Source organism: Butyrivibrio sp. TB (assembly GCF_900110805.1).
GTDB classification, from domain to species: domain Bacteria; phylum Bacillota; class Clostridia; order Lachnospirales; family Lachnospiraceae; genus Butyrivibrio; species Butyrivibrio fibrisolvens_C.
This window is the reverse complement of record NZ_FOER01000016.1, coordinates 1-57,671: the sequence shown is the minus strand read 5'-3', so window position 1 is coordinate 57,671 and position 57,671 is coordinate 1. Positions and strand designations below refer to the sequence as shown.

Genomic DNA, 57,671 nt, shown 5'->3' with positions numbered 1-57,671 from the left:
TCTCTCAAAAAAGCTTTTGATAAGGCGAAACCGGAGATTGTCATTCATATGGCAGCGCAGCCTATCGTCAGAACTTCTTATGAAGAGCCTGTCTATACCTATGAGACCAATGTAATGGGAACTGTCAACCTGCTCGAATGCGTGAGGCAGTGCAGCTTTGTAAGATCTGTAGTTAATGTGACAACAGATAAGGTATATAAGAATAATGAATGGGAGTGGGGCTACAGGGAAAGTGACGTGCTTGGAGGATATGATCCCTATTCAAGCTCAAAGTCCTGCAGCGAACTTGTTACAGATTCATACAGGAATTCTTTTTTTGGACAAGATAAAAGAAGCTGTGCCATCTCTACGGTAAGAGCAGGCAATGTTATAGGCGGAGGAGATTTTGCAAGGGATCGTATAATACCTGACTGTATCAGGGCTGTTCTTGATAACAGGCAGATAATAGTAAGAAATCCTCATTCTATACGTCCATATCAGTTTGTAATGGAGCCGGTATATGTCTATCTGTATCTTGCTGCAAGGCAGTATGAGGATATGACACTTGAAGGAAGTTATAATGTAGGTCCTGACGACAATGATATACTTACTACCGGCGATATAACAGACATGTTCTGTCATAAATGGAACATGATATATAGCGGGGCTTCATGGCAGAATGTATCTGATAAGGGACCTCACGAAGCTGGCTTTTTAAAACTTGATACCTCCAAGATAAGACAGAAGCTTGGATATAAGAGAAGGACCAATGTAAGTGATGCTCTGGACAGGATCATTGAATTTACCAAAGTCCTGATAGACAAGGGAGATATACCTTCCTGTATGGATGAGCAGATCAAAGAATTTATAGACTGAAAGTGACGGATTACAATGGGAACAATTTATACACTTATAATGCTGATATTATGGCTTATTCTTATTCCTACTTTGATAGGGATAATACCGGCCTGTATACTTCCTGAAAGAAGGCGGTCATGGGCGGTTACTTTTATTGCAGGGTATCTTATGTCAATGGCTGTGTTTGAACTGGTGGCTATTCCATGTATGCTTCTTATCACATATAGTGCCTTTTCTACGTGCATTAAGATCTATGCAGGATTAGAGATAGGTCTTGCTGTTATAGGATTTATCATAGGTATAATCCTTATTAACAAGAAGAAACAAGAAGACCTTGCATCAGGAGAACTAAACTCTATCACCTATAGAGGCATTAAGCATAGGCTCGAAGCGGTATTTCCGGGAGAACAGCATGTCCTTGCAGAAGACTATATGGATCCAAGAGGAGACGTATATGGAAGACGTGTAAGATATTCTTTTGAAGGCAAGGTTTTATGGGTTTTATTCGGTATACTGCTTCTTGTTCAGCTGTACATGGCATTTTTCTATGCCTCATTTGATGGTGATGATGCATATTATGTTGTAGAATCTGTCCTTGCGGTTCAGACAGATACTATGAATACTATACTTCCCTATACAGGAGGATCCACAACACTTGATATAAGGCATGCTCTTGCTGTTATTACGATGTGGATTGCCTTTATTGCAAAGATATCAGGAGTACATGCGACGATTCTGGCACATACGCTTCTTCCTATGTTCCTGATACCTTTTACCTACATGATCTATATTGAGATAGGGCGCATGCTTTTTAGAAAAGACCCCAATAAGCTTCCTATGTTCATGATCATAATGGCTGTCTTTCAATTATTTGGTCATACATCCATCTCGACGACAGAGACTTTTTTCCTTACAAGGACATGGCAGGGCAAATCAATGCTTGCCAATGTTGCCATACCTCTTATAATATGGCTGTTCTTGTGGATTGGAGAGGATCTGGAACGTGAGGGCAGACAGAAACTGTCTGGTATCAACAAACTTTCCCCATGGATACTCATGATCCTTGTGAATATGGCTTCCGGAATTTATTCTTCTATGGGAGTAATGCTTGGGACTATACTTATAGGCGCATGCTCACTTATTCTTATGATCAGATACAAGAAGCTGTCAATTGCTTTTATGGGTGCTGCAACCTGTATCCCAAATGTTATCTATCTTCTTATGTATCTGAGTATGTAATGAATTAAAAATATTAAGAAATACTGATTATGAAATACTGATTAAGAAATACTGATAATTAGAAAGGTTTTGTATGGTTCAATATTTTTTGGCAAATATAGATACGTTCAAAGCTTATTGCGGGAGTGGCATACTGCCTCTTTTGTTTATTGCATGTGCTATATATATCCTGGTTACTGAGAAGATCGTCTGGAAGAAGATGATACTGGGCGTTGTGCCGCTTTTTATAATAGTCATGTTCTTTATGCCTTTTACAAGAGCAGTTTATGAGAAAGTTGGTATGGAAGAAGGAACGTACTACCGCGTACTATGGCTTGTCCCTATGGGAGTAGACGTTGCATATGCTTTTTGCAGGCTCTTTGAAAGAAGGAGGAAGCTTGGACTTGTAGTAGCGACTTTGATTGTTGTAGTCTTGAGCGGCTTTAACCTTGTCTACAGAAGTCAGTATATCACTAAGGCTGAGAACAGATTCCACATACCGACTGCTGCTATTGATATCTGCAATCTCATCGCTCCTAAAGAAGGTGAAGCCAGAGTAAGAGCTGCATGCCCTCCGGAGCTTGTATATTTTATAAGGCAGTATAATACGGATATCATGCTTCCATATGGACGAGATTATGTTGAAGCACAGTGGGATTACTGGAATGCTGTTTATGAACAGATGAATATAGAACCGGGTGGAAGCTATAATATAGAGGCGCTTTTAGAAACTACAAGGCAGCAGAAATGCACCTATGTGGTCCTTAATATGAGTGTTCCTACTGATATAGATCCTACGACCCAGGGACTTGTCCTTCTGGCTCAGATGGATGGTTATAGCATTTATATGGATCCCCTTGTTGTAGAAGAAAGCTGATGTAGTTGTTTACTAAAAATATTTAGTATAGAGAATTATTATAGGGATTTATTATAGAGATTTACTATAAATATTTACTATAGAGATTTATTATGGGGATTTATTATAGATATTTACTATAGATATTTAATATAGGAATTTACTGACAAAAGAACCAAATATAATATACAAAGAGGTTTTTATGAGTAACAGAAGTGATCTTGATAATAGAAGTAATTTTAATAATAAAAGCGACGGTGGCAGTAGGAATAATGCCGGCAGCAGAAGCGGCGCATGTTATAGAGGAAGTGTAAATAATAACAGCAGTAGAGGCAGCAGGAAAAGAAATGGTAGTTCTAACAGTGGTAAGATAAGTCTTCCTGTTATTTTGCTTATAGTAATTTTGTGTTTTGTAGTACTGTTTCTTGGAGTTATCTGGAAATTCCAGTTCGGAGGTATAACAGTAGAATACGATCCTGATTATGTACCTGATATAAGTCTTAATGCTGAAGATAATATCCTGTATCCTTTAGACGCTGATCTTGAGGGATATGAAGATGATGGAACAGATACGATCCTATGCCTTGGCAATGATGTCTTCTCCTATGACAGAGATGAAGAAACAGGTCTTGCCAATATGATCGCTGATAAGACCGGAGCTACAGTTTATAATGTATCTTTTCCCGGAACGACTGTTGCATATGCTCCTCTTGGAATGGGAACCGAGATAGATACTTTCAGCTTCGTAGGCGTAGCTAAAGCTATAGGAAGCGGAGACTATTCCGAGCTTTCTAATAAGGCAGGAGATATGGGAGTAGACTATGTCTCAAGCGTTGATGTTCTTAAAGGTATTGATTTTAACAAAGTAGATACTCTTTGCATCATGTATGATGGCAATGATTATATTCAGAAGAGGACACTTTATAATCCTACAGATGTAGATAACCTTCTGACACCCGGATATGAGTTTGATGAATATACTTATATGGGCGGATTTGTAGCAGGAGTTAAGGCTATCCACGAAGCTTATCCTCATATAAGGATAGTTGTAAACACCTTCACTTATTGCCTTGCTCCTAACGATACAGGTGCTATGCAGCCCGGAGATGCGCTCAATTATGGCAACGGAACACTGACCGATTATTATGGAAGATTATTCCAGGCTACAGAGAGTCTTAATGTGTCATTTATTGATGACTACATGGGCTTTATCACGGAGTCTAATTCTGAGGAATACCTTAATGACAATATTCATCTTAATGTAAGCGCAAGACAGTATGTCGCTTACCACTTTGCACTTCTTATATATCCTCAGTCGGTGGCTGGCAAAGAGTGAGTTCTATAGATTCTTTTCAACGCAGATAAAGAAAGCACGACAAAAGAAGTAGGAAAAGAAGTAAAACATGAGGTTAAAATGAAAAAGAAAGTAGCACTAAAAGATATATTACTCCTGCAGCTTGCTGTTGGAATATATAGTATAAATACTGTTGTAGGCGGTTTTGTTGGTAATTCCCTTAATGAAAACGGCGCATTATCGGTTAAGACCATGGGACTTTTGTTTCTGGAAGTATTCGTCCTTGGCGTGTATGCGGTACTGTGGCAGCAGCTTATAGGAAGGTTTCAGCTCTCAATAGCTTATGCCAACAAGGCAATGACACTTTTATGGTCACTTATGTGGAGTATCATCCTGTTTCATGAGGACGTGACAGCATTTAAGGTGATCGGAGTTCTTATGGTGATGGCTGGAACAGTGATACTCAACACGGATCCTACAGCTTCTGAAGCTGCTATGGCAGATAATAAGAAGGAGGATGAAAGATGAGCTTCTACCTTCTTCTTGCGATCCTGGGACAGATAATTGCATCTTTTTCCCAGATATTACTTAAAAAAAGTTCCGGTAAAGAGTATCCATCTTTTATAAGACAGTATCTTAATGTGCTGGTTATATCCGGGTACGGAATGCTTGGAATTTCAATGCTTATATCTGTTGTATGCTATTCAGGACTTGAATACATGCAGGTTGTTATTATTGAGCCTATTGGCTATGTTATCGTAATGTTTCTATCAAGATTTTTCTTTGGAGAGAAGATAACTTTAAGGAAGCTTATAGGAATGGCAATTCTTCTTGCAGGAATTATAGTGTTTTATTTGAATTAAATATATGAAAATAGTATAAAGGTATACAGGATTTTTGATCTTCACTGATCAGGATGGGACTGATCAGTGAACATAGCCAAGGATGGGAAGCTATAGTTTTGTAATGTTATGAAAGACATCGAAGGAGTTTACTTATGAAAAAGCACCATAGCATTTTTGGAACAAAGAGTATTCCTGATTATAGAAAAAAAGAGTTTATAAAAGGAAGAAATCGTCGCCATGCAGACAATAGTAGGAATATTAATGAATATTCCCGTGACGATTATGAAGCATGGAATGACGAGAATTCATATGGCGAAGGATCATATAGCGAAGAGTCATATAGCGAAGAATCATATAATGAAGAATCTTATAATTCGGAATCATATGATGAAGCAGCATATAATAAAGAATCTTATGATGGAGATTCATATTATGATGACTCCTATAATGAAGTGACTGATGAAGATGATATGCACAGAAAGTCGTTAGAATCTGATGCTGATGATCTTGTAGAAGCAGGAACAGATAGCAGTGATAGAGCTTCTGAAAAGCATGATACCGAAGATCTTGAGGAGGCTATCTATAATGCTGCAGAAGAAAACTCCGGAGCTTATCAGAATCTTGATGATACAGTTCTTTTAAAATCTGTAGTCAGTATTAAAAATAAACCTTCTGTTAATACAGAGGCTTCGTCATCACATGATGCTGGGGGAAATGCCTCAAATGATGGGGATGAACTTCTGTTCCCGATAGATTTTATGGATGATGGAATATCTGATGACGCTAGGGATTTTGATTCAGAGTATGCTGAAGACGGTATGATAAGCGAATCTGAAGAGGAATCCGAATATGACAGCGATGACGCATATGGCAGTGATGACTTATATGACAGCGATGACGCATACGAATCAGAAAGGCAGTATGATTCAGAAGACCAGTATGATTCAGAGGGTCAGTATGGATCAGAAGATCAGTATGGATCAGAAGATCAGTATGAATCAGAAGATCAGTATGGCCTAGACGATTATGCTCCCGATGAATATGAAGAATATCTCGAAGAAAGAGAAGATGCAGCATATGACGAATATAACAATATTCGTGAGATATCAGCGCCGGAAGAGATGACAGATGCTATTGCTGACGACTATGCTGATGACTTTGCTGATGATCTGAAGGAAGAAGCTGAAAAAGAAGGAAGGAAAAAAGCTCCTTCAAAAGCCTCTTATACATCATCCGGACAAGGTCGTAGAAGTACAGACGGTGCTCGAGGCGCTGTAGGAACTTCTCGTGGTAAAGGTTCTAATAAAGGCGCTGTGAAAGGCAAGGGCAGAAGGCATAAGTCAGGATATATCGCTTCATCAGGAAGACGGAATGTGAATTCATCTTCTAAAAGAAGATCTTCTTCAAAGAGAAATAAGAAGAAAAGTGGTATTATTTTCTTTTTGGGTAATTCAAGTACGCTTGAAAAGATATCACTTGTAATAGGACTTGTTGTGATAATCACAGGTGCTACTCTTGGAGGATTTATACTTCGTGCCAGATCTAAGGCCAATGAGATATCTTCTTTTAGCAATGTGGGCAGTGAAATCTCTGAAATGCAGGTTCCGGGAAGCTCAGGACTTGTTGCAGTAGCAGATGCTCAGGCTGCCAAAAAGGCAGCTGCAGAAGCTGTGTCAGATGCAGCAGAGGCAGAAAGTTCACAGGAAGAAGAGAATGAGGGCATTAAGATCAATCTGTCCATGGCATCCATCAAGCAGGATCTTAAGATCAAGTTCCTAAACAGCCAGTCAGCAAGACTTGTATCAGGTATCCCTTTTGAAGTGGAGATCAAAAAGCCTGATGGAAGTACGACTACCTGGAAGGATGAAGATAAGGATGGAATCATCTACCACTATGATATTCCTGCAGGAACATACACAGTTACAATGAAGGCATTAGAAGGCGATGAGTATGCAGACTATACCTTCAATACTACAAGTCAGTCTATAGAAGTCAAAGAGAATATTGAATATAAACCTGTTGATATAAGTGATGAAGTCAAGGATGAATCCCAGGTCAATGTTGCAGCAGAAGATACTGCTGTTGCAGAGACAGTAGTAGAATCTGAGAACAAGGATACTGTTGAATGGGTCGAGTCTACTAAGACAGAAGCTGGTTCAAGCGGAGAAGTATCATATGAACAGATCAAAAAGGATACTATTGTTAACCCCTACTCTGCAAAAGGCATTAAAGATCCGGATAGTCTTCAGCTTATAGACGAGAAGGATTCTGATAATGGAAATTCCGGAAACGGAAACAGCTCATCATCAGGAGAAACAAGTACATCAGCTCCTAACGGTTCTTCTGAAGCATCTACTGCTTCAAATAATACAGGAAGCGGCAATGCCAGCACTCAGAACACCGGAAACTCAGGAAGTACCTCAGGATCCGGTGAATCAAATACCGGTTCAGGAAGTTCTGGTAGCGGCAATTCCTCTGCGGGCACTACAGGTGGTAACGGATCTAATACAGGAGGCTCAACAGAGCAGCCCAAAACATATACATATGAACTTACACCTACATCTGCAACTATAAAAGTTGGAGATACTACAGTACTTACAGCTAAGACAAGTCACGAAGGCTGCCAGATTACATGGAAGAGTAACAATGAAGCTGTAGCTACTGTATCAGGAGGAACAGTTACAGGTAAAAGCGAAGGCGTAGCTACTATAACAGCAGATTTTAATAATGGTGAGAAGAAATTAACTGCGCAGATCACTGTTCAGAAAAAAGAATACACTTATTCTATTTCCAAAGAGACACTTACACTTAAAGTTGGTGCTACTGAAAAGATAACTACAGATACGAGTCTTGAGGATAAGACTGTAACCTGGTCAAGTGCGGATGAGAAGATAGCCAAGGTTGCTGCAGATGGAACAGTTACAGCAGTAGCTGCAGGAACTGTTGTGATCACGGCGACATTTAAAGACGGAACCAAGAAAAACTGCACTGTAACAGTTTCAAAAGGTGATGGCAAGATAGAACTTAGCTCATCAAAAGCTACTATAATAGCAGGCGGTACAGCTATCACTCTTACCGCTAAGGTTACAGGTCTTAAAGATACAACAGTGATATGGAAATCTTCAGATGAGAGTATCGCAGTTGTTGATAAGGGTAAGGTAACAGGCAAGAAGGCAGGAACTGTTAAGATAACAGCTACAAGCAAAGCTGATGCGAGTGTTACAGCTACCTGCGAAGTTACAGTCAAGGACGGTGCAGGTGATCTCAAGGATAAAAACGGCAATATCGTATATGTAGCTGAAAATGGAACATACAGGAAAGCTACGATTGCAGATTATGATAAGGCAGATAAGTTTTTTATCCAGAAAGAAGGAAAGCTTTACAGGTATACAGGCTGGCAGACAATCGAAGGTTATACATACTACTATGACAAGAATGGTAATTTTGTAACAGGTGATCAGGTAATACAGGGAGCCAAGTATTCATTTGGGGCTGACGGCCGCTTATCAACCGGGTCCGGAGTACTGGGTATTGACGTTTCCAAATGGAATGGTAGTATAGATTGGTCACAGGTGAAGAATTCCGGAGTATCTTATGTTATAATCAGATGCGGTTATAGAGGATCATCTACAGGAGCACTTATAGAAGATCCTAAATTCAGGGCTAATATCAAAGGAGCTACCGGAGCAGGCCTTAAGGTCGGAGTATATTTTTTCACTCAGGCTGTGACTGATGTAGAAGCTGTAGAGGAAGCTTCGATGGTAATATCTCTTATAAAGGGGTACAATATTAGCTGTCCTGTATTCCTTGACGTTGAAGCTTCCCACGGAAGAGCAGACGGAATCAGCGTTTCAACAAGGACTGCCGTATGTAAGGCATTTTGTGCTACAATAAAGAATGCAGGATACACTGCCGGAATATATGCCAACAAAACCTGGCTCAACAGTTATATCGATGCACCGGCTCTTACCGGCTATAAGATATGGCTTGCACAGTATTCGGCGGCGCCCACATATTCAAGGACACGTTATGATATGTGGCAGTATTCTTCAAAAGGCTCTGTTGCCGGAATATCCGGAAGAGTCGATATGAATATCTCGTACATGGGATTTTAAGTACATAAGGGGCTATATTTGTCCTATCGCTCTATAAATGAGTGATCATTGGCACCCATTATAATAAAAAGATGAAAATCGAAAGGAACTTTTAAAATGAGAACTTATCTTGTAACAGGCGGAGCCGGATTCATCGGATCAAACTATATTCACTACATGTTCAAGAAGTATGGCGATACAATCCGTATCATCAATGTTGATGCACTTACCTATGCAGGTAACCTTGAGAATCTTAGTGATCTTGAATCCAACGATAACTATACATTTGTAAAGGCTAACATCTGCGATAGAGAAGCTATTACTAAGATCTTTGAAGAAAATGATATTGATCGTGTTGTACACTTTGCTGCAGAAAGCCACGTTGACCGTTCAATCGTAAATCCTGAGATCTTCGTTGAGACCAACGTACTTGGAACAGCTACTATGCTCAATGCTGCAAAGAAGGCATGGGAGCTTCCTGACGGAACATACAAGGAAGGCAAGAAATTCCTTCATGTATCAACTGATGAAGTATATGGTTCACTTCCTGAGGACGGCGGATATTTCTATGAGACAACACCTTATGCTCCTCATAGCCCATATTCTGCTTCAAAGGCAAGCTCTGATATGCTTGTAAAAGCTTATATGGATACATATCACTTCCCTGCTAATATTACTAACTGCTCCAATAACTATGGACCTTACCAGTTCCCTGAAAAACTTATACCTCTTATCATTCACAATGCACTTGAAGGCAAGAAGCTTCCTGTATACGGAGATGGTAAGAATGTTCGTGACTGGCTCTATGTAGAAGATCACGCCAAGGCTATCGATATGGTTCAGGAACAGGGAAGGCTCTTTGAGACATACAATATCGGCGGACACAATGAGAAGCAGAACATTGAGATCGTTAAGACAATCATCGATATTTTAAGAGAAGAGCTTACAGATGATGATCCTAGAAAGGCTCACCTTTCATATGATCTCATCACATATGTAGAAGATCGTAAGGGTCACGACAGAAGATATGCTATTGCACCTGATAAGATCAAGGCTGAGATCGGCTGGGAGCCTGAGACAATGTTCAAGGAAGGCATCCGCAAGACTATTAAGTGGTACTTCGAGCATCAGGAGTGGATGGAGCACATCACTTCAGGTGATTACGAAAAATATTATGATAGTATGTACAGCAAGAAGCTTGCAGACTGATCGTCATAAATAAAAGGGGATCCAAAATGAAAGGTATTATTCTCGCCGGAGGTTCCGGCACACGTCTTTATCCATTGACCAAGGCTGTATCCAAGCAGATCATGCCTGTTTATGATAAGCCGATGATCTATTATCCGTTATCAACTCTTATGCTTGCAGGTATCAGAGATATTCTCATCATCTCTACACCTAGAGATCTTCCTGCATTCAAAGAGCTTTTCGGTGATGGATCACAGCTTGGACTTAATATGAATTATGCTGTTCAGGAGCAGCCAAGAGGACTTGCAGATGCATTTATAATTGGAGCTGATTTTATCGGCAACGATTCTGCAGCGCTTGTTCTTGGTGACAATATTTTCTATGGACAGAGTTTCTCCAAGGTTCTTAGAAATGTATTTGAAAGACATAATACACCCGGATCTGGAGCTACAATCTTCGGTTACTATGTAAGAGATCCAAGAGAATACGGCGTAGTTGAGTTTGATGAAAACGGTAAGGCTATTTCAATTGAAGAAAAGCCTGAAAATCCTAAGTCTAACTATGCTGTTCCCGGTCTTTACTTCTATGACAATGATGTTGTAGAGATTGCAAAGAATGTTAAGCCTAGCGCAAGAGGTGAGATTGAGATCACAAGTATCAATAACGAGTATCTTAATCGTGGAAATCTCTATGTTGAGACACTTGGAAGAGGTTTTGCATGGCTTGATACAGGCAATCATGATGCACTTCTTGATGCAGCAGACTTTGTTGCAACATTCCAGAAGAGACAGGGCCTTTACATCTCCTGTATAGAAGAGATCGCATATAAGAGAGGCTTTATCGATAAAGAGCAGCTCTTAAATCTTGCACAGCCGCTTTTGAAAACCAATTATGGTAAATATCTCATTGAGGTAGCGAATGGACTCTAAAGTCATGAAGCTCGCAGTAGGGGTCTTTGCAGCACTGATCGCAGTTATACTTATCATCGTATATGCGTCCAATGCTGACAAGATCAATAGTTTTCTGAAAGGTTCCGCTGTAGATTCAAGTAATGAATCTATGGCAGAACTTTCTGCGGTTTCAAACGGGCAGATAGGAAACAACTTGCAAGGATTTATGGCACAAAAGGATTTTTTTGATGATCCTGATTATCTGGCCAGCATCTATGAGGCTGATGTTACAGCCCTTACCATGGAATTAAAACCTGGCGAAGGGCTTATACAAGTCAGCATCAAAAATGGACGCGGTGGTCTTGAGACCGGCGAGAAATTCGCCGTTACAGTCACCAACATGGATGACGAAGAAGACGAACAGGTCTATCTTGATGAAGACAGGAACGGTCAGATTCTTATTGAGGATCTGGAGATAGGTTCTTATATAGTCAGACTTAATGACAAAGAAGGCTACCATGTTCCTGCAAACGGAACAGTAGTACGTGTTACCAAAGAGAGCGTTGATATCATAGAGATAAATGGTACTAGAGCCGGTACATCAGATGAAGGAAGCAGCGGATATAGTAGCACTACAGGCTTAGAAAGCACAACTTCAATGGATGGCATATCATCAGATAATGCTGCGCCTACACCGGTAAGTCCTGATGGTCAGACGCCTAGCTTGACTAATGATTCAGGTCTTGATGATACGGCATCAGCTATGAGATCAGGAACGCTTGATAATAACTGATTTTTGACACTTACATCATTTATATATAAAATAGATAGCTGATTTAATATAAATATATCAAATTTAAATTTTTAGTAGTAAGGGGAACATTTAAATGGGACAGATCAAAGTTGAAAATTGCGGAGATATAGAAGGCCTTAAGATAATCACACCTACAGTTCATGGTGATAACAGAGGCTATTTTATGGAGACTTACAATAAACGTGAGTTTTTTGAAGCAGGAATAGACGTTGAATTCGTACAGGACAATCAGTCTGCAAGTAAGAAGGGCGTTCTTAGAGGACTTCATTTTCAGAAGAATTTCCCACAGGATAAGCTCGTAAGAGTAATAAAAGGTGAGGTATTCGATGTTGCAGTAGACCTTCGTGAAGGTTCCAAGACTTTTGGAAAGTGGTTTGGAGTGGTCCTTTCTGAAGAGAATAAGAAGCAGTTCTTCATTCCTAAGAACTTTGCACATGGATTTTTAGTTCTTTCAGATTATGCTGAGTTCTGCTATAAATGTTCAGATTTCTGGCATCCAAATGATGAGGGCGGTCTTTTATGGAACGATCCTGAGATCGGAATCGAGTGGCCTTTATGGGAAGGTGCCGAGCTTATTTTCTCAGAAAAAGATCCTAAATGGGGCGGAATTGCTGAGTACAAAAAAGAAAGAAATCTGTAATAAAAATACACTTATTTGAGGACCTTGGTTTGAACAATAAAGATAAGACAACGATGAAGAAGCGCTGTCTGCCCGGAATCGGAAACCTGCCTAAATGGGCAGGTATCTCCATATTCCTGGCGGGTGCGATCGTTTTGGCACTGATAATAGTACTACATTATAATCCCGGAGCTGATCAGGAGACTGAGAGGCTGAAGAAAATCTGCGCCTGTACGCTGATAGCGCTCAGTTGCGCGGTTTTTTCGGTTTATTATGACAGGGTTACAGTTGTACCCTTGGAATTATGGGATAACAGACAGCTTATATGGCAGATGGCTGTCAATGACTTCAAAAAAAGATATGCAGGATCTTACCTTGGCGCTGTATGGGCATTTACTCAGCCTGTTGTTACAGTTCTTATGTACTGGTTCGTATTCGAGAAGATATTCGGTTTGAAGTCTGAAATAGCCGGAAGAGGACTTGATGTTCCATATGTTATATTTTTAATGGCAGGTCTTGTTCCATGGTTTTATTTTACCGAAGGCTTATCCAATGGAACCACATCACTTCTTGAATATACATATCTTGTCAAAAAAGTAGTATTCAAGATCAGTATTCTTCCACTTATTAAGATAATAGCTGCAACTTTTACTCACATGTTTTTCTGTCTTCTCCTTGTAGGTGCAGGATGGATAGCAGGTTTTACTCCTAGCGTGTATACTCTGCAGATCTTTTATTATATGTTCTGTGAGTTTATGTTAATGCTTGCGATATCTTTTGCTACAAGTGCTATACAGGTCTTCTTCCGTGATCTGATGCAGATTATCAATATTGGACTTCAGCTTGGGCAGTGGGCTACTCCTATTCTGTGGAACCTTGATGCAGTTGTTCCTGATTGGCGTATGCAGTGGATCATCAAGCTCAATCCTATGACATATATAGTAGGCGGTTACAGAAGCTGTATCTATGAAGAGAGATGGTTCTTTGAACACTTCTATTCATCAACATATTTCTGGATCGTTGTTGTTGGATTATTCTGTATAGGTTCGCTTATATTTAAGCGTTCCAAGATTCACTTTGCGGATGTATTGTGATAATGACTCTTTGAGGGACTGTGACCGGATTACTATGCTTATTTGGTGACAGTAACTAAGTTTAGTATTACTTGAATGGAGATTGGTATGTCAGAACAAAGAGAGGTCGCGATAGAGGTCAAGAATATCACAAAGCTCTATAAGCTTTATGATAAGAACTCCGACCGGCTCAAAGAAGCGCTTGGACTTACTAAGCAGAAAAAGTATCATGAAAAGCTTGCGCTTAATAATATAGATCTTACAGTACACAGAGGTGAGACAGTCGGAATCATTGGAACCAATGGATCCGGTAAGTCTACTCTTTTAAAGATCATTACAGGTGTACTTACACCTACAAACGGAACTGTAAATGTTAATGGCCGTATCTCTGCTCTTCTTGAGCTTGGAGCAGGCTTTAACATGGAATATAACGGAATTGAAAATATCTATTTAAACGGTATGATGATCGGCTTTACCAGAGAAGAGATCAAGAACCGTATGAATGCTATTTTGGATTTTGCAGATATCGGAGAATACGTATACCAGCCTGTTAAGACTTATTCAAGCGGTATGTTTGTACGCCTTGCCTTTGCTCTTAATATCAACATCGATCCTGAGATACTTATAGTAGATGAGGCGCTTTCTGTAGGAGATGTTTTCTTCCAGGCTAAGTGTTATCACAAATTTGAAGAGTTCAAGAAGCAGGGTAAGACTATACTTTTTGTATCCCATGATCTTTCAAGTATCAGTAAATACTGCGATAGAGCTGTTCTTATCAATCAGGGTGTCAAGATTGGAGAAGGCTCTCCTAAGGAAATGATAGATATCTACAAGCAGGTTCTTGTGGGTCAGTATGTGGCTCCCAAGGAAAATGCCGAAGTGGCTCTAAACCTTCTTGAAGATGAAGATATAAGAAAACGTGCCGGAGAAGATGCTGACGAAGCTGATTCCAAAGTTGGCACACCGATGGAAAAAAGAAACAGTAAGGGCAAAAATGCTGCTAAGGCTGAGCCATCACAATCTGAGATGGTAGGCAAGAATCCTAACGTACTTGAGTATGGCGACGGAGCAGCAAGAATTCAGGATTATTATATTACTGACAATACAGGACGCAGGGTATCATCTGTGCAAAAAGGTGATGAGTGTACTATTCATATGTCAGTAGAATTTATGAGAGATTGTCCTGCTCCGATTTTTGCATTTACACTTAAGAATATTCTCGGTATAGAGATTACCGGTACCAATACAATGTTTGAAAAGGCTTTCCTGTCTCCTGTGAAGAAGGGGGATCGAAAGAAAATCACATTCACTCAGAAGATTGATCTTCAGGGTGGTGAGTACCTGATTTCTTTTGGTGTAACAGGATATGAACAGGAAAACTTTACTGTATACCATAGGCTATATGATGCACTCAATCTTACAGTGATCTCTGATAAGAATACAGTCGGTTATTATGACATGAATTCCAAAGTAAGGGTTGAGTAATGTTTGATCGGGAGGAATGGGTATGGCGCAGACGACCAAAATCGGTAATGTAACACTAAATTTTGACCGCTATAAGGGAATGGATCTCTACTGCGACGGGCAGATAGAGGATGAACTTCTTGACATAGTTATGAACAATGATCCGTCCAAGTTCCCTGAGATAATAGAAAAAAAAGGCAGCTGGCCTGTTCTGTACCATCTTTCAGAGCAGCGTAGCAACATAATAGAGTGGATACCTATGTCCGGATCTGAAAAAGTATTGGAGGTAGGATCTGGCTGTGGTGCAATTACCGGTAAGCTATCCCAAAAATCCGGATCTGTTACCTGTGTTGATCTTTCCAAGAAAAGAAGTGAGATCAATGCATACAGAAATAAAAACTGTGACAATGTAACTATTCATGTTGGTAATTTTAAGGATATAGAGCCGGATCTTCCAAATGACTTTGACTATATTTTCCTTATAGGTGTATTTGAATATGGCCAGGGATATATAGGCGGAGAGTATCCTTACGATAACTTCCTTAAAATGCTCAAAAAGCACCTTCATGCAGGGGGAAGGATCGTTATAGCGATCGAGAACCGTATGGGTCTTAAGTATCTGGCAGGATGCAGAGAAGATCATCTTGGAACTTACTTCTCAGGAATAGAAGGCTATAATTCTGAAAGTGTTGCAAGAACATTTACCAGAAACGGTCTTATACAGATCTTCAAAAGATGCGGTATCAATAATTACCATTTCTATTATCCATATCCTGATTATAAGTTCATGACCATGATGCACTCGGATTATTATCTACCGGGACTTGGTGAGCTTAATGATAATGTGCGCAATTTTGATAATTCCCGCATGATACTTTTTAATGAAAAATATGCCTTTGATGGGCTTGTCAAAGATGGAATGTATCAGGATTTTGCAAACTCTTTTGAAGTAATAATCGGTAATGAATTCCCTACCGTATTTTCAAAATATTCTAATGACAGAGCTGCGGAATTTAAGATCCGTACAGATATCTGCGTGGACAGAGCCGGCAGAAGGATCATCACCAAGACTCCTCTATGTGCAGAAGCAGTTGATCATATAAATAGTATCAGAGATGCTTATGAAGCTTTGAAAGAGCGTTACAGAGGCGGAGATCTCGAGATCAATGATTGTCAGATAGATGAAAAGACTGGTGTTGCTTCTTTTTCTTTTGTTAATGGAGAGCCGCTTTCATCACTTATGGATAAGTGTCTTGCAGGAGATGATATTGAAGGTTTTGAAAAGCTCTTCAGAGAATATCTTCGCAGGATCTCTTATAATGAGGAGATGGCGGTTGCTGACTATGATCTTATATTCAACAACATCCTGGTTAACGGTCCTATCTGGACAGTTATAGATTATGAGTGGACTTATGGCAAGCAGATTCCTACTAAAGAGATAGCTTTCAGAGCACTTTACTGCTACCTTGAAGAAGATGAAAAGAGAAGAAAGATAGGAATAGATAGGTTCTATAAGGAGCTGGGGCTGTCTGAAGAAGAAGCCAAAGACCTTCTTGAAGAAGAAGCAGGATTCCAGAAATATGTGACAGGCAATCGAATGTCCATGGTAGAAATCTGGAAGAAGATTGGCAAGAAGGCAACTGTTCCTGCAGAGCTTCTTCCGCCACCGGAGGTTCCGGTATTTAATCCGGAAGCGATCAAGCTGTATTATGACTATGGCGAGGGATTTTCTGAAGAGAATTCCAAAGAGCTTGATACAGAATATGATAAGAATGGCAAAGCCATGATAGAGCTAGAGCTTGATGATAATGTCATGAAGCTGCGACTTGATCCTGTATCACATCCATGTATCGTATCTCTTACAAGCGTTAAGTGGAATGATGAGAGGATAAGTGATGATAATAGTGCACTTGGAATACATCCAAATGGTGCATGGCTTTCTGATGAAAGCATTGTATTTGATTCAGATGATCCTTGGATTGAATTTGATTTTACCAGCGATGAGCTCAAAAAGAGGGCTGTAAATCGTATAAATATAAGGCTTACAGTGTCTTCGATTCAGAAGAAGCAGGCTCAGGACCTGGTTTCATATCAGTATGCCGGATCTGATGAATCTGATGACGAGGGGCTTAGATTTAGTAAGCTGAAAGGTTTGTTTAAAAATGGGCTTAAAAAAGGCAGTACGGGCGTATCTGACCGCAAACGCAAAGCGTAAACATGAGAATGCTGTTCGCAGCATGACTTTTCATTATGATCTCCATATTGAGGAGTTTGAAAATGAGAAGCCTCAGACTTTATGCGATCATAAGATAATAACTATATTTTTTGATGATATAATAACTCAGAATACCTCACATAATAAAGCAATAGACAAAGCAGGCGAAGAGGACATAATCATCTTTTGCCGCAAAAAAGGCAGAACTATCAGATATGCAAAAGAGTACATAGGAAATGCATTTGAAGAAAATAAGAATATAAATCTTCTGTATGCAGATGAGGATGAACTTGATGAAAACGAAAGGCCATCTGCTCCTTATTTTAAGCCGGACTGGTCACCTGATTCATATCTGAATGCTTTTTATATTGGAAGTATATATGCAGCCAGGGCAGGACTTGTTAAGAAGGCTATAAATAATATCGATGAGCCTTTGATCATGCCATGGGGTAAGGTATCTTCTTTGAATTATGAGAATATGCCTGTATGTGATAAGCTTTTTGGTCATATGGCTTTGATCGAAGGTGGATTTAATAAACGGGATGGAATGAATTTCCCTGTTTATCACCTTGATAAGGTGCTTTTTCACAGAGCACATGGAGAAGATCTTTTTCTTGGAAGATCTTTTCATAAAGAAAATCATACAATTGAATCTCCTGTCAAAGTCTCTGTTGTCATTCCGTCTAAAGATCATCCTGAGGTACTAAAGCAGTGTCTTGTATCGCTTACTCATTATGGGAGCGGATCTGAGAATGTAAGCTATGAGATAATAGTTGTTGATAACGGAAGCTGTGAAGACAAGAAGAAACAGTATGAGGAACTTCTTGATAAGATAAGAACTGAGAATAGTGCATCTATATCATATATTTATGAGCCTAGAGATTTCAATTTTTCATACATGTGTAATCTTGGTGCCAAGAATGCTACAGGAGATCTGATCCTGTTTCTAAATGATGATATAGAGATTGTAAGCGGTGAGTGGCTTAGAGAACTCTCCTATTATGCAAGGCTTCCTCATGTGGGTGCTGTAGGATGTAAGCTGTTATATCCTGCTGATCCTGTGCTCAATCCTGATGGAAGCCTTATACAACATGCAGGTCTTACTGCGATTCATATAGGACCTATGCACAAGCTTCAGAGACTTTCTGATAATAAGGTGTGGTATTTTGGAGCCAACGAAGGAACCCATGATATGTGCGGAGTTACAGCAGCATGCCTTATGGTAAGCAGAGACAAGTTTGAAGCACTTGGCGGATATTATGAAGGTCTTGCTGTTGCTTTCAATGATGTAGATCTTAACTGGAGACTTCTTGAAGAGGGATATTACAACGTCTGCTGTAACTATTTTAATCTGGTACATCATGAATCTCTAAGCAGAGGTGATGATAATGCAGATGCCAAAAAGACAGACCGTCTTATGAGAGAAAACAACACTCTTATGAAGCGTCACATGAATATGTATACCAAAGATCCATTCTATCATCAGGCTCTAGTCAACGATGATGTGGCGCAGGATTATATCATGGCCAATCCCAAAATTCCTCATCCTGATGAGATAGAAAGCTCAAATGCGCAGCTTGTGCCCAAGGGATATCCTGATAGCTGGAAGAACGAATGCGTGTGGTTTAGGACAGATTACATCGGTTCATTGAATAAATGGAACAAGATGTATTATAAGGGAAGAGAAGAAAAGCCTGTTAATGATACCGGCTATTTTATCAAAGGATACAGCTTTGTAGTTGGTTCTGATAATGCTATATATAACAGAACACTTCTCCTTAGGAGGGTAAAGAGTTCTGAAGATCTTACTCCTGTAGAACCTTGTGTATATTCGTTTAAAGTACATGATATGCTAAGAGAGGATGTTGAGAAGAACCTTAAGGATCAGCAAAGTGTTGAGATAACAGGCTACAGATCCAGGATAGAAGAGGGTGTTCTTCCTAAGGGAACTTATCAGGCCGGAATGCTCTATAAAGATACGACTTCACGTACCAGGGTCATGAACTGGGGCACTAAGACCATGGATGTTATATAAAAAATAAGCAGTAAAGAGGCGCGATAATTGGAAGATAAACAATTTGATTATAAAAGTGCATATGAAAAAGAGCGCTTAAAGACCGCAGATCTTTCTGAAAGAATTGCAAAACTTGAAGAAGAAAGAGATGAAGCCATAAGAAAGCTCGATAAGATCAAAACAAGTAAGCTCTGGGCCATCTCAGGACCTTTCAGACGTTTCTATCATTATGTGAAGCGTCAGAATAACAGGATCAGAAATCTTGGATCTATAAGAGGAATTATTGCAAAGATCGGATATAAAAAAAGGGAAAAGAAGGCTATGAGCCATTTTGGAACAGCAAGCTTTCCGGATGAAGCTAAAAGGCTTGAAGAGTCACAGGCTGTTTTCCCAAATATGGTCAAGATCAGCATCCTGACTCCTGTATATAATACTCCTGAGAAGTTCCTTAGAGATATGATCGAGTCTGTAACAAGTCAGACTTATCAGAACTGGCAGCTGTGCCTTGCCGATGGATCTGATGATGAACATGCATATGTGGGTCAGATCATCAAAGAGTATCAGGAAAAAGACGGTAAGGGACGTATCTGCTATCAAAAGCTCAAGGTCAATGCAGGAATATCCGGCAATACCAATGAATGTCTTAAGATGGCTGATGGCGAATATATAGGCCTTTTTGATCATGATGATATCCTTCATCCTGAAGCTTTGTATGTATATGTCAAAGCTATAAATGAACAGGGTGCAGATTATATCTACTGTGATGAGACTACTTTCCATGGCAATAGCATTGACCATATGGAAACAATGCATTTTAAGCCTGATTATGCGGTAGATACGTTAAGAGCCAATAACTATATCTGCCATTTTAGCGTGTTTAAGAGAACGCTTCTTGATGGTACAGAACTTTTCCGTAAGGAATTTGACGGAAGCCAGGATCATGATATGATACTTCGCCTTACAGACGAAGCAAAGAATATCGTACATATACCAAGGATCTTGTATTATTGGAGATCTCATGCAGGTTCTGTTGCATCAGGAATTGAAGCTAAGACTTATGCTATAGAAGCAGCAAGAGGTGCTGTTGCAGATCATTTAAAAAGACACGGCTATAAACACTTTAAGATCACAAGCACCAAGGCTTTTGAAACTATCTTCAAGATCTCATATGAGATCGAGGGAAGGCCTAAGATTTCAATTGTGATCCCTAACTGTGATCATGCAGATGATCTTAGAAGGTGTATTACATCTATCAAAGAAAAGTCTACATGGGACAACTATGAGATAATCGTAGTTGAGAACAACTCAAAGACAGATGAAATAAGGCAGTATTACAAGGAACTTACCAAAGAGCCTTGGGCATCGCTTGTTAAGGTCGTGGACTTTGGAAGTCAGGACAAGTTCAATTATTCAGATGTCATGAACTTTGGAATAAAGCACAGCGTGGGCGATTATATTGTCCTTCTTAACAACGATATTCAGATAATAACTGTTAACTGGATGGAAGAGATGCTCATGTATGCCCAGAGATCAGATGTAGGTGCAGTAGGAGCTAAGCTGTATTTCCCTGACAGGAAGATTCAGCATGCAGGTGTTATCTTAGGACTTGGCGCTCACAGGACAGCAGGACATTCCCATTATGGCATGGAAGGAACTAACCTTGGATATATGGGACGCCTTTGCTACGCGCAGGATATGAGCGCAGTTACAGGTGCCTGCCTTATGATTTCAAGAGCTAAATATGATGAAGTGGGAGGTCTTGATCCATCTTTTGCCATATCACTTAATGATGTTGATCTGTGTCTTAAGCTTAGAAAGAAGGGATACCTTAACGTATTTACACCATTCGCAGAAGCTTATCATCACGAGTCTGCATCAAGAGGTCTTGATGATTCGGGAGAAAAGGCAGAACGTTATAACAGAGAATCTGAGCAGTTCAGAAATAAATGGAAGGACATCCTTGAAAAAGGAGATCCTTATTACAACAAGAACTTTACGCTTGATCGAAGCGATTTTTCAGTAAATGTGGATGGTCTTGGGGATACAGTTCTTGGAGATCATTGAGATTTTATTGTAAATATGTCTTTATTTTGAAATAGTCTTGTATGTATAATTAAATGTGCTTGATAATAGATGCATATATAGGATAAGAGGAGGAATAATTATGAGCGAAGCAACAAAGCAGTTCGAGTATTGGTTGAATGATCCTTATTTTGATGATACAACCAAGCAGGAACTTCTTGCTATTCGTAACAACGAAAGTGAAGTGGAAGACCGTTTCTACAAGGAACTTGAGTTCGGTACAGGTGGACTTCGAGGTGTTATCGGAGCCGGAACCAACCGCATGAATATCTATACCGTACGTAAGGCTACACAGGGCCTTGCAAACTATATCCTTAAAACAGCAGGAGAAGAGGGCAAGAAAAAGGGTGTTGCTATTTCTTATGACTGCCGTCGCTTCTCTCCTGAATTTGCAGATGAGACAGCAAGATGCCTTGCCGCTAACGGAATCAAGGCATATGTATTTGATGAACTTCGTCCTACACCTGAGCTTTCATTTGCTTTAAGAAAACTTGGATGTATCGCAGGTGTTATGGTTACAGCCAGTCACAATCCGCCGGAATACAACGGATATAAGGCATATTGGGAAGATGGTGCACAGGTTACACCTCCTCACGATACAGGAATCATGGATGCTGTTAAAGCTATCACAGATTATCATGAAGTTAAGACTATGCCGGCAGATGAAGCTAAGGCAGCAGGTCTTTACGAGACAATCGGCAAAGAGATGGATGATGCTTACATGGTAGAACTTAAGAAGCAGATCCTTCATCCTGAAGCTATCAAGGCTATGGCTGATAAGCTTACTATCGTATATACACCATTCCATGGAACAGGTAATAAGCCGGTTCAGAGAATCCTTAAGGAGCTTGGATTCAACAAGGTATATATCGTACCTGAGCAGGAACTTCCGGATCCTGATTTTACAACTCTTGAGTATCCTAATCCGGAAGATCCTAAGGCATTCAAGCTTGCTCTTGAACTTGCAAAAGAGAAGGATGCAGACATCGTCCTTGCAACAGATCCTGATGCTGACAGACTTGGAATCTATGCTAAGGATACTAAGACAGGCGAATACAAGCAGTTCACAGGTAACATGTCTGGTATGCTCATAGGAGAGTATATCCTTCGCGAGCGTACAAAGCTTGGACTTATGCCTGAGCGTCCTGCATTTGTAACAACTATCGTTACAACCAATATGGCTAAGAGAATCGCTGACAAGTACGGCCTTCACTACATCGAAGTATTAACAGGCTTTAAGTACATCGGTGAGCAGATCAAGTGGTTTGAAGAAAGAAATAACGAGTACAACTATGTATTCGGTCTTGAAGAGTCATATGGATGTCTTGCAGGTACACATGCCCGTGATAAGGATGCTATCGTAGCAGTTATGATGCTCTGCGAACTTGCTGCATTCTACAAGAATGAAGGCAAGACAGCATGGGATGCAATGGTAGATATCTACAATGAATATGGCTATTACAAGGAAGGCCAGTATTCTATCACTATGAAGGGTATCGAGGGAGCAAAAGAGATTGCAGCTCTTATGGACAAGCTCAGAAGCAATCCTCCTAAGAAGTTTGGTGACTGGACTGTAGAAGAGTTCCGTGATTACAAGACTGGTGAGACACTTGATCTTGCTACAGGAGCTAAGGGCAAGACAGGACTTCCTACATCCAACGTTCTGTACTTCGCACTTGATAATGATTCATGGTGCTGTGCACGTCCTTCCGGAACAGAGCCTAAGATCAAGTTCTATATGGGCGTTAAGGGAACTAGCCTTGAAGATGCCGCAGAGCTTGAGGATAAACTTACAGCTGCTGTTAAGGAAGTTATCGGACAGTAATAAGATATTAAATATTTAAGCTATTATTCAGCCCGGGGGCGTATGCTCTCGGGCTGTAACTGTGTTATACTAAGTGAAGATTACAAGTTTTTACATCATTTGTAATCTGAACAAATATCGTGATCACTAAGAGGTTGTATGTTAGGTTCTATAAAAAAGACAATAGCATATGCAAAGAGAAACGGAATAGCTGCAGCATATTATGCTGCCAAAGAAAGACTTGAAGATCAGAAGAAGGAGTATAATTTTATACCTGCATCTGATAAGGAACTTTCCAGACAGAAAGAAGAGACAAAGAGCGTTTGGGAATCTGATATAGCGCCTCTTTTTAGTATACTTGTTCCGTGCTACAATACAGATTCTAAATTCTTTATAGAAATGGTAGAGTCTGTCGTATGTCAGACTTATCCTAAATGGGAGCTTATATTAGCAGATGCTTCTGCAGATGAGAGATTGAAGAATCTGCTTTTGGATAGATTTAAAGATGATAACAGGATAATTTATATCCATCTAAAAAGTAATGGCGGGATTTCAGATAATACAAATGAAGCACTAAAGGCTGCAAAGGGAGATTATGTATGCCTTCTTGATCATGATGATGTTATAACGCCTGATGCTTTATATTATTTTGCCAAAGAAATACTTGATGAAATGGAAAGCTCTAAGCCGGATAAGCTGTCTGATTGTCCTATAGGGCTTATCTATTCTGATGAAGATAAGTGTGATACAGATATGACAAGGTTCTATGAGCCTAATATCAAGCCTTGTTATAACCTTGATTATCTTTTATCCAACAACTATATATGCCACTTTACTTCTATCAGAGCTGATATTATCCAAAAGGAAATGTTTAGAAAAGAATATGATGGTGCTCAGGACTTTGATCTTATCCTTAGAACCTGTCTTTCACTTTCAATGGATGATAATGATAGGGATATAAGGCATATAGATAAGGTACTGTATCATTGGAGATGTCACGAAGCATCAACTGCAGCCAATCCTGCAAGTAAGAAATATGCTTACGATGCAGGTAAAAGAGCTGTATATGATATTCTTAAGGCTAAAGGAATTAATGCAAACGTAAGTGAACTTATGCATGTGGGGTTCTACAGAGTTGAATATCCGGATGGAATATTCAGAGCCAGGAAGGATATCGGCGTAATCGGCGGCAAGCTTGTAGATAAAAAAGGCACATTGGTAGGCGGAATCTATAAAGAAGACGGAAGCATTGTATATTATGGTCTTCCTAAAGGCTACAGCGGCGGATTCACGCATATAGCTGCCTGCCAGCAGGATGCAGATGCAGTGGATCTTAGATGCATGCGCATAAGGAAGAAACTAAGACCGCTATTAAAAGAAGTTACAGGTCTTACTTATCATAGCAATAACGAGATTCTGAAGCAGAAAGATACATTTACTGATCCGGAGGATGAGACTGTTCTCAAATCTAAGGTAGGGCATATCATAATTCCTGGTAACTGGGACGATGACAAGATCAAAAAAGAAAGTATCAGATTCTGCAGGGCAGTAAGACATCTTGGCTACAGGGTGGTATGGGATCCTAAGATGGTACAGAAAAAAACTGATATAAAAGACTGATATGAAAGGCTGATATAAAAGACTGATAAAAAGGCTGATGAAAAAGTCTGATAAAAAAGATTGATATAAACAGACTGATATAAAAACTGTATTGAAATTAAAGGATATATGCTTGTATGTCAAAAACAACAGTTGTCATTCCAAATTACAATGGAATGAAATATTTAAAGGACTGCATAGAATCACTTCTTGTGCAGACCTTGCCTTCGGATATTATAATCATAGATAATGCATCGACAGATGGAAGTATAGATTATATTAAAGAAAATTATGAGGGAGAACTTATTTGCAAGGATGGTTCCAAGATTAGTTGTAAACTGGTAAGTCTTTCTTCCAATACAGGTTTTTCAAACGCAGTAAACAAGGGGATAGAACTTGCTAGTACTGAGTATATATTTCTTCTTAACAATGATACTGTCTGCAGGAATGACTGCATAGAAAAACTTGAAAATGCAATAGATCATAAGAAAAAGGCTTTCTCTGTACAGGCACTTATGGTATCTTTAAATAACCCATACATAGTTGATGACAGCGGAGATTATTACAGCGCGATGGGATGGGCATTTACTGATGGTAAAGATAAGCCTGCATCTTATTTTTCAGATAGGAAGAGTATTACATCCTCCTGCGCCGGCGCGGCTATATACAGGAAAAGTGTTTTTGACAAGATCGGCGGATTTGACGTTTTGCACTTCTGCTATCTTGAGGATGTGGACATAGGAATAAGAGCCAGAGTTTATGGATATATAAACTTTTTAGAGCCGGCAGCTGTAGTACTTCATGCAGGAAGTGCAACCTCGGGTTCAAGATATAATGAGTTCAAGCAAAAGCTTACAGCGGGCAACAATCTGTATCTTATATATAAGAATTTTCCTTTTTTGCAGATTGTATTAAATCTTCCTCTTATTCTTGCAGGAATAGTGATAAAGGGAGTATTCTTTGCAAGAAAAGGCCTTGGCAGAGCTTATATGCAGGGACTTATGCAGGGAATATCCAAGATACATAAAGGATCAGACAAAAAAGTCAGATTCCAACGAAAGAATCTGAAAAGTCTTGCAATCCTTCAGATTGAAATGTGGATAAATACAATAAAAAGATTTATATGATCAAAATATAAGCGGCCGTATATATGCCGGATATAGGCAGGATGCCTTAAGGTAATTTAAGGCAACTTAAGGCAAAAGTGCGGTCAGGGGACGGAGTGTTATGATAAAGAACAATCAGAAACAGCTCAACAGGATACAGGTCCTGGTGGATGCGGTGACAATTGTTGTCGCATACGTGCTGTCATATTATATAAGGTTTTATTCCATATTTGTTGATAGCTATGAGCTTGAAGTTGCGCTTCCAAGAGAAGTCTATTTTAGCGTACTTTATCTACTGGTACCTGCTTATCTTGTCCTTTATAATATCACTAATCTGTATACGCCAAGAAGATCCGGTAAGGTTGGAAGTGAGATCCGTAACATAATAGAAGCCAATGTTATCGGTGTTGCAGTATTTGTAGGCGGTCTGTACCTGGTTCACCAGGATCACTTCTCCAGAAAACTCATTGCAGTATTTTTTGTAGTTAATATAATCGTTATGTCCTTGTCCCGATATGCAGTTCGAAGAGTTCTGCGCTTTATGAGGAAAAAAGGATATAACTTAAAGCACGTACTCCTTGTTGGATATTCAAGATCTGCAGAAGCATATATCAGCAGAGTAGAAGAAAATCCTCAGTGGGGCTATGCGATAAACGGAATACTTGATAACAGGATACCTGTTGGAACTGCTTATCATGGCGTCAGAGTCATAGGAACCATCGATCAGCTTAGCGAGCTTATAAGCGCTAATTCGTACGATGAGATAGCGATAACTCTTTCACTTGATCACTACGATATGCTTGAAGAACTTGTAGCTTGCTGTGAAAAGTCCGGAGTCCACACCAAGTTCATACCTGACTATACATCTTTATTCCCAAGCAGTCCTTATACAGAGGACGTAGAGGGACTTCCTGTTATCAATATAAGGTATGTGCCTCTTACAGATACCGGTAATAGAATAGTAAAAAGGATCATTGATATAATAGGCGCTATTGTAGCTATCATATGCTACAGCCCTGTAATGCTCTTTGCAGTTATAGGTATTAAGCTTACTTCAAAGGGACCCATTATATTTAAACAGGAAAGAGTCGGCCTTAACGGCAAGAACTTCATGATGTACAAATTCCGTACTATGGAAGTACAGACAACCAAAGAAGAAGCTAAGGGCTGGACAACCAAAAATGATCCTAGAGTAACTAAGATAGGCAGATATCTAAGAAGTCATAACCTTGATGAAACTCCGCAGTTTTTTAATGTTCTGTTTGGATCTATGTCACTTGTGGGGCCAAGGCCGGAGCGTCCGCAGTTTGTTGAGAAGTTTAGGGAAGAGATACCAAGATATATGGTCAAACACCAGGTCCGCCCAGGCATAACAGGATGGGCTCAGGTCAATGGCTATAGAGGAGATACATCAATCCGTAAGCGTATAGATTATGATATCTATTATATAGAGAACTGGTCTGTTGGCTTTGATCTCAAGATCCTTTTTGGAACTTTCTTCCATGGCAAAAAGAATGCCTATTAAGTCCTGAGAACATTGAAAAGTATACAAAAAGTATATAATTTTAAAAAGCATTTAAGCTACGTTTAAGTTGCAATACTTGTATAAAAAAGCATTTTGTGGCAAAATAGACAGGTGGTCAAGGGAGAAATGTTTTATTGGTAACCGCAGGATGACCATACATTATCTGACTGGATTGCGGTAAAGGAGAATGGCATGTCTAATTTCGATAATCATGACGGAAGAGGAAATTATAACAGATCATCAAATAATGGCAGACCTTCAGGAAGGACTGTATCAAACGGGCAGGGAAGACCTTCGAATAATGGAAACGGAAGACCGGTTCAGGGTTCAAGAGCACCTCAGGGCAGAGCACCCCAGGGAAGATATACGCAGCAGGGAGCAAGACCTCAGGGCGGATATTCTCAGGGTAGAGCACCTCAGGGACACGGTTATTCACAGGGAAATGGATATCAAAATGGTGGATATTCTCAGGGCAGAGCACCTCAGGGAAGATACCCACAGCAGGGAGCTAGACCTCAAGGCGGATATCCTCAGAATGGAAGACCTTCTTCACAGGGACGCGGAAGAAAGAAGAATAATAACAAAACTATAGCTATCATCATAGCTGAGATTCTTATAATAGCTATTCTTGGTGTAACTGCTTATTTTGTATTTATCAAAGCAGGTATTACCAACGTAACAGAAGTTAAGGTTGACGAGGAAGAGCTTGATCAGAATATCGCTGAATCAGTTAAGAACAACGAGTCGATGAAAGGCTACTGGAACATAGCACTTTTTGGTGTTGACTCAACCAAAGGAATCCTCTCATCAGGAACACGTTCTGACTGTATCATAATAGCTTCTATTAATCAGGATACAGGCGAGATCAAGCTTTGCTAAGTATATCGTGATACATATCTTAACCAGCAGAATGACAAGGGTTATGGTAAGTGCAATGCAGCATATGCTTATGGCGGACCTCAGCAGGCTATAAACATGCTCAATACTAACCTCGACCTTGATATCACAGACTTTATCACTATAGGATTTGGTGGTCTTACAGATATCATCAATGATCTGGGCGGTGTAGAAATAGAAGTTGATGATGCAGAGATACTTCATATCAACAACTATCAGCAGACAATGGCTAAAGAGCTTGGAATCTCCTACAAAGAAGTAACAACAACAGGAATGCAGACTCTTGATGGACTTCAGGCTACAGCTTACTGCCGTATCAGATATACAGCAGGTAACGACTTTGCACGTGCTGCACGTCAGAGAGAAGTTATCCAGGCTATCATGGACAAGGCTAAGACTGCAGATACAGATACTCTTACCAATATTGCCAACAAGGTATTTGATGAGATGGCAACATCACTTGAACTTTCCAAGATAGTCGAGCTTCTTGGTAAGATAAGCAGTTATTCAATTGTTGCAGAGGACGGATTCCCTCAGGAATCAATGCGTGCAACCGGTAAAGTTGGAGAAGCAAGTGTTGTAGCACCTATCTCACTTGAATCCAATGTTGTATGGCTTCATGAATTCCTCTTTGGAGAAGAGGGCTATACCTGTTCTGACACTGTCAAGGAATATAGTGAATATATATCAGGTAAGACAGCAGGAATGTCTAACTAAGACTATTACACAGGTAAGACTGTTGATTAAAATATTGATCTAAAATCTTGATCATAAATATAATAATCATTAAAGCCTTAAAGGCTTTTTGCATAATCGAGCCGGGGATATACTCCGGCTCGTGGCATGTAGATTAACAGGCTACATGTGATGAGCATAAAATGTGGCTATAGTATAGAGCCTGATGGGAGATACCAGCATGTATGATATTGATGTGATAATACCTACATATAAACCTAATAAAGAACTATTTACTCTCTTGGACAGGCTGAACGAGCAGACCATAAAGCCTTCAAAGATCATCCTAATGAATACGCAGGCACAGGAACTTGCAAAGCTTATAAGTGACGAGCAGCTAACGCTTAGATATCCAAATGTGACTGTTTTTCATCTGTCCAAACAGGAATTTGATCATGGACGCACAAGACATGAGGGCGTTTTGTTTTCAGATGCAGAGTACTTTATGTGTATGACACAGGATGCTATCCCTGCAGATAGAAATCTTATAGAGGAGCTTGTGAAGGCATTTGACGGTGATGATCAGTTGGCTGTCTCATATGCAAGGCAGATTCCCAGACCTGATTGTAATCCTGAAGAGCTTTATGCCAGAAAGTTCAACTATTCAGTAACCTCAATAAGGAAAACACTAGCTGATGTAGAAAAACTGGGAATCAAAACATATTTTTGCTCTAATGTATGTGCCATGTATAAGCGCAGCATATATGACAAGCTTGGAGGATTCATAAGAAAAGCTATCTTCAATGAAGATATGGTATATGCGGGAACAGCTATAAAGGCAGGATATGCGACAAGATATGTTCCTCGCGCTGGAGTTGTACATTCTCATAACTATACATGTATGCAGCAGTTCCACAGGAATTTTGACATAGGTGTATCTCAAAAAGATCATCCGGAGATATTTGAAGGATTGTCCAATGAGTCTGAAGGCATGAAAATGGTCAAAGGTACGATCAGATATCTTCAGGATATGCATAAAACCTATAGGATACCGCACTATATACTCCTTGTAGGCAGCAGGTATGTGGGATTTAGACTTGGTAAAATGTATAACAGGCTCCCCAAGAGCCTTGTAAGGGCTTGTAGTCTTAATAAAGAGTACTGGAACAATTAGCCACTTTCTTTGCTCGTGATATAGGGTTATAAAGTTATGTAATATTTGCCAAATATACCCATTTGAATGTAAGATATAAGAGGGATAGAATTCAAAACATCTTTTAATAAGAAGAGATTTCTGATCATGTTAGGGGTGAAATGGTCGGATAATGCGGGCTCCCGGCTACCTTTGGGGGCTATGGATTGCAAAAAATAATTTATAATTGAGGGAAAAATCTTGGAGCTTAAAATAGGGAACGAGCAGGATATTCATACCTGGGAGCAGGTTACACTCGTCTATCATTCAGCACTTAAACAGATCAATACTAAGATAGAGATTATAAATGATGAATTTCAACAGGTTCATCGTTATAATCCTATTGAGCATATCAAGGCAAGGATCAAGACATCAGAAAGTATAGTCAAAAAATTAAAACGCCATGGCTATGAATCTACCATTGAAAATATGGTAAAATATGTCAATGATATTGCCGGAATAAGAGTAATATGCTCTTTTACAAACGATATTTATACAATCGCCGATATCATCAGCAATCAAAGCGATATAAGGATAATAGCAGTCAAGGATTATATTATGAATCCCAAGGCAAGTGGCTACAGATCCTATCATATGGTAGTCACTGTTCCGGTATACCTGTCTGATCGTATCATCGATACTAAAGTCGAAATTCAGATTAGAACAGTAGCAATGGATTTCTGGGCTTCACTTGAACACAAGATTCAGTACAAGTTTGAAGGCAACGCCCCAACTCATATTAATACAGAGCTTTTAGAATGTGCACATATGGTATCGGAGCTTGATGCCCGTATGCTTTCTCTTAACAACGAGATTTTGGAGATTGCTGAAAAGATCAAGAACCAGAAAGAGGAATAAAGTTTCAAGAAAAGCCATTAATGAGGAGTGCCCGAGCACCTTTCGGCACCCGGGCTATTATGAAAAAATATCTATCTGTTTGTCTGAATCATTTATATATTTAATATAGACATGTTTTATGTATAAAATATGAACAAGTAGTAAAGACTCAGTTAACGTGCACAAAAAATAGTCGCATCTTTAGAAAGTACTGTGCAATATTCACAAAAATCTACACTTGTTTTTGGAGGTACAGCATTGAAAAAAGACAGCAGGACATGGGGAGAAAGGATAGTGGATAATATAATGGATAAGCTTGCAGATAAGATAAGCGCAGCAGAAATGATCAAGGCTAATGCAGCAGCTGAAGCTGCTGAAACACAAAGGCTTCGTACACAGACCCTGCAGTATCAGGAGGAGATGGAAGCAATTCATAAAACTGCGGATGAACTTACAGCTTTAATGAACAAAATATCCTCGAAGCTTGATGATAATACAAAAGATACAGATAATGCCGAGAACAAAAAGCTTCTTGAAAATATAAGTCAGAATATAACTGACGGTAATAAGACACTTTTAGAGTCCCTTAGCGGCGGATTTGAAGACAGCAACAGAGCGCTACTTGATGCTCTTGGAAGAGGAATAGAAGATAATAACAAGAGTCTTTATGATGCCTTTAATAATGGTATAGAAGATAAGAATAAGGCATTTATTGAATCTCTTTATAAGAGGCTTGATGAAGAACACAAATATACTCATGATATTGGTGTTCAGGTCTACAGGAATGTTCAGGCATCATCACAGGATGAGAATAAGAAACTCACAGAAGATATTATAAAGCGTATCCTGGATGAGAATGATCATCTTGCAGTGAGCGTTGCAGATGAGACTTCAGGTCAGCTTCAAAGAGCATTTGAAGGCCTTTCTGAGAAGCAGAAAGAACTGTCACACAAGATAGAAGAACTTCAGCTTGCAATAGACAAAAATCATGCATGTACAACTGTCAGCGTCATCACACTGATTGCTGTGCTGATCGGTATAGGCATTAATGTATTAAATATTATGGGGTTTTTACATTTTTAAATGAAACATATTACCAGACATTACAGAAAAATAGGATATTGGTTCATAAGAGCATCACTTTTCTTTGCATTTGTATGGCTGTTTTTTATACCTAGTTTTATCAGAGCTGATTTTTCGGAAGATAATATTTTTTATGTTACTCTCAATGGTGAAAATGTAGGAATTGTTTCATCAGAAGATCAGGCTTATGAATATCTAAGGGAAGCAAGAAGACTTTTACAGCTTGATAATACTGAGCTTGTGCTTGCTAAGGCAGATATTGAGATAACAGGTGATCATGTCGTATGGCAGAAGATGGATAGTTCAGATGATGTCATAAACAGGATGAAAAATGCTTTGGTGCAAAATGAAAAGGATACGCTTAAAAGGTGCTATACGATTAAGATCAACGATTTCTATGTTAATGTAGCATCCAAGGAAGAAGTATTAAAAATCCTTAATGCAGCACTTGATAAGTATGATTATGACGATGAGTTCGAAGCTACACTGATACTTGACCCTGACAGAGAGGTCAATGTCCTTACTACTGAAGTTGTTTCTTCTGTAGATAACTATTTTGATGTATCAGGTTCTATAAGTGAATTTAAATCTTATGGAATAGCAGCTTATCTTGATGAAGTATTCATGGAAGATACAGAGCTTTCATCAGATGATATGGATTTTGATGATTATGATCTTGGTGTTAAGACTCTTGATTTTGGTGACAAAGTAGAGGTTGTAGAAGCATATCTTCCTGAGAGTGAGCTTACTGATCTTGCATCTGTCATAGAAGAAGTAACCAAAGATCAGGAGACTAACCAGATATATGAGGTTCAGAGCGGAGATACACTGGGATCTATCGCAGCCAAATTCAATCTGACTGTAGATGATCTTGTTGCAATGAATCCGACTATTGAAAATGAAAACTCAATCATAAGAGTTGAAGATGAGATCATTGTAACAGTTCCGGAACCGGAGCTTACAGTTGTAAGAACTGAGCTTGAATATCTGGAAGAGGATTATCAGGCTGAGGTTCAGTATGTGGACAATGATTCATGGTATACAACCAAATCTGTTGTCTTGCAGGAACCTTCAGATGGACGTCACAATGCCATAGTTCTTAATTATTACGAGAATGACAAAGAGGTGTCTCAGGAGACTATCAAAGAAGAGGTAATCTACGAGGCTGTTGCCAAAATAGTTGAAAGAGGAACAATAGTACCTCCTACATATATTAAGCCTATTTCTGGCGGAAGACTTAGTTCGGGATTTGGTTATAGATCAAGACCTACTAAAGGCGCCAGCACTTACCATAAAGGTGTAGACTGGGCAACTCCTGTTGGAACAGCAGTTATGGCTTCTTCAGGAGGCGTTGTCTCAAGAGCGGGATGGGGATCAGGATATGGATATGTTATCTATATAGATCATCCCGATGGAAGACAGACAAGATATGGACATTTGTCCAAGATTTTGGTATCTGTCGGAGATCATGTATCCCAGGGGCAGAAGATAGCTCTTAGTGGTAATACGGGTGTAAGTACCGGTGCACATCTTCACTTTGAGATTCTAATTAATGGAGTTCAGGTCAACCCGCTCAATTACTTGTATTGATAAGGGTGATGCCCCTTTAACCAAGATAAAAACAAAGTTTAGTGTATGTGCTGTTTGAGTTGCAAAAAGTGCTATTCGTTGCTATAATACTTTTTTGTGCGAGTAGTTGTTGAAAGCATAGTATCATAGTATCAGGCAGAAGTGGCAAAGACGCCATGTATGCAGATGAGAGAGAATTATGGAAAGATATGTCATTAAAGGTGGTAATCCGCTTGCAGGTGAAGTTGAGATAGGCGGTGCTAAGAATGCAGCGCTGGCTATTTTGGCTGCAGCGATCATGACTGATGATACAGTATATATTGACAATATGCCTGATGAAAGGGATACCAACATTCTCCTTCAGGCTATGGAGAGCATAGGTGTTTTTATTGAGCGCATAGACAGACACAGTGTTAAGATCAATGCTTCCCATGTATGTAATCATACGATTGAGAATGAGTTCATTAAGAAGATGAGGGCATCATATTATCTTATTGGAGCTCTTTTGGGCAAGTATAAACATGCACAGGTTGTTCTCCCAGGTGGATGCGATATAGGACTTCGCCCTATTGACCAGCATATTAAGGGCTTTAATGCACTTGGCGCAACTGTTAATATCGAGCATGCTATTATCAATGCAGAGGCAGAGCAGCTTGTAGGTAGCCATATATATCTGGATATGGTATCTGTGGGAGCTACTATCAATATAATGCTTGCAGCTTCTATGGCCAATGGACAGACTATTATTGAGAATGCTGCCAAGGAGCCTCATGTTGTTGACGTAGCCAACTTCCTTAACAGTATGGGAGCTAATATCAAGGGCGCAGGTACAGATGTTATACGTATAAAAGGTGTTCAGAAGCTTCATGGTAGTGAATATACTATTATTCCTGATCAGATAGAGGCAGGAACATTTATGGTAGCTGCCGCTGCTACAAGAGGCGATGTTATAGTCAAGAATGTTATACCTAAGCACCTTGAGTCTATTTCGGCTAAGCTTATCGAAATGGGATGCGTGATTCATGAATCTGATGATGCAGTAAGAGTAGAGGCAAGAAGACGTCCTATAGCTACACATGTTAAGACTCTTCCTTATCCGGGATTTCCTACAGATATGCAGCCTCAGATAACCGTAGCTTTAGGCCTTGCAAGTGGCATCAGTATTGTTACAGAGAGTATTTTTGAGAATCGTTTCAAGTATGTTGATCAGCTCATGAGAATGGGTGCCAATATTAAGGTTGAGGGAAGCGCAGCAATTGTCAATGGCGTAGAGAGATACTCCGGTGCGGATGTATCAGCTCCGGATCTTCGTGCCGGAGCAGCACTTGTAATCGCCGGACTTACAGCTGATGGTTTTACTACTATAGACAATATTCATTATATCGAAAGAGGATATGAAGACTTTGATATCAAGTTGAGAGAACTTGGTGCCCAGATTGAGAAAGTTAATACTGACGAGGAAGTCAGGAAATTCGAACTTAAAATGGCATAAAATTAGTAAACAGCTTTAAAGCATCACATGATTGATAGCTTTAAAGCTGTTTTTAACTGTCAGCAATGTGAATTGCTAACAGTGTGGCGTATGTTTGGCAAGTGCGAAGTTTGAATTACTTTATTTACCTGGCCGGATTCCCAATGTTACAGGGAGAATTTTTTTCTGAATTTTGCCAGCAAGCAGACATAGGATGATCACAAGGATGGCGGGGACGATAGCTGCAATAAGTGCTGCCGGAGTATCAGGATGATCAAGTATATTAGAGAACTTACCTATTAGTGTCTGAAATACTATAACAGGATACTTGTTCCATAAAAGTATAGGGAGAGTATTCATTCCTGTATATGTTATCGCAGAAAACTTTGATCCAATTAGGCTTCCGGCATACAGATAGCTAGTAGCATAGCATATAGCACTTAGGAAATATAGTATAAAGCTAATGCCGTATTCATCAGTTCTGGCGCTTGTCTCTCCGTTGAGATATGAAAAAACTAATGCAAGAACAAAAAAGAATATAGCCCTTATGGCTTTGCATGTTAATAGTCTATTTATCAGTCTTTGTATAGCATTATGGCAGGTATGATCTGAAAATATTGTGGCAGATAATACTGAAGGCGCTATGACGATACCTATCTCGGTAAATATCACGTTGCATAGCGCAGTTTCTATATGCCAGCAAAGTGCGATGCCATTTAATTTCCTTGTAAGATACAATCCTATAGATAGACAAAAAAGACTAAGAATGATCCTAATAATAAGGCTGTGGAAACGGCTCTTTTTTAATTTGGCTACGATTGTCTCTATCAGATAGACAAGTAGCATGATCACCATAAGGCAAGGAAGGAACCATAGTGAATTATTCCATTTCATATGGCCGGATTTACCACTGCCATAGAGCAAGAAGAGAATATTAGGAAGTACTTTGGTTGTTGCTATATCTTCATGAAGAAGATTAGACGCGTATCTTCCCAAAAAAGCAAATATAATGATACTTATGACTCCGGCAAACAGGTAAGGTACAACGATGGTTTTTATTTTCTTTAAAATGAAGTTCAAAAAAGATGAACCATGATGGTAGGTGATTCCTGAAAGAAGGAAAAAGACCGGTACAGCAGCAGGAACAAAATAAGTAAAATAGCGGCCGTCCCTAAGCACGTGTGCCAGAACGACCACAAAAATAGCAAAAGCTTTAGCGTTATCAAGTGTATAATTTCTAGTTTTCATATTATTTCTTCGATGTATAGATCTGGTGTCTGTGTAAGGTCTATATACTTGTCACCAATACGGATAGTAGGCCTTGAAAGATGGTTTCTGTTAATAAATACGATATCGCCTTCAAGCCTGTTATTAAGACGGACACGGTTCAAAAGGTAAGTATTAACAATGTTACTGAGGAAGGTCATGATAGCGTTGGTATCGTATTTCTGAAGTCCTTCACTTTCAAAAAGCGATATTGCAACAAAAGGACACAAAGGACCGCGGTATACTCTTGCACTTGTCATAGCATCATAGACATCAGCGATAGCAACGATCTTGGCAAAAGGATCTATCTGAGGTCCCTGAAGATGAAGGGGATATCCTGAACCATCGCAGCGCTCATGATGCATAAGAGCGGCGTTCTTGATATGAGGATCAAGATTGGATTCCTTTAATATCTTATAGCCTTCCTGTGGATGAGTCTGTACAATTGTATACTCATAATCTGTAAGTTTAGCCGGTTTGGTAATGATCTGCTCAGGGATGACAAGTTTGCCTATATCATGAAGAAGACCTGCGGTAGTCAGAGTCATTATATCTTCTTCAGACATCTTGAGCCACTGGCCGGTGATATTACTAATAAGCGCAACATTAATACAATGAGTATATGTTGCGTCATCGTATTGACGCAGTGAATGCATCATATCAAAAACATTCGAAGGACCATTGGTGGAATTTATAAGATCCATTACTGGAGCTGTAAGAGCATCAACGTCAATAGGCTTGTCGTTATGAACAACATTATTGATATTCTTTTCAAAATCAGATGCAGCAGCCTCAAAGTCCTGCTTGAACTGTTTGAACTCCGTTGTTTGCTGGAGCCTTTGGGCATAAGAAAGAGTCTGGAGTTCATCAATAGATGGCTGGGATACTTCTTCTATTTCATCTTCAACAAGTACATTGACAGTAGAATAGAACTCCAGCTTGGCAATTGACTTATCATCCAGGACAGCGCCCTTTGGAAGAATAAGCTGGTCATTATTGTACGTGTAAACATTTTCTGCAAGGACCATGCCCGGCAGCAGATTAGAGGTCATAGTACGCTTCATAAAAAAGTGTATCCTCCTAAAGATGGAAATGTACACAAAACCACAATTTAATTATAGATTCACGTATCTCAAAAGTCAAAACTGTAAATAGTGTACAAAAAATCAAAAGATACATTGACCAAAAGGCAGAAAAACAGTAAAAACATTACCAAGCTGTTGATAACTGTAAGATATGTGGGATATACTTATTACGTACGTTTAGGGGATGTAGAAAGGTACATTACATGAAAAATAGTAAAGATAGTCGCAGTGCGGCTGATGTTCTAGATCAACTTAGAAAAGAGCATTTTTCTTTTTCCCAGGTCAATCCGGATATATTTCCTGACTTTCAGGCAAATGACAGATCCACTATGTTTTTAAAGGCCAAATGGGAGAAATCCGACAAAGCGGAGCGTGTTATGATACTACAGTCTCTTTTGGAGAATGAGAAGGCCAAACAGAGAAGGTTGGAGGAGCTTATAGAAGAAGCTCAAAGATGCCTTGATGACAATGAGAAGAAGATTGTAAATGAGAGGAAAAAGCATCTTCGTACTCTAAGGTATGGCAGGACACCTGCTATTTTTATAAAAGATAATGATCAGAAAATGGAAGCTGCAGACTGATAGCATTATGCAATCAGTTGCAGCTTTTTTTGTTGTAATCTGCATAGCTGCCGGATTATAGCGCAATGAGTTGCGCGCAGATTTGGGGATTTTTGAGAATTAAAATAACGAAAAATTGCTGTATCATAGAATCTGAGAGGTCATTTATGAGAGTACGCTCATAAAGCAAAATATAAGGTATATAAGACCGGCAAGGGGGCTCTAATGAAAAATAAGTTCAGTAAAAATCTGATAAGGACAACGTCAGTATCTATGGCTGTTTGCTTATCATTATCTGTGACTGGATGTGGTGCTATGTCACAAAGTGATGATCAAAATGCCAGTGTAAGCACCGGTGAAGCTTCAGGAACTGCTGATATTGAAACTTCTGGTGTTGGTGCTTTTGATACAGCTACGGTATCAGATACAGCCGAGAATACGGTAGAAAGCAAGGAGGAACATGTGGACGATTCCAAGGCTATAGAACTTAAAACTGTAGATACAGATGGTAACAGCTACAAGGACAGTAGGGTATATGTACAGAAGATTGACGGATTGTCTGATGATTTTATGCGCGGAGTAGATATATCTTCATATCTTTCTGAAGAAGAAAGCGGTGTGGTATTCAAAGATTATGATGGGAATGATATTGATAGCCAGGGATTCTTTGATCTATTAAGTGATAGCGGAGTCAATTATATAAGAATCCGGGTCTGGAATGATCCTTACGATGAAGATGGCAATGGTTATGGCGGCGGTAACTGTGATATAGACAGGGCTGTTGTTATGGGACAATATGCTACAAATGCAGGCATGAAAGTGTATATAGATTTTCACTATTCTGATTTTTGGGCAGATCCTAATAAACAGATGTCGCCAAAAGCATGGGATGGCATGAGCATATCAGAAAGAGAAACAGCACTTTATGACTATACCAAAGAAAGTCTCCAAAAGCTTAAAGATGCAGGAGTAGATGTTGGACTTGTAGCTATTGGTAATGAGACAGATCCCGGAATGGCAGGTGTCACATCGAATCATGAAAAATGCAGACTGTATAGCGCGGGAAGCAGAGCTGTACGTGAAGTGATACCTGATGCTTATGTTGCGGTTCACTATTCCAATCCTCAGCGTGATTATATGGAAATAGCTAAAATGCTGTCTGATGAGGATGTTGACTATGACGTATTTGCAACATCATATTATCCGTATTGGCATGGAACGCTTGATAATCTTACACAAACTCTTAAAAACGTTGCTGATACTTATGATAAAAAAGTTATGGTTGCCGAGACTTCATGGGCTTACACACTGGATGACGGAGACGGATCAGGTAATACAGTTGCCAAGGGAAGTAATGATGATGATAGTGAGTACTCGATCTCAGTCCAAGGACAAAGTGAAGTGATAAGAAACGTTATAAAAGCAGTAGCCGATGTAGGCGAAGCCGGAATTGGAATGTTCTACTGGGAACCTGCATGGATACCTGTTAACGTATATGCAGATACTACAGACAATGCAGAGCAGATATTGAAAGAAAATACCATTGCCTGGGAAAAATATGGATCAGGCTGGGCTTCAAGCTATGCAGGAGGTTATGATCCTGATGATGCAGGAAAGTATTATGGAGGAAGCTCATGGGACAATCAGGCACTTTTTGACTTTGCAGGATATCCTCTTGATTCTTTAAAAACATTTGAATATGTATATACAGGTAATGAGATAGAAGGAATGGAATTTGAAGGCGCGATAACACCTGCCGAAGTAACAGTAAGCCTTGGAGAAGATATTGCATCATATCTTCCTTCCACCGTCAAAGGAGAATATACAGGCGGTGCAAGACTTGATCTTCCTGTAGAATGGGATGACTGCTCTGACATTTCAGAATTTGGTGAATACAAAGTATTTGGTACAGTTACAGATATCCTATCGCAGGATGAGAATAATACGTCAAGAGTCATCATTAAAGTCAATGTACTCCCGGACAGTCTTCTTATTAACAGCGATTTTGAAACAGGAGACGATAGCGGCTGGGAGATTTCCGGAAACGGTGCCTGGGTAGATTCTGAGGATGTATTTCGAGGAGAGTATGGACTTCATTTCTGGTCTGAAGCTGAAGTTATGTTCACAGCATCACAGAACTATATTGCAGCAAAGTCCGGTAATTATACAGCATCTATGATGATCCAGGGAGGAGATGCCGGAGATGACCAGGAGATTACGATCACTATAACCAATAACACAAAGGGCACATCAGTAACGGCAGATACTACAGTAACAGGATGGCTTGAATGGACCAATCCTACAACAGATACGCTGGAAGTAGAAGAAGGAGATGAGCTTACAGTAACAATTTCTGTAAAAACAGCTCCTGGCGGCTGGGGTACAATTGATGATGCTTATCTGTACATGGTCAAATAGAATAAAGCCAATACTATTTGCCTAAAAACTATCATAATGCTATATTTAACTCAGCGAAGGAGTCATCTTTCGCTGAGATTTTTATTTTTTGGTTACATAATGAGGTGTGTGTCAAAATAATGTGTGATCATCTTTAAGGAGGCCCGATGTCAGGCACAAAACTTCTCATGGATTATAATATTGATCTTGATCTTGTAGGCGCATTTCTTCTTGCCTTTATATATACTGTCATGAAGGTGCGTTATTCAGAAACTCCTGAGAATCAGAAGTATAGAAGATTTATTGTTTGTTCATTTCTTACAGCAGTATTTGATATGCTCAATGCTCTTTGCATCAGCAACGCAAGTACGTTCCCTATCATTGTATGTAAAATTAATTATTTTATCTATTACATGTGTCAGATAATGATGGCATATTATATCTGCTCGTATATAGCAAGTCTTATCGATCTTCGTACAGGTAATCATGATTATAAGTCCAAGATGATACCTTCAAAGATTCTGGTTTTTGTAGCCGGCATTACTATGTCATTTAATCTTTTCTATGGATTTTTTAATGATTTTGATCATCAAAACGGATACACACATGGACCTTTTTTCTTCATAATGTTTGCAATGCCGGTTTGTATGACTTTGTACTCACTTGTGCTTGTGGCACTTGGCAATCTGGTATTATCTATTCTCGAAATACATATCATGGTCTTTTTCTATTCATTTGTAATTGGAGGAGTTGCATTAAGAAGTTTTATACTTGTTAATTATATGCTTGATGAGTTGTTTGTAGCATTTGGCGCACTTGGAGTTCTGTTTCTGTTAGAGACGCCTGATTACCGAAAGCTCATGGAGACTATGAATAGTCTTGACAAGGCCAGAAGAGATGCTGAAAATGAAAAAAATATCTCGAACAAATACAGAATTGAAGCAGAAAAACAGCGCGATATAGCTCAAAGCGCAACTAAAGCCAAGGATAATTTCATCATATCTATGAGCCATGAGATAAGGACACCTATCAATGCAGTTCTGGGAATGAATGAGATAATTTATAGAAATGAAAAGGATCCTGAGCTCAAATCCTGCGCAGAGTCAGCAATTATGTCAGGCAATACGCTCTTGTCGCTTATAAATGATATTTTAGATCTGTCCAGGATCGAGTCCGGCAATATGGAACTTATTGAAGAAAAATATGATGTAGCTTCACTTATACAAGACAGTTGTAATATAATACGCGACAGAGCAGAGAAAAAGAATCTTAAGTTCTATCTTGAATGCAATGAGAATGTCCCGGGAAGCCTTATAGGAGACATGGTCCGTATCAGACAGGTCATAGTCAACATGCTGACCAATGCTGTTAAATACACCGACGAAGGCAGTGTTACCATGAAGGTTGCCTGTTATAATGAAGACTCCAGAGCGAATCTCATAGTCAGAGTGATCGATACAGGAATAGGTATAAAAAAAGAAGATATAAATAAGGTGTTTGAAAAATTCGGCCGTGCTGAAATGACCAGGAATGCCAAGGTAGAAGGAACCGGTCTAGACATGCCACTTAGCCGTGATATCTGTAAAGCTATGGGCGGAGATATAGAAGTAGAGAGCACATATGGAAGTGGATCTGTTTTCACAGCATTTTTCCCCCAGAAGATTGCAGATTCAAGGCCTATCGGTAAATTGAGCGTTGATAACAGAGGAAAAGCAAGTATCAGAGAAAGATATCATCTTTTTGAAGCTCCGGATGCAAGATTATTAGTAGTAGATGATACTAAGGTTAACCTAAAGCTCTTTAAGAAACTTATAGAGCCTTCTCGCATTCAGGTTGATACAGCTCAAAGCGGAGATGAAGCTTTGCAGCTGATAAGTAGATTCGAATATGACATTATCTTCATGGATCATCTCATGCCTGTAAAGGACGGAGTTGAGACCTTCAAAGAGATGCAAGATCTTCCTGATAGTCTTAATAAGGATACTCCTGTTATCATGCTCACTGCCAATGTTATGACAGGTATGAGAGAAGAATATCTTGAAATTGGATTTAAGGATTATCTTCCAAAACCCGTAAAAGGGGAGAAGCTTGAACTTATGATCATGCAGTACCTTCCCAAGGACAAAGTTACTGTGATACAGGAAGCATAAGTTAAGAATAAATAAAAAAGCCGAAATGATTGGTGCATCGACCGGTTCATTTCGGCTTATATCTTTTTTGGCGATCAAATCTGGAGCTCGGGTTCTTCAACATCTAGATCTTCAATCTCATAAGACAGTGTGCAGATCTTACTGAATTCATCAAACCAGTTCTTCATAACACGTTCTGCAGCAATCTTGCCATTGTCAGTGTTAGTTCCCGACAAGAGCACCAGATACTGGTTTCTGCCATACTGGGCGGCAACATCACCTACCCTGAGTGTATGACCTATGAGACGCCCGAGCTGACGCTCTAAGTTTATGATACTGATGCTTGGTGTATTTCTGCTTATAGAAAGAGTAAAAAGAACCAGCTGATAATCAATGTCTATTCTCTTTAGATTACGTGTAAGGAATCTATACAGACTCTTGAAGGATGCATAATCTACAAGATAAGCACCTCTGTCGAATCCGTCTTCATCTATCATAGACCTGATGGAAGAGATGTTAACAATTCCATGATGTTTAGAAACTTCATGGATACTGCTAACACCATCCTCATAGATGAGGAAACCATGCTTGGTATGCTGCTTTACATAATAAAGGGCTTTGTCCGCATGGCCCATAAGAGTTTTCAGGTCATCGCCATTTATACCCGAAATAGCAATGCCTATGGAAGCTGAAATAGTCTGACCCATCCTTTCATCAACCATGTCGCTAAGAAGATATTCAACCTTCTCGATAATCCTGCGGCTTCTTTCAGAAAGAGAATCGGGATCCGTAAAATTACGGTAAAATATAATAAATTCATCTCCTCCGAGCCTCATCAGAACATCACCGTATCTGACAAAACTCTTAAGTATTTCAGCAAAGCGCTTAAGAATACTATCACCCATGGCATGACCATAAGTGTCATTAACGCATTTGAAATGATCAATATCGATCATTAGAAGAGCACCAGACGGATCGTCGCTTTTTAAAATATTGTTGATCTGCTGTTCCCCACTTGCTCTATTAATCAATCCCGTTAACGAATCAATGTAAGAATAAACTGCCATTTCCTGATTTTTCATCTCCTGAGCAGGAGGTTCGTTCTTCCTTCTCATGCGCATTCTCCTGACGTATATGCCATCTGCCGTGCAGATGGCATAACAATCGAAATATAATAAAAACCCCTACTACAATTATAATAAATTAGCCTAATATATATTTCTATATTCCTTGTTTAAAAAAGCATTGAACGGTAATGAAAAAAATACTGCATAGCTATATAATAACCTAAGTAGTATTATTGACTAAAACTTCCGGATGGTGCAGTAATAGCAAAAGAGGTTATACATGGACATAAACAAAATAATATCTCAGATAAAAGAAATAGAAGGAACAGACATAGAGACAGCGCTTTCATACTGCGCAGATGATGAAGAAATCTATGTGGAGACAGTGCAGGATTTTATTGAAGATGACAGAGGAAGTGCAGTCAATGAGGCTTTTATACAAGAAGATATAGATTCATATCATATCAACACACATGCACTTAAGAACCTGTGTTATACAATAGGCCTTGTCCCTCTTGGAGACAAAGCCAAAGAACTTGATGATGCAGCTAAGGCCGGAGACTTTGGATATATCAAAGCTCACAATGATGAGCTTATGAAAGAATACACGGATACGGTAAGCCGCCTTACGGCAATACTTAATAAATAGCTGTAGATGATGTTATATGTCCCGAAGTATCTGTATCAAAACTCCATATAGCATGGTCTGTAAGTCTATGCTCTGTAAGATACCATGTATCATTGATCAGTCCCATGTAGTATGGAGTTCCGCCGCCTACAAAGTACTTGTCATAGACAGTTTCGTAGTTGCCGCTTGATATATCCTCAATAGAAGGAGCACAGATCATAGTGGCAGCGTCCTGATTTCCATATATATCCGTTGATACAGTTATGTAGAACATATCACCTATATGCTCCAGCTGAACCATACCGGCTATATTGTCAGGGACATTATAACTTTCCTTTCTGGAAAAAGAATAAAGATCGTATTTTAAGATCTGCGATGCATAGTTACTGCTACCGTCTGCAGGAAGTCCTGATACAAAATACAGATCCCCATCATTAATTGTAAATGACCTGACATAAGTATCACTTAGTCTTTGTATAGTAATGACATTTGTAAGATACATACGAGTGTCATTTTCTTTGTGCCTGAATATATACATCTCGCCTGAATAAGAGCTCCAGCAGTAGAATGCATCTGTATCCTTGTTGTAGACAATGTAGTGGGGCTTATTACCAATTTCATTAAAAATCTGTGTAAGAGTATATCCATCACTTCTTTTTTCAAAGACAAGAACCCGGTTATTCTCTGTGTCATCAGCAAGCATTACAGAACCGTCAGATACAATGGTATGCCCCAGAGAATATCCACTTGAAGCATTGTCTGTAAGTACAGACCAGTCTGTAAGAGGAGATGTAAGATCATCATTGTAGATTATCTGTGAGTGATAGCAGTCTACGATATAATAATTCCCATCTATAAAAGTGATATCCGTGGGAACTGACAAGGTTGGATATATATTAATTGAATTAGAAACAGAAGAACCTTCTACAAGCTCCGACATTTTTATATAGTCTGATCCGTCGAAATTATCATTAAGGATAACTGATCCGTCAAAAGGCTCTCCATTATTTAATATAGTAGTATTATCAGCTTCTTCGTAAGTATCATTATTAGGAACTTTTGCTCCTGATTTTGTTATATCAGCCTCTGAAGCAGTATTAGCCTGGCCGGAGGATGTAACTGTGTCTGAGCTATACTTGCATCCTGAAAGGGTTATTGTTACAAGAAGTAAAGCCGATAATAGATGTGAAAAGGTATGTCGGCTTTTATTATATGTATTTAAAAAGTATATCATTACTAACCTCATGCCTTAAGCAAAGTAAGCAGTTAATGGTTCAAATTGATGTCACTTACTTTGTCAGGAATTAATCTTATTGAATTGTCTTTTGATCCATACGTCATTATATAACGAAAAGGCAATTCCTAAACAGTCCTATTTTCCAGATCTTAATAAATGGTCAGAAAGGATGATCATGGTTACATTTAGTTTATGCATGATAGTCAGAGATGAAGAGAAGAATCTTAGAAGGTGCCTTGACTGCCTTAAAGATCTTATGGATGAAATGATCATAGTCGATACTGGTTCTACTGATAAGACAATAGAGATTGCAAAGTCGTATGGAGCAACCGTTTATAATTTTAAGTGGATAGATGATTTTGCTGCAGCAAGGAACTATGCCTTTTCCAAGGCAACCTGTGATTATATCTACAGCGCAGATGCAGATGAAGTGCTAAATAAAAAAGACATAGAACAGTTCCAAAAGCTAAAGGAGGTTATGGACATCTCTGATGATGAGCCTTCGATAGACATAGTACAGATGTACTACTGCGGGCAGACCAGTGGAAAGGGCAGGAGCGTATACAATTTTGACAGAGAGTTAAGACCTAAGCTTTTCAGACGTTTAAGAACATTTATTTGGGAAAATCCTATTCACGAACAGATAAGAACTGAGCCTTTAGTATTTGATTCAGACATTGAAATTCAGCACATGCAGTCAGAAGATCATGCTTCCCGTGATCTTGCCATATTCAGAAAGGCGATTGATAACGGATATGTAGTCTCATCCAAATTACTGGATTTTTATGCCAGAGAACTCTATATGGCGGGAACGACAGAAGATCTAAAGGCAGCAGAAAAGTTTATGATAGCGGTTACAGAAAGTGAAAATGCAAGCGTTGAAGACATAAGGAAAGCCTGTTTGATCCTTGCAAAGAGCGCAAGAATTTCAGGAGATGTAAGTAAGCTTATGAAGTTTGCTCTTAAAGAAGTATCTTCCGGCTGTGCCAGCGAGATGTGCTGCGAACTTGGGGATTACTACCTTGATAACGGGGACCCGTCAGAAGCAAGCCTATGGTTTTATAATGCTGTATACGAGCAGACTCCAATGCTGGATATACGAGCAGGAGGAGACAGACCGCTCTTATCACTTTCAAAGTGTTATAAACTCATGGGCAATCAGGAACTTTCTGATGAGTATGTAAGGAAAGCAAATGAGTGGAATAAATGAGTTAATACAAAAAAGAGTCAGCCTCTTTTGACTGACTCTCATAATCTTTGACAAGTACTCATTAAGTTTGCTTATATAAAAGCAACTCCAAGTAGTAAACTTACAACACTCATGATGATACCTGCAAGAAGAACACCGAGGATTACAGCGATAACGCTTGACTTGAAGTCCATATCAAGAATACTTGCTGCAAGTGTTCCTGTCCATGCGCCTGTTCCGGGAACAGGAATACCAACGAAAAGAAGAAGTGCAACAAGTAGACCATTACCGGCTTTAGCTTTAAGCTTTTCGCCTCCCTTATGTCCTTTTTCCAGACAGAAAGTGAAGAACTTGCCGATTACCGGTTTATCTGCGCCCCATTCAAGAACCTTTCTTGCAAAGAAGAAGATAAAAGGTACAGGGAGCATATTTCCAAGGATTATCAGTATGTAAGCAAGCGGCATATTCAGTGACAATCCTGATTTTGCAAGCACTGCATCGAACAGATATGCAATCGGGATGGCTCCTCTAAGCTCTATAAGAGGTAGCATTGATACTATGAAAATAACAAGGTAAATTCCCCACATCGGGGCATTCTGAAACATTTCTACAATTGCGTGACCCATTTTAAATCTAAATCTCCTGTAAATTTTGTCATACCAAGGTGCGATTATCCGATTATCTTGGATATAGCTGTGATCTAAGCATCACACCTAAAGCATGCGAGTTATTTAAGATAATCCTTTAAAAAGGCGATAAGTCTGTCCATCTGTTCATCTGTTCCAATGGAGATTCTCAGATAGTCTTCAATCCTTGGCGCATTCCAGTGTCTTACATAGATTCCGGCAGCTTTAAGTGCGCAGAAAAGTGACTGCCCCGAAATATTCTCATGCTTTGCAAAAATAAAATTGGCCTGAGAGTCAGGGAATGAAAATCCCAGAGATTTAAGCTCACATTTGACACGTCTTCTGGTCTCCATGATCATATGGCAGGTCTTTTTAAAGTATTCATCATCTCTTACTGATGCAGCTCCCAGCTCAAGCGATGGCATATTCATCGTATATGAGTTAAAAGAAAACTTGGCATCATTTAGGTATTTTATCAGCTTTTTGGATCCAAATGCAAATCCTATTCTCATTCCCGCCATAGCCCTTGATTTGGAGAATGTCTGAACAACAAGAAGGTTGTCATATTTGTCTATTAATGGAAGAACACTCTTGCCACCAAAATCGATATAGGCTTCATCAATGATCACAACAGAGTCAGGATTATGAGAGATTATATCCTCAATCATGGACACATCTTCCAGAACACCTGTTGGTGCATTAGGATTTGGGAAAATAATACCACCATTTTCTTTCAGGTAATCCTCCTTAACTATGCGGAAGTTGTCATCAAGAGGACATCTCTTATATGGAATGTGGTACAGATCTGCCCATACATCATAAAAAGAATAAGTGATATCCGGGAATAATATAGGCTTATCTGAGTTAAAGAATGTCAGAAAGGCCATAGAGATAACATCATCAGATCCTACTCCTACGAATATCTGATTAGAAGGAACTTTGTAATGATCGCTTATAGCATCTACAAGCTTTGATGCACATGGATCAGGATAGAGTCTGAAGTCCTCGTATTTCATAGCAGCAAGAAGTTCTCTTACTTCAGGAGCAGGAGGATAAGGACACTCGTTAGTATTTAACTTGATGATATTGGCTTCTTTGGGTTGTTCACCCGGAGTGTAAGGAACGACCTTGCGGACGTTTGCTTCCCATGACATGGCAGTTCTCCCTTCTAGATGGCTTGTTGTTATAATATTCGTCAATTTATTCGTAATAAACTAATGCATTATCGTAGCACTGAATTTGATCAAAGATGAACATGTCAGCACGCTTAATCAGTTGTAATGATTGGCTCTGTATAATTCGTATGCTTCAAATACTTTTTCTTTGAGCTTGGGACTTATCCTTAGTTCTGAACCACCGCGCATGGTTATAACGTTACCATTGATATAATTGATCCTCGGGATTGCAACGATCTCAAACCTGGACACCTGAACAAAACTGTTAGTAGGAAGCTTCTCCTGAACAGCAGACAGAGCCATATAAGTAGACACATCACCCTTCATAGTATGGATAACTATCTTACGACCCTGAGTTTCGATATATATGATGTCACTAAGGAATATCTTGGTCTGAATACGTTCACTATTTACAGTTATAGAACGGGAATAATTGATACGCTGTACAGCCTTGTCCATAACACGAACAAGACTATCGTACTTGACAGGTTTTTTAAGATAAGAAAGAGCCTCAACCTCAAAAGCTTCTGCAGCAAATGAGTCGCTTCCTGTCATGAAGATGATCTGACTCATTTTGGAAAACTCACGAAGTTTCCTGGCTGCTTCGATGCCATTTTGAGTGGGCATAAGTATATCAAGAAGGATGATATCGGGTTTCTTATTTTTAAGATACTCGGAATAATCATCCTGGCTTGTAATATCTGTTACATTGTAGTCAAAATCGCGTTCATCGAGATATTTGGTGATGAGTTTGTGATGCAGATTTAAATCTGTCATATCATCATCATAGATCATTATCTCAAGGACGGCTTTATTAGTTTCGGCCAAATCGCTCATAAAAGTCATTCCTAATCAATTGAAACCTTCATTTCGTCGTACATTTTAGCACATTAAAGGATGTGGTTCAATATATGGAAGCATTCATTATAAGGTAGTTCCACCATCGACGAAAGTTACGGGAAGATCTGTAACACTTGAAACCTCCTGGCCCTTGATCATCTTAAGAAGCATTTCGATACCTGTTTTGGCTATTTTATCAATAGGCTGTCTTATAGAAGATACTATAGGCTCGCCTGTAATAAAATCAGGCATGCCGTCAAAACCTATCACCTGTACATCTTTAGGAACACTAAGCCCCATCTTCCTAAGTTCATCACATATAAGATAGGCCAGATGATCAGATGAAGCAAAGATTCCATCGTAAGCAAATTTCTGATCACCATCAGATGGTGTGAGATAGCTGTGGATGAGTTTTTTGTAGGACTTTGAAGGGTACATGAATCCTGTGTCGGCCATATTATAGTCCATAAAACTAAGTACATTATGGTTTACACCTTTTTCACTGCAGAATCTGTTAAAACCTGCTATACGTTTGGTAGGCTCACTTTCATAATCTGTTCCTGCCCAGAAACACAGGATGTTCCTGCATCCTTTTTCATATAAAGTCTTGGCAGCAAGATAACCGCCTGCTTCATTGTCACAGGATATACAAGGAATCTTGCCTCCGAAATGTCTGTCGAATGCAACCATAGGAATATTGAGCCTTTCAGGTTCAACTATTTTAGAATAGGTTACGCCGAATATTCCATCTACTCTTGAATTTGCAGCCATGGATATATATGAATCGATCTTACTTGAATCATTCCTTGAAATGCAGATAAGCATTCGCTTGCCGCGTTTATTAAGCTCTTTTTCTATAGTATCTATCATGGGTGGGAAAAGAGCATTTTGAAGCGTCGGCACTATGACCAGAATATCATTGGTCTGTTGGGCTTTTAATCCATGCGCATTGGGATTGAGCTGATAATGAAGCTTTTTGATTGAAGCTTCGACTCTCTGCCTATATTCATCACTTACGTGTATACCATTTATAACTTTAGAAACTGTACCTAAAGATACACCCGCATCTTTGGCAACATCTTTAATAGTAGCCATATACTTTCTCCAAATCTTAAAATGCGCTTATATACTAATATTGAAACGTTTTAGTGTTACTAATAAATGATATCATTGCGGATAATTACTAACAATCAGACAATAATGCCAAAAAAATATTAGAAATTTGTACAATATTACAGCTTTACTTTGGAAAGTCATTTTGCTATTGTGTAAATGTGCTAAGGGGGATTCGAATAAAAAGAAGAATCAAAGCATGTTTTTTTAGAGAAGAGAATGAAACGTTTCATTCAAAAAGGGTATAGCACTGATCATACAAACAAGACAGTGTTGAAATGGCCTTGGGTAAGGCCTGAAAGGAATCATGAAATGAACGAAACTTATAACAGAGTAACCAAACAGTCCGGATATGGTGAAAAGGTTCTTTCCATTCTTCCATGGAACAAGGTAACAGTTCCGGAAGACAAGAACATCCCACATGGTGATATGCCGGGAGATAAGATTGAAATCGAAGATGGTCATATTACCAAAGCAGAGATTATTTTTCCGGAGCTTGTAAAGCTAATTGCCAAGGCAGCAGATTCCAATGAGTACGGAAGATGTGTTATAGCAGTTTGCGGAGGCTCAGGAGTAGGAAAATCTGAGATTGCTTCTTTATTAAGTTTCTATTTAAATGCAGCCGGAATCGGTAGTTATACTCTTTCCGGTGATAACTATCCACACAGAATTCCTAAATATAATGATGCTGAGCGTCTTCATATATTCAGAGAAGCCGGTGTAAGGGGTATGGCTGATGCAGGATATATGAATGCTGAGAACTTTGCTATCGTCCAGAAATGGCAGCAGGCAGATGATGATGCAAATGCTGAGCATGTCAATGAATACGCATGGTTTAAATCATACATAGATGCAGGCAGCAAGGCTCTTGCAGGATATCTTGGAACACCAAACGAAACAGACTTTGACGAAGTCAGCACCATAATAAGAGCATTCAAGGATGGTGCAGATACACTTACACTTCGCCGCATGGGAAGAGATGAGAGCGCTCTTTGGTATGAAGATGTTGATTTTACTGACAAGAAGGTTCTTATCATCGAGTGGACACATGGAAACAGTGATTATATCGATGGGGTAGATATTCCTGTTCTCCTTAACAGCACACCGGCTGAGACACTTGCCCACAGAAGATCCCGTGCAAGAGACGGCAAGGTCGACAGCGCATTTACAACACTTGTTCTTAATATAGAGCAAAGAGAGCTCCACTCACAGGCACATAAAGCTAAGATCATCATTTCCAAGGATGCAGAGCTCATAACATTCGAGCAGTATTCAGCGCTTATGGATAGCCAGTTTTGAGAGGTGCAGGTATGAATAATAAATATACAGATAACGGACCAATGCTTAATGCCTATCCCGATAGTATAGGCGGAACACTTGGCGATATAGTTTCATTTCTTGAAAAGCCCGAACTTAAGGATGTATTCCAGTCTTTCTATATCCTTCCGAGTATTTTCAATACAGACCTTGATAGAGGTTTTTCTGTAATTGATTACAACATAAATGAAGAGCTTGGTTCAAAAGAAGACATTGAAAGAATCAAGAAGCTTGGAGTTGACTTAAAGCTTGATTTCATTCTTAATCATGCATCAGTCCTTTCACCACAGTTTCAGGATCTTTTAAAAAATGGTGAGAAGTCCAAATATGCAGACTTCTTTATTAACTGGAACAAGTTCTGGGACGGTTGCGGAGATATGACCAAGGATGGTTATGTTCAGCCAAGAGAAGAACTAATAAAAGATATGTTCTTCAGAAAACCCGGACTTCCGATACTTATGGTCAGAATGCCTGACGGAAGAGATGTTCCTTACTGGAATACATTTTATCAGGAAGTTAAGTATCCAAGATTTGATGCTATAGATCTTCTGTCCAAGATGAATATGCAGTATCTTACAGCACAGAAGCTTTCAGAGCGCATCAATACAGAACTTGATAATGGCAAGAAGCCTTCAGAGATTGATTTTACAGGCTTTGAGAAATATCGTGATGATGCTATAGATCTTCTTGAGTCTAATCGTAAATATCTTGGTCAGATGGATCTTAATATCAAGTCAGACATTGTATGGGAACATTATGAAAATACACTCAAGACTCTTTCTGAGTATGGTGCTAAGATCGTCCGCCTTGATGCATTTGCATATGCACCTAAGGAGCCTGGTAAGAAGAACTTCCTCAATGAGCCTGACACATGGGATGTACTTGCTAAAGTCAGAAAGCTTGCAGATAAATATGGAGTAAGACTTCTTCCGGAGATTCATGCAAGCTACGGAGAGAAGACATATAAGAAGGTAGCAGACATGGGCTACATGACATATGACTTCTTCCTTCCGGGACTTTTAATAGATGCTATTGAGAAAAAAGATGCAACAACTCTTATGAACTGGGCTAATGAGCTCTACACAGATAAGATCCGTACAGTCAATATGCTGGGATGTCACGATGGAATCCCGCTTCTTGATCTTAAAGGTATCTTAAGCGATGAAGAAATTCAGAATCTTATAGATACTGTAGTAGGAAGAGGCGGTCTTGTTAAGGATCTTCATGGCAAGAAGAATATGTACTATCAGGTTAATGCTACATATTACAGCGCGCTTGGTGAAGATGACAAGAAGATGCTCATGGCAAGAGCTATCCAGATGTTCATGCCGGGTAAGCCACAGGTATGGTATCTTGACCTGTTTGCAGGCAAGAATGATATGGAAGCTGTAAAGCGTTCAGGAGCAGGCGGGCACAAGGAGATCAACAGAACCAATATCATGCCTTCAGAGATAGCGCAAAAACTTGAACAACCAGTAGTAAAAGGGCAGCTTGAACTTTTGAAACTTCGTAACACTTTCCCGGCATTTGGTTTTGATTCTAAGTTTGATTATAAGTGTAACGGTTCAACTCTTGAAATGAGCTGGACTGGAAATGGTCATACAGCGAAGCTTAAAGCTGATTTTGAAACAATGGAATACGAAGCGGTAACGGAATAACGTAAAAGCATAAACCACCAGATAATAACTCAAAAATATAATGGTGAATATAACGAAAAACGAACGAAAATTCACTAAAAACTTGTACATAATTAGTGGGAGTGGTAGCATTATTATATGAACTAGCATAAAAACGTGATAATGAAACGTTATCGTTCGTGATTATGCCAAACATAAAGGAGGATTTCTTATGAAAAGAAAATTACTTGCAACACTGCTTGTAGGTACAATGGCAGTTGCCATGACAGCCTGCAGCTCATCTGACACAAATGGTGGCAATGCTCAGAACAATGAGGGTGGTTCATCTGATGCATCAGCTACAGGATCTTATGATGCGATCCGTCTTGTAAATGGTAAACCTGAGGTTGATACTCAGCTCCAGGCTCTTGCAGCTAAGTACAAGGAAGAGACAGGCAATGAGATCCAGATCGAATCAATCGGCGGCGATACATCAGCATCTGACGCTCTGAAGGGGTACTTCCAGGCTGGTAACATGCCTGACATCTTCGTATCAGAGACCAACCAGTTCGCAGATTGGGATGGTTACCTTGCAGATCTTTCAGGAGAAGCTTGGTGTGACAATACTCAGTATGAGTATGTTGATGAGAAGATGGGAACAATCGGCTATCCTTACATGGTTGAGGCTACAGCTGTCGCTTACAACGCTGATGTTCTTGAGAAGGCTGGCGTAGATCCTGCATCTCTTACAAGCCCTTCAGCTTACGAAGAAGCTTTTGCTACAATCGACAGCAAGAAGGACGAACTTGGTCTTACAGCTGTTATCGGATATTGCGCAGAGCCTAACAACCTTGGATGGTCAACAGGTACACACATCTTCGCACAGTACCTTGATTCAGGTCTCAAGGCAGATGATACAACATACATTGATATGCTCAATGATGGTGGTAAGATCGATGAGGCTCGTATGACAAGCTTTGCCAAGTTCATCGGAATGTTCAACAAGTATTCAGATCCTGAACTTCTTGTTGACGGAACATATGATAATCAGGTTGGTAACTTCGCAGCAGGTAAGTATGCATTCGTTACTCAGGGTTCATGGATCGGTGCATCTCTTACAGCTAACGAGAACTACTCCGGATTCAAGGTAGGCTTTGCTCCTTATGCATTCGAAGATGGTATGGATACAATCATTGCAGGTCCTTCATCTTACTGGGCAGTATACTCAGAAGGTAACGTAGAAGCAGCTAAGGCATTCCTTAACTGGTGTGCAGGCGATTCTGCTCAGAACATACTTGTAAATGATGCTGGTTTCATCAGCCCATTTGATGATTGCAAGTATGAGCCTTCAGATCCATTCGCAGCATCTGTTATCAGCTACATGCAGGCTGGTAAGACATCAGGATGGCACACATTCCTTAAGAAGTCAGGTCTTGAGAATCGTACATGTCAGGTATTCGCTGACTATGCTAAGGGCTCTATTGATGAGAGCGGATTCGTTACAACAATCGGTCAGGTTATCACTGACTATTATGCTGAATAAGCATCTATTTCCTTGAAAGAGGATCATCGCAAGTTATTGCTTGTGTAAAGTGGGCGGCGCTTAGACTGCGCCGTCCCGTTTTAAAATAAAGTGTCAGATCACATTTTTCTATATGATCTGATGTGGGAAGCTTTAAATCTGGGATTATTTCGGGGGTTGTTTTACGCATCTCGTTTTGGGCCTTATTACATAATAAAGGGTGACTGAAACTTATTATTTAATAACTTCATTGAAGAATTTTATTGGGTAATAAAGCGTAAAACGATGATTTTTATACCATTGAACCAAGGAGGTCATAGAAAGTATGAATATACTCTCACCTGTAAGAAGGATTACATCTTTCGTATGTCTTATAGCAGGAATCGTTATGTTCGTAGCATCGCTTTACATGGATATTTTCAAAGTAAAGAATGATGCAAGGGGTACACTTCTCGTTGTAGGCGCAATTCTTATAATAGCAGGACTATACTTTTTTCCGACACTTAAACATCACAGAACTATAATTAATATATTGTTCCTGTTCCCGCTTCTTTTCACATTTGCGGTAACAGTTATCATTCCGCTTCTTCTGGGTATCTATTACTCATTTACTGACTGGAATGGAATCAAAATGACAGAATTTGTTGGCTTTGCAAACTATAGCAAAATGTTTAATCAGCCGGCTTTTATCTGGTCTATCATATTAACATTCCTTTTTGTTATATTTAACATGATTCTTGTAAATCTGGTTGGATTTTTGCTTGCACTTTTGTGTACAACCAAGATCAAAGGACTTGGATTTTTCAGAGCTTCATATTTCCTTCCTAACCTTATAGGTGGTATCGTACTTGGTTATATATGGCAGTTCATATTTGCAAATGTTGTTACTGATCTTTTGAACCAGCAGTGGTCATGGCTTGCTAATTCCAATACAGCATTCATGGCTATCATAATCGTATATATCTGGCAGTATGCAGGTTATATCATGCTCATCTATATCACAGGTCTTACAACAGTTCCAAGAGATGTTCTGGAAGCATCTGCTATTGACGGAGCAGGAGCCCTTCAGACACTTTTCAAGATCAAGATACCTATGATTGCATCTACAATCACTATCTGTACTTTCCTTACACTTACGTCTGCATTCAAGCAGTTTGATGTAAACCTTGCTCTTACAGGTGGTAAAGGATCCATAGCTAGTTTCATGGGCAAGTATCTTTCTAATGGTACAGAGATGATAGCACTTAATATCTATACAACAGCTATCAATGACAGAAGCTACTCACTTGGACAGGCTAAAGCAGTATTGTTCTTCATAATACTTGCTACAGTATCAATTCTCCAGGTTAGAATATCCAATAAGAAGGAGGTAGAAATGTAATGAATAGAGAACCCAAAAAATCTACCCTGATAATAGAGTTCATTATAGCTGTTGCAATAGCAGCATATGTTTTATTCCCCTTCTTCATCGTTGTGATCAATTCATTTAAGTACAATACAGCAATTGCTGAAGACCCGATCGGGTTCAAAGGTGCTTCATTTGATCAGTTCCTTTCAAATCTTGACGGCGTAGTTAACAACGACCACTTCAAATTCTGGAATGCATTTGGTACATCTGCGATCATTACAGTAGTATCACTTGTTCTTCTGGCTATGTTTGGTGGTATGGCTGCCTGGGTCATCTGCCGTAACAACAAGAAAGTATGGGCTAATATAATATATTTTATATTCATCGCATCCATGATCATACCTTTCCAGGTTGTTATGCTTCCGCTTATTTCAACATTCCGCGATGTTGGTAAATTCATCAATATTCAGATGCTTTCATCAATTCATGGTATCATCTTTGCATACTGTGGTTTCGGCGGAGCTATGACAGTGTTCATCCTCAACGGTTTCATTAAGGGTATTCCTTTTGAGCTTGAAGAGGCTGCCTATATAGATGGATGTCTTCCTGAACAGGTTTTCTTCAGAATCGTATTCCCGATGCTTAAGCCTGTTATTATGACAGTAACTATCCTTAACGGTATGTGGATCTGGAACGACTTCCTTCTTCCTTCACTTATGCTTGGACTTAACGGTGAAGTTAAGACTCTTCCTGTAGCAGTACAGGCATTCGTTGGATCATATGTTAAAGATTGGAGTATGATCCTTACAGCAGCTCTTCTTGCGATCATACCTATGATCATCGTATTCCTTATCGGTCAGAAGCAGATCGTACAGGGTATGGTAGATGGTGCTATTAAGTAAAACAGACTTCCCATAAAAGTATTCCTATATATTTTCCTATAATAAAAGGCACTTGCCAAGGAGAATATAAGGTAAATAGTATAATAAATTATAATTAAGCCATATTTTAAGCGGAGTGTGCATTGATTATATATAATTAAACTTTATAATCAAACATTAAAGAGAGTTTCATATGATACATGAAACTCTCTTTTTATGTTTGGAATTACTGGGGCATATTATCGGCTATACTGCCAATCTCCCTTATATGGAGCTGATACATAACTCCCTCAAGCCTACCAATGTTAAAACCACATTCACTAGCTTCCTTGCGGCATTTCACAAGTTCATTGAACCAATGGCTATATTCGGAATCATTTTGTAATCGCTCTTTTGCGGCATATAATAATTCAT

Annotated in this window: 45 protein-coding genes and 1 pseudogene (1 of these 46 running past the window's edge); 37 read left to right on the top strand and 9 right to left on the bottom strand. The window is 39.3% G+C overall.

Features of this window, described 5'->3' with window-relative positions:
- The 27 genes and pseudogenes from rfbG to BMX21_RS11520 all read left to right on the top strand — a co-directional run.
- Positions 1 to 855 carry the 3' portion of a CDP-glucose 4,6-dehydratase gene (gene rfbG, locus BMX21_RS11650; protein ID WP_027203225.1) on the top strand. 225 nt of this gene lie to the left of the window's left edge, so only the last 855 of its 1,080 coding nucleotides appear in the window; its start codon lies beyond the left edge, outside the window; the stop codon is at positions 853 to 855.
- A gap of 15 nt (positions 856 to 870) precedes the next feature.
- Entirely contained in the window at positions 871 to 2,076 is a 1,206-nt protein-coding gene (locus tag BMX21_RS11645; RefSeq protein WP_092044528.1) for a DUF6077 domain-containing protein, read from the top strand.
- Positions 2,077 to 2,149: 73 nt separating this feature from the next.
- Positions 2,150 to 2,932, top strand: a complete 783-nt coding sequence (locus BMX21_RS11640) for a hypothetical protein (protein ID WP_092044525.1) — start codon at positions 2,150 to 2,152, stop codon at positions 2,930 to 2,932.
- A gap of 181 nt (positions 2,933 to 3,113) precedes the next feature.
- Positions 3,114 to 4,247, top strand: coding sequence for a hypothetical protein (locus tag BMX21_RS11635; protein WP_092044522.1), 1,134 nt, complete (start codon positions 3,114 to 3,116; stop codon positions 4,245 to 4,247).
- Positions 4,248 to 4,325: 78 nt separating this feature from the next.
- Positions 4,326 to 4,733 carry a hypothetical protein gene (locus tag BMX21_RS11630; RefSeq protein ID WP_092044519.1) on the top strand — a complete coding sequence of 136 codons (408 nt, stop codon included), beginning with the start codon at positions 4,326 to 4,328 and terminating at the stop codon, positions 4,731 to 4,733.
- Positions 4,730 to 5,068 carry a DMT family transporter gene (locus tag BMX21_RS11625; protein WP_092044516.1) on the top strand — a complete coding sequence of 113 codons (339 nt, stop codon included), beginning with the start codon at positions 4,730 to 4,732 and terminating at the stop codon, positions 5,066 to 5,068. The genes BMX21_RS11630 and BMX21_RS11625 overlap by 4 nt, the downstream gene beginning before the upstream one ends.
- Positions 5,069 to 5,202: 134 nt before the next feature.
- Entirely contained in the window at positions 5,203 to 9,165 is a 3,963-nt protein-coding gene (locus BMX21_RS11620; protein WP_092044513.1) for a GH25 family lysozyme, read from the top strand.
- 96 nt (positions 9,166 to 9,261) lie between these two features.
- Positions 9,262 to 10,353: a dTDP-glucose 4,6-dehydratase gene (rfbB, locus tag BMX21_RS11615; protein ID WP_027203221.1), complete on the top strand. Its 1,092-nt coding sequence runs from the start codon at positions 9,262 to 9,264 to the stop codon at positions 10,351 to 10,353.
- A 26-nt stretch (positions 10,354 to 10,379) separates the two neighbouring features.
- Complete coding sequence (gene rfbA, locus BMX21_RS11610) at positions 10,380 to 11,261, top strand: glucose-1-phosphate thymidylyltransferase RfbA (RefSeq protein WP_022755355.1); 882 nt, start codon at positions 10,380 to 10,382, stop codon at positions 11,259 to 11,261.
- Positions 11,251 to 12,015: a hypothetical protein gene (locus BMX21_RS11605; protein WP_092044510.1), complete on the top strand. Its 765-nt coding sequence runs from the start codon at positions 11,251 to 11,253 to the stop codon at positions 12,013 to 12,015. Before rfbA ends, BMX21_RS11605 begins: the two co-directional genes overlap by 11 nt.
- Before the next feature lie 94 nt (positions 12,016 to 12,109).
- A complete protein-coding gene (gene rfbC / locus BMX21_RS11600) occupies positions 12,110 to 12,676 on the top strand; it encodes a dTDP-4-dehydrorhamnose 3,5-epimerase (protein ID WP_022755357.1) in 567 nt (188 codons plus the stop codon).
- Positions 12,677 to 12,705: 29 nt separating this feature from the next.
- Positions 12,706 to 13,749 (top strand): ABC transporter permease, encoded by a 1,044-nt coding sequence (locus tag BMX21_RS11595; protein WP_242952913.1) that lies wholly within the window; start codon positions 12,706 to 12,708, stop codon positions 13,747 to 13,749.
- Positions 13,750 to 13,836: 87 nt separating this feature from the next.
- Entirely contained in the window at positions 13,837 to 15,213 is a 1,377-nt protein-coding gene (locus BMX21_RS11590; RefSeq protein ID WP_092044507.1) for an ABC transporter ATP-binding protein, read from the top strand.
- 22 nt (positions 15,214 to 15,235) lie between these two features.
- A complete protein-coding gene (locus BMX21_RS11585) occupies positions 15,236 to 17,407 on the top strand; it encodes a class I SAM-dependent methyltransferase (RefSeq protein WP_092044504.1) in 2,172 nt (723 codons plus the stop codon).
- Positions 17,355 to 19,442 carry a glycosyltransferase family 2 protein gene (locus BMX21_RS11580; RefSeq protein ID WP_092044501.1) on the top strand — a complete coding sequence of 696 codons (2,088 nt, stop codon included), beginning with the start codon at positions 17,355 to 17,357 and terminating at the stop codon, positions 19,440 to 19,442. Before BMX21_RS11585 ends, BMX21_RS11580 begins: the two co-directional genes overlap by 53 nt.
- A 27-nt stretch (positions 19,443 to 19,469) precedes the next feature.
- A complete protein-coding gene (locus BMX21_RS11575; RefSeq protein ID WP_092044498.1) occupies positions 19,470 to 21,485 on the top strand; it encodes a glycosyltransferase family 2 protein in 2,016 nt (671 codons plus the stop codon).
- Positions 21,486 to 21,585: 100 nt separating this feature from the next.
- Positions 21,586 to 23,328, top strand: a complete 1,743-nt coding sequence (locus BMX21_RS11570) for a phospho-sugar mutase (protein ID WP_022758339.1) — start codon at positions 21,586 to 21,588, stop codon at positions 23,326 to 23,328.
- 138 nt (positions 23,329 to 23,466) lie between these two features.
- Positions 23,467 to 24,927, top strand: a complete 1,461-nt coding sequence (locus BMX21_RS11565; protein ID WP_092044495.1) for a glycosyltransferase — start codon at positions 23,467 to 23,469, stop codon at positions 24,925 to 24,927.
- A gap of 116 nt (positions 24,928 to 25,043) precedes the next feature.
- Entirely contained in the window at positions 25,044 to 26,033 is a 990-nt protein-coding gene (locus BMX21_RS11560; protein WP_092044492.1) for a glycosyltransferase family 2 protein, read from the top strand.
- A gap of 100 nt (positions 26,034 to 26,133) precedes the next feature.
- The gene (locus BMX21_RS11555) at positions 26,134 to 27,537 is read left to right on the top strand and encodes an undecaprenyl-phosphate glucose phosphotransferase (RefSeq protein ID WP_092044489.1); all 1,404 of its coding nucleotides are present in this window, start codon (positions 26,134 to 26,136) and stop codon (positions 27,535 to 27,537) included.
- 192 nt (positions 27,538 to 27,729) lie between these two features.
- Positions 27,730 to 28,416 (top strand): proline-rich domain-containing protein, encoded by a 687-nt coding sequence (locus BMX21_RS11550; protein ID WP_092044486.1) that lies wholly within the window; start codon positions 27,730 to 27,732, stop codon positions 28,414 to 28,416.
- Between the two features lie 15 nt (positions 28,417 to 28,431).
- Positions 28,432 to 29,151: pseudogene (locus tag BMX21_RS11545) on the top strand (LCP family protein); the annotation flags it as partial.
- 199 nt (positions 29,152 to 29,350) lie between these two features.
- On the top strand, positions 29,351 to 30,283 hold the full coding sequence (locus BMX21_RS11540; RefSeq protein ID WP_027203213.1) for a glycosyltransferase family 2 protein: 933 nt from the start codon (positions 29,351 to 29,353) through the stop codon (positions 30,281 to 30,283).
- Between the two features lie 219 nt (positions 30,284 to 30,502).
- A complete protein-coding gene (locus tag BMX21_RS11535; protein WP_022755369.1) occupies positions 30,503 to 31,159 on the top strand; it encodes a GTP pyrophosphokinase in 657 nt (218 codons plus the stop codon).
- 273 nt (positions 31,160 to 31,432) lie between these two features.
- The gene (locus BMX21_RS11530) at positions 31,433 to 32,221 is read left to right on the top strand and encodes a hypothetical protein (protein ID WP_143057250.1); all 789 of its coding nucleotides are present in this window, start codon (positions 31,433 to 31,435) and stop codon (positions 32,219 to 32,221) included.
- Positions 32,222 to 33,811 carry a M23 family metallopeptidase gene (locus BMX21_RS11525; RefSeq protein ID WP_092044477.1) on the top strand — a complete coding sequence of 530 codons (1,590 nt, stop codon included), beginning with the start codon at positions 32,222 to 32,224 and terminating at the stop codon, positions 33,809 to 33,811. It abuts the gene before it with no gap.
- Between the two features lie 178 nt (positions 33,812 to 33,989).
- The gene (locus BMX21_RS11520) at positions 33,990 to 35,282 is read left to right on the top strand and encodes a UDP-N-acetylglucosamine 1-carboxyvinyltransferase (RefSeq protein ID WP_092044474.1); all 1,293 of its coding nucleotides are present in this window, start codon (positions 33,990 to 33,992) and stop codon (positions 35,280 to 35,282) included.
- 120 nt (positions 35,283 to 35,402) lie between these two features.
- On the opposite strand, the gene BMX21_RS11515 is transcribed toward BMX21_RS11520, so the two are convergent.
- Complete coding sequence (locus tag BMX21_RS11515; RefSeq protein WP_092044471.1) at positions 35,403 to 36,509, bottom strand: acyltransferase family protein; 1,107 nt, start codon at positions 36,507 to 36,509, stop codon at positions 35,403 to 35,405.
- Positions 36,506 to 37,591: an HD-GYP domain-containing protein gene (locus tag BMX21_RS11510; RefSeq protein ID WP_022755374.1), complete on the bottom strand. Its 1,086-nt coding sequence runs from the start codon at positions 37,589 to 37,591 to the stop codon at positions 36,506 to 36,508. The genes BMX21_RS11515 and BMX21_RS11510 overlap by 4 nt, the downstream gene beginning before the upstream one ends.
- Before the next feature lie 224 nt (positions 37,592 to 37,815).
- On the opposite strand from BMX21_RS11510, the gene BMX21_RS11505 reads away from it, so the two are divergent.
- From BMX21_RS11505 to BMX21_RS11495, 3 genes are all read left to right on the top strand, one after another.
- Positions 37,816 to 38,193: a hypothetical protein gene (locus BMX21_RS11505; protein WP_092044468.1), complete on the top strand. Its 378-nt coding sequence runs from the start codon at positions 37,816 to 37,818 to the stop codon at positions 38,191 to 38,193.
- 204 nt (positions 38,194 to 38,397) lie between these two features.
- Positions 38,398 to 40,590 (top strand): glycosyl hydrolase 53 family protein, encoded by a 2,193-nt coding sequence (locus tag BMX21_RS11500; RefSeq protein WP_092044465.1) that lies wholly within the window; start codon positions 38,398 to 38,400, stop codon positions 40,588 to 40,590.
- Between the two features lie 146 nt (positions 40,591 to 40,736).
- Positions 40,737 to 42,719 (top strand): ATP-binding protein, encoded by a 1,983-nt coding sequence (locus tag BMX21_RS11495; RefSeq protein WP_092044462.1) that lies wholly within the window; start codon positions 40,737 to 40,739, stop codon positions 42,717 to 42,719.
- A gap of 74 nt (positions 42,720 to 42,793) precedes the next feature.
- Here BMX21_RS11495 and BMX21_RS11490 read toward each other — a convergent pair whose 3' ends face one another.
- Positions 42,794 to 43,813 (bottom strand): diguanylate cyclase domain-containing protein, encoded by a 1,020-nt coding sequence (locus tag BMX21_RS11490; RefSeq protein WP_177174019.1) that lies wholly within the window; start codon positions 43,811 to 43,813, stop codon positions 42,794 to 42,796.
- A 232-nt stretch (positions 43,814 to 44,045) separates the two neighbouring features.
- On the opposite strand from BMX21_RS11490, the gene BMX21_RS11485 reads away from it, so the two are divergent.
- A complete protein-coding gene (locus tag BMX21_RS11485; protein ID WP_092044456.1) occupies positions 44,046 to 44,414 on the top strand; it encodes an Hpt domain-containing protein in 369 nt (122 codons plus the stop codon).
- Here BMX21_RS11485 and BMX21_RS11480 read toward each other — a convergent pair.
- Complete coding sequence (locus BMX21_RS11480; protein ID WP_092044453.1) at positions 44,404 to 45,627, bottom strand: NHL repeat-containing protein; 1,224 nt, start codon at positions 45,625 to 45,627, stop codon at positions 44,404 to 44,406. The two genes, BMX21_RS11485 and BMX21_RS11480, sit on opposite strands and share 11 nt — an antisense overlap.
- Positions 45,628 to 45,805: 178 nt before the next feature.
- Between BMX21_RS11480 and BMX21_RS11475 the strand changes: the two genes are divergently transcribed.
- A complete protein-coding gene (locus tag BMX21_RS11475; RefSeq protein ID WP_092044450.1) occupies positions 45,806 to 46,840 on the top strand; it encodes a glycosyltransferase family 2 protein in 1,035 nt (344 codons plus the stop codon).
- A 71-nt stretch (positions 46,841 to 46,911) separates the two neighbouring features.
- On the opposite strand, the gene BMX21_RS11470 is transcribed toward BMX21_RS11475, so the two are convergent.
- The 4 genes from BMX21_RS11470 to BMX21_RS11455 form a co-directional block, all read right to left on the bottom strand.
- Entirely contained in the window at positions 46,912 to 47,406 is a 495-nt protein-coding gene (locus tag BMX21_RS11470; protein WP_092044616.1) for a COG2426 family protein, read from the bottom strand.
- 140 nt (positions 47,407 to 47,546) lie between these two features.
- Positions 47,547 to 48,599, bottom strand: a complete 1,053-nt coding sequence (hisC, locus tag BMX21_RS11465; protein WP_092044447.1) for a histidinol-phosphate transaminase — start codon at positions 48,597 to 48,599, stop codon at positions 47,547 to 47,549.
- A 117-nt stretch (positions 48,600 to 48,716) separates the two neighbouring features.
- Positions 48,717 to 49,457 carry a LytR/AlgR family response regulator transcription factor gene (locus tag BMX21_RS11460; RefSeq protein ID WP_177174018.1) on the bottom strand — a complete coding sequence of 247 codons (741 nt, stop codon included), beginning with the start codon at positions 49,455 to 49,457 and terminating at the stop codon, positions 48,717 to 48,719.
- Positions 49,458 to 49,544: 87 nt separating this feature from the next.
- Positions 49,545 to 50,555: a LacI family DNA-binding transcriptional regulator gene (locus BMX21_RS11455; RefSeq protein WP_092044442.1), complete on the bottom strand. Its 1,011-nt coding sequence runs from the start codon at positions 50,553 to 50,555 to the stop codon at positions 49,545 to 49,547.
- A gap of 330 nt (positions 50,556 to 50,885) precedes the next feature.
- Between BMX21_RS11455 and BMX21_RS11450 the strand changes: the two genes are divergently transcribed.
- The 5 genes from BMX21_RS11450 (at position 50,886) to BMX21_RS11430 (ending at position 57,278) form a co-directional block, all read left to right on the top strand.
- Positions 50,886 to 51,872 carry an adenylyl-sulfate kinase gene (locus BMX21_RS11450; RefSeq protein ID WP_242952912.1) on the top strand — a complete coding sequence of 329 codons (987 nt, stop codon included), beginning with the start codon at positions 50,886 to 50,888 and terminating at the stop codon, positions 51,870 to 51,872.
- A gap of 11 nt (positions 51,873 to 51,883) precedes the next feature.
- Positions 51,884 to 53,548: an alpha-amylase family glycosyl hydrolase gene (locus BMX21_RS11445; RefSeq protein ID WP_092044439.1), complete on the top strand. Its 1,665-nt coding sequence runs from the start codon at positions 51,884 to 51,886 to the stop codon at positions 53,546 to 53,548.
- Positions 53,549 to 53,738: 190 nt separating this feature from the next.
- A complete protein-coding gene (locus tag BMX21_RS11440; RefSeq protein ID WP_092044436.1) occupies positions 53,739 to 55,049 on the top strand; it encodes an ABC transporter substrate-binding protein in 1,311 nt (436 codons plus the stop codon).
- 304 nt (positions 55,050 to 55,353) lie between these two features.
- A complete protein-coding gene (locus BMX21_RS11435) occupies positions 55,354 to 56,409 on the top strand; it encodes a carbohydrate ABC transporter permease (RefSeq protein ID WP_022754174.1) in 1,056 nt (351 codons plus the stop codon).
- On the top strand, positions 56,409 to 57,278 hold the full coding sequence (locus tag BMX21_RS11430) for a carbohydrate ABC transporter permease (RefSeq protein WP_027203198.1): 870 nt from the start codon (positions 56,409 to 56,411) through the stop codon (positions 57,276 to 57,278). Before BMX21_RS11435 ends, BMX21_RS11430 begins: the two co-directional genes overlap by 1 nt.
- Positions 57,279 to 57,483: 205 nt before the next feature.
- Here BMX21_RS11430 and BMX21_RS19545 read toward each other — a convergent pair.
- The coding region (locus BMX21_RS19545; protein ID WP_207647643.1) for a hypothetical protein at positions 57,484 to 57,671 on the bottom strand (188 nt) is incomplete at its 5' end.

Bases quoted from the DNA above. Each gene is read 5' to 3' on its own strand.
- BMX21_RS11585 (WP_092044504.1), top strand. From the start codon at position 15,236: ATGGCGCAGACGACCAAAATCGGTAATGTAACACTAAATTTTGACCGC.
- BMX21_RS11445 (WP_092044439.1), top strand. From the start codon at position 51,884: ATGAATAATAAATATACAGATAACGGACCAATGCTTAATGCCTATCCC.
- BMX21_RS11490 (WP_177174019.1), bottom strand. From the start codon at position 43,813: ATGAGAAGGAAGAACGAACCTCCTGCTCAGGAGATGAAAAATCAGGAA.
- BMX21_RS11625 (WP_092044516.1), top strand. From the start codon at position 4,730: ATGAGCTTCTACCTTCTTCTTGCGATCCTGGGACAGATAATTGCATCT.
- BMX21_RS11485 (WP_092044456.1), top strand. From the start codon at position 44,046: ATGGACATAAACAAAATAATATCTCAGATAAAAGAAATAGAAGGAACA.
- BMX21_RS11460 (WP_177174018.1), bottom strand. From the start codon at position 49,457: ATGAGCGATTTGGCCGAAACTAATAAAGCCGTCCTTGAGATAATGATC.
- BMX21_RS11475 (WP_092044450.1), top strand. From the start codon at position 45,806: ATGGTTACATTTAGTTTATGCATGATAGTCAGAGATGAAGAGAAGAAT.
- BMX21_RS11550 (WP_092044486.1), top strand. From the start codon at position 27,730: ATGTCTAATTTCGATAATCATGACGGAAGAGGAAATTATAACAGATCA.
- BMX21_RS11455 (WP_092044442.1), bottom strand. From the start codon at position 50,555: ATGGCTACTATTAAAGATGTTGCCAAAGATGCGGGTGTATCTTTAGGT.
- BMX21_RS11580 (WP_092044501.1), top strand. From the start codon at position 17,355: ATGGGCTTAAAAAAGGCAGTACGGGCGTATCTGACCGCAAACGCAAAG.
- BMX21_RS11555 (WP_092044489.1), top strand. From the start codon at position 26,134: ATGATAAAGAACAATCAGAAACAGCTCAACAGGATACAGGTCCTGGTG.
- BMX21_RS11510 (WP_022755374.1), bottom strand. From the start codon at position 37,591: ATGAAGCGTACTATGACCTCTAATCTGCTGCCGGGCATGGTCCTTGCA.
- BMX21_RS11520 (WP_092044474.1), top strand. From the start codon at position 33,990: ATGGAAAGATATGTCATTAAAGGTGGTAATCCGCTTGCAGGTGAAGTT.
- BMX21_RS11500 (WP_092044465.1), top strand. From the start codon at position 38,398: ATGAAAAATAAGTTCAGTAAAAATCTGATAAGGACAACGTCAGTATCT.
- BMX21_RS11590 (WP_092044507.1), top strand. From the start codon at position 13,837: ATGTCAGAACAAAGAGAGGTCGCGATAGAGGTCAAGAATATCACAAAG.
- BMX21_RS11435 (WP_022754174.1), top strand. From the start codon at position 55,354: ATGAATATACTCTCACCTGTAAGAAGGATTACATCTTTCGTATGTCTT.
- hisC (WP_092044447.1), bottom strand. From the start codon at position 48,599: ATGTCATGGGAAGCAAACGTCCGCAAGGTCGTTCCTTACACTCCGGGT.
- BMX21_RS11630 (WP_092044519.1), top strand. From the start codon at position 4,326: ATGAAAAAGAAAGTAGCACTAAAAGATATATTACTCCTGCAGCTTGCT.
- BMX21_RS11525 (WP_092044477.1), top strand. From the start codon at position 32,222: ATGAAACATATTACCAGACATTACAGAAAAATAGGATATTGGTTCATA.
- rfbB (WP_027203221.1), top strand. From the start codon at position 9,262: ATGAGAACTTATCTTGTAACAGGCGGAGCCGGATTCATCGGATCAAAC.
- BMX21_RS11560 (WP_092044492.1), top strand. From the start codon at position 25,044: ATGTCAAAAACAACAGTTGTCATTCCAAATTACAATGGAATGAAATAT.
- BMX21_RS11450 (WP_242952912.1), top strand. From the start codon at position 50,886: ATGAACGAAACTTATAACAGAGTAACCAAACAGTCCGGATATGGTGAA.
- BMX21_RS11470 (WP_092044616.1), bottom strand. From the start codon at position 47,406: ATGTGGGGAATTTACCTTGTTATTTTCATAGTATCAATGCTACCTCTT.
- BMX21_RS11440 (WP_092044436.1), top strand. From the start codon at position 53,739: ATGAAAAGAAAATTACTTGCAACACTGCTTGTAGGTACAATGGCAGTT.
- BMX21_RS11570 (WP_022758339.1), top strand. From the start codon at position 21,586: ATGAGCGAAGCAACAAAGCAGTTCGAGTATTGGTTGAATGATCCTTAT.
- rfbA (WP_022755355.1), top strand. From the start codon at position 10,380: ATGAAAGGTATTATTCTCGCCGGAGGTTCCGGCACACGTCTTTATCCA.
- BMX21_RS11430 (WP_027203198.1), top strand. From the start codon at position 56,409: ATGAATAGAGAACCCAAAAAATCTACCCTGATAATAGAGTTCATTATA.
- rfbC (WP_022755357.1), top strand. From the start codon at position 12,110: ATGGGACAGATCAAAGTTGAAAATTGCGGAGATATAGAAGGCCTTAAG.
- BMX21_RS11495 (WP_092044462.1), top strand. From the start codon at position 40,737: ATGTCAGGCACAAAACTTCTCATGGATTATAATATTGATCTTGATCTT.
- BMX21_RS11645 (WP_092044528.1), top strand. From the start codon at position 871: ATGGGAACAATTTATACACTTATAATGCTGATATTATGGCTTATTCTT.
- BMX21_RS11605 (WP_092044510.1), top strand. From the start codon at position 11,251: ATGGACTCTAAAGTCATGAAGCTCGCAGTAGGGGTCTTTGCAGCACTG.
- BMX21_RS11480 (WP_092044453.1), bottom strand. From the start codon at position 45,627: ATGATATACTTTTTAAATACATATAATAAAAGCCGACATACCTTTTCA.
- BMX21_RS11620 (WP_092044513.1), top strand. From the start codon at position 5,203: ATGAAAAAGCACCATAGCATTTTTGGAACAAAGAGTATTCCTGATTAT.
- BMX21_RS11635 (WP_092044522.1), top strand. From the start codon at position 3,114: ATGAGTAACAGAAGTGATCTTGATAATAGAAGTAATTTTAATAATAAA.
- BMX21_RS11515 (WP_092044471.1), bottom strand. From the start codon at position 36,509: ATGAAAACTAGAAATTATACACTTGATAACGCTAAAGCTTTTGCTATT.
- BMX21_RS11565 (WP_092044495.1), top strand. From the start codon at position 23,467: ATGTTAGGTTCTATAAAAAAGACAATAGCATATGCAAAGAGAAACGGA.
- BMX21_RS11640 (WP_092044525.1), top strand. From the start codon at position 2,150: ATGGTTCAATATTTTTTGGCAAATATAGATACGTTCAAAGCTTATTGC.
- BMX21_RS11540 (WP_027203213.1), top strand. From the start codon at position 29,351: ATGTATGATATTGATGTGATAATACCTACATATAAACCTAATAAAGAA.
- BMX21_RS11505 (WP_092044468.1), top strand. From the start codon at position 37,816: ATGAAAAATAGTAAAGATAGTCGCAGTGCGGCTGATGTTCTAGATCAA.